This is a genomic window from Trinickia fusca (assembly GCF_003628145.1).
Taxonomy (GTDB): Bacteria; Pseudomonadota; Gammaproteobacteria; order Burkholderiales; family Burkholderiaceae; genus Trinickia; species Trinickia fusca.
In genome coordinates, this window is record NZ_RBZV01000018.1 from 1 (window position 1) to 57099 (window position 57099).

Consider the following 57099-nt stretch of genomic DNA (forward strand, 5'->3'; position numbering starts at 1 on the left):
CGCCGCCGCCGCTGCCGCTGCCGCCGCTGCCGCTGCCGCTGCCGCCGCCGCCGCCGCCGCCGCTGCCGCTGCCGCCACTGCCGCCACTGCCGCCACTGCCGCCACTGCCGCCACCGTGACCGCTGCCACCGCTGCCACCACTGCCACCACTGCCACCACTGCCACCACTGCCACCACTGCCACCACTGCCACCGCTGCCACCAGTGCCACCAGTGCCACCAGTGCCACCACTTCCACCAGTGCCACCACCGTGACTGCTGCTGCCGGTTCCGCCAGTGCTGCCCGTGCTGCCAACGACACCGCCACCGCCGGTGTTACCACCGCTGTGACCGCCAGTGTTGCCACCGGTACCGCTATTCCCACTTACGCTTCCACCTCCGGGTGCTCCGCCTCCAACCCCGGCTCCACCGCTCAGACCAGCGCCCGAATCGCCGCTGCCGCTATCGGAACTACCGCTGCTCGTCCCGCCCAGTCCGCTGGTTGCGAGCCCGTCTTGGCTCGCACTATCGATCAGCTGTGCGCATGCATTGGGATCGGCATCGTCACGGCACCGCGAGACGGCGAGTGCACGCTCGGCATCGCCATCCCCAGCGGCGGCGTACGGCGTGCTGCCCACCGGGCTCTTCGCAGTCGGGCGCGTGCTCGCGCTCGTGGAATCGGCGCGGCGTGTGAAGGCCTGATCAGCCTGCATGGATGCACTGCTTGCAGCCACCCAACCACCCATGACGTTGCCGAGCGAGACGGCTTGAGCATTGCTGGAAAAAGCGAGGGCTAGCAGCCCGACAAGAGAAGCACCCCGCAACCCAGAAAATGCGTAGTTGTGCTTATCGAAATCGATGTTTCCGACGTTTTTCATCATGAGCTCCCCGATGGGAACGGCGATCCAGTGCCGCCATGTCCCGATTGCGCGACGGGTGCGCACAGCATCTTTCTTTTTGCGAACGGATCGGCACGTGGTCAGCTATGCCAGATGAGGTCGAGCACTTGCGCGTGCGCGGTCCGGCGCAGCGGCTTTTACGTTCGCGATGGACGCACCCGTTTGCGGCCATGCGTACGCGGCCTCGCGATAACCGTGCCAGCGGGCGCAGTTCCACGCTACGTGAGGCATCGGCGTCAAGCGGCCGGTACCGCGGCAACCGAATCGGTCAAAAACGTTTCAAAGGTGAAACGCGGTGCAGAGCGACGGGCGCGAGCAGGGTGGCGTCAAGTGCGGCGAGCGACGCGCTGCATGACGCGCAACTCGTCGACAGGGATGTGACAGCGGATGGCGTGCCCGTTGCCGGCGTCGGCAAACGCCGGGTCGTGCTGCTCGCAGACGGCGCCGAGCTTGCGCGGGCAACGCGTGTGAAAGACGCAGCCGGAAGGCGGCGTTTGCGCGCTAGGCGGGTCGCCCGACAGGCGAATGCGCGCGTCGTGTCCGTCGGGCTGGTCGAACGTGGGGACTGCCGACAGCAATGCTTCGGTATACGGATGATGTGGGCCTTCGAACACGTCGCGCGCCGAACCGATCTCGAGCAGGCGCCCGACATAGAGCACGGCGATACGATCGGAGACATAGCGCACGACGTGCAGGTCGTGCGAGATGAAGACGTAGCTGACGCCGCGTTCGCGCTGCAAGTCCGTCAGCAGATTGAGGATCGCCGCCTGCACGGACACGTCGAGCGCCGAGGTCGGTTCGTCGCAGACCAGGACACGCGGCTCACCCGCAAACGCGCGCGCGATGGCGACGCGTTGCTTGAGTCCGCCCGACAGCTGCCGCGTGCGGGCGCCCAGATAGCGCTGCGGCAGCCGTACCGCGTCGACCAGCGACACGAGCCGTGCATTGTGTGCCCGGCCACGCAGCGCACCGAGCTTCGACAGCGCTCGCCCGATCAGATGCCGCACGGAATGAGCCCGGTTGAGTGCCGAGTCCGGGTTCTGAAACACGATTTGCAACGACTTGACCTGCTCGTCGTCGCGACGGTCGACGCGCGGCGGCAGGGGTTTGCCGTCGAGCTCCAGCTCACCGCCGGGGTCGGGCGCGAGCAGGCCGACGAGCAGCTTGGCGAGCGTCGTCTTGCCGCTGCCCGACTCGCCGACGAGACCCAGCGTCTCGCCGGCGCTGAGCTCGAGCGACACATCATGGACCGCGCGCAGCCGTTCGCCGGAGACGACGAACGTCTTCGAGAGATGCGCGGCGCGCAGCGCGACACGTGTCACGGGCTCGACCGGAGCACCGGCCGGGGGCGCCGTAACGTGTTGCTGCGCCTCGACGGCACGTGGCAACGTCGTCGCACGCAGGTAGTAGTGGCAACGCGACATCTGCGTACCGTGCGCGGCCGCGAACCGATGCGGCGGCGGCGCCTCGCGCGAGCAGCGCTCGTCGGCGAGGCGGCAGCGATTGGCAAAGGCACAGCCTTCGATGGGGGCGCCGGGCGGTGGCGGGCTGCCCGCGATCGTATCGAGCCGATCGTGATCCTTGCTGCGCTCGACGCCCGGCAGGCATCGCAGCAGGCCGACCGTGTACGGATGACGCGGCGCGGCGAACACGTCGCGCGTGGCGCCTTCCTCGACGAGCCGCCCCGCGTAAAGCACGCCGACGCGGCTGCACATACGCTTGATCACCGCGAGGTTGTGGCTGATGAACAGCACGGCGGTGCCCGTTTCTTCGCGCAGCTTCGCGACCAGGTCGAGCACCTCGGCTTCGACGGTCGCATCGAGCCCGGTCGTCGGCTCGTCGAGCACGAGGAGCGCCGGTGCGCTCGCCAGTGCCATCGCGATCACGACTCGCTGCTGCATGCCGCCCGACAGCTGATGCGGATAGCACTCCATCACGCGCTCGGGCGATGCGATACGCACGCGTGCCAGCATCCGCAACGCGCGCTCGCGCGCTTCGCTACGCGTGGTGCCTGCTACCTCGAATGCTTCGGACAGCTGGCGGCCGATTCGCAGTGAAGGATTGAGCGCACGGGCCGGATCCTGATAGACCATCGAGATCGTCGTCGCACGCAGCGTGCGCAGCGCGTTCGCATCGAGCGTGGCGACGTCGCGTCCCGCGATCGCAATATGGCCCGCTGTGATCCTGCCGTTTCTCGGCAGATACGAGAGGGCGGCGAGCGCGACCGTCGACTTGCCGCAGCCCGATTCGCCGACGAGCCCATAAGCTTCGCCACGCCGGACGCGGAACGACACGTCGTGCAGCACCTCACGGTCGCGCCCGCGCACGCGATAGACACACGTCAAGCCGACGACGGCCAGCGCATCGGGTTCGGACGTCGGCGCGGCCGCATCGAAACCGGGGGACGACATCTGTGACGCGGCACTCATCGATCGAGGGCTCCTTGCACGCTATCGGCGATCAGATTGACGCCGACGACGAGCGTGGCGATCGCCAGCGCATCGAATGCGACGGTCCACCACGCGCCGCCTGTCATCAATGAGTAGGACTCGGACAGGGCAAGCCCCCAGTCGGCCGACGGCGGCTGGATGCCGAAGCCGAGGAACGACAGCGTGGCCACGGCGAAGACTGCATAACCGAGCCGCACGGTCGCTTCGACGACGATCGGCTGCAGCACGTTCGGCAGGATCTCGGCGAACATGATGTAGAGCGCGCGCTCGCCACGTAGCTGGGCTGCGGCCACGTAGTCGAGGTGGCGTTCCGCGAAGACGGCGGTGCGGACGGTACGCGCCGTGATCGGCATGAACGTGAGGCCGATCACGAGCACGACCGTCGTATTCGATGCGCCGAGTGCCGCGAGCGCGGCCAGTGCAACGATGACGAGCGGCAAGGCGAGCAACGCATCGATGAGGCGGCCGACCACGTTGTCGAGCCAGCCGTCGAAGTAGCCGACGAAAAGACCGAGTGCGGTGCCGGCGAGGGTACCCACGAGCGTGGCGAGCGGCGCGATCGTGAGGATGTCGCGCGCGCCGACGATCACGCGCGAGAAAATGTCGCGCCCCAGTTGATCGGTGCCGAACCAATGCACACGATCGGGCATGCTTAGCGAATTGAGCGGGTCGGAGGCGTACGGATCGTACGGCACGACGAGCGGCCCGGCCAGCGCACAGCCGATCCAGAACGTGACGATCAGTGCGCCGACGATGAAGGCCGGAGAGCGCACGAGCGCGCGCAACACCTCGAAGCGCGGTGAGGGTGCGCCGCGCGGCACACCCTCTGCATGGACGGTCGATTCGCCTGGCCCGCTCATTCGGCCCCTCCGATGCGCAGACGCGGATCGAGCGCGACGAGCAGCGTGTCCGCGAGCAGATTGGCGAGCGTATAGACGATGCCGACGGTCAGCACGCCGGCCTCGAGCATGGGAAAGTCCTTGGCGGTGGCCGCGTTGAAGATCAGTGAACCGATGCCCTGATAGTGGAACAGTGTCTCGACGACCACGAGCCCACCCACCATGTAGCCGAGCTGCGTCGCGGCGACGGTGATGGTGGGCAGCAGTGCGTTGCGCAGCACGTGTCGCACGATCACGACGTGCCGCGGCAAGCCTTTGAGGATCGCCGTACGCGTGTAGTCGGCATCGAGCGCCTCGACGGTGCCGGCCCGCGCCATGCGCGCGATGTAGCCGAAGAAGACGAACACGAGTGGCAGTGCCGGCAAGATGAGATGCCGCAACGCCGTCAGCGGACCGGCATCGTCGGGGTAGGCGGCTTCGGTGGGCAGCCAGCCCAACCAGATGCCGAAGACGAGGATCAGCACGATCGACGAGACGAATTCGGGCACGACAGTCGCCGACAAGCCGACGATCATCAGCGCGCGATCGAGCCATCGCCCGGCATGCAGCGCGGCCCAAACGCCACCGGCGATGCCGAGCGGGACGACCACGACGAAGGCCAGTGCGCCGAGCTTGGCCGAATTGGCGAGCGCGCTGGCGATGAACGGTGCGACGGGCGTGCGAAACGCGTACGAGATGCCCATGTCGCCGCGCAGCATGTGTCCCATCCACGTCGTGTACTGCGCGAGCGCAGGCCGGTCCGCGCCGAGCTGATGATCGAGCGCGGCCACGGCCTGGGCATCGGCGAGCGGGCCCAGGATCGCCCGGCCGATGTCGCCGGGTAGCAACTGCCCCCCTGCGAACACGATGACCGACAGCAGCCATAGCGTGACGACCGACAGCGCCAGCCGGCCCGCGAGAAAGCGGGCCATGCGCAGGCCGCTGCCGCCGGCGAAATGGGCGCGATGGACGAAAGCCGCGGCGGTCGTGAGGAAACGGCTCATGCGCGTCCTATCAAGTGAGCGTCGCGCGATCGAAGTAGAGCTGCGAGATCGCCGTGAAGCGTACGCCGGTCACGTTCTTGCGCATAGCGATGAGCTGATCGAAGAAGTACGGAATGGCCATGGGCGTCTCGTCGAGCAGCAGCGTTTCGATTTGCCCCGCGATGCGCCTTTGCGAACCGACATCGATCGCACCGACGAATTGCGCGACGAGCCCATCGTATTGCGGGCTCTTGAAGTGGGCGGCGTTCCACGGCCCGTTGCTCGTGAGCGGGGCGTTGAGAAACACATTGGGTACGCCGCGATGGCCGTAGTCGGTGATGCCGAGCGGCGCATCGAGCCAGTCGGAGCGCCCGAACGTGCCGGCGCCGTAATAGAGCTGCTGCGTCTCGATCCTCAAAGTAATGCGAATGCCGACCGCCTTCGCGGCGTTCTGCACGACGATGGCGAGATCGGGAATCTCCATGAACTTCTCGGTAGTCAACGTGACGTCGAGCCCGTTCGGGTAACCGGCTTGCGCGAGCAGCTGCCTGGCGTGCGCCACGTCGAGCCGGCGTTGCGCCACCGACGTATCCGTTGAAGGAAACACCGGCGCGAACGGGCTGTCGTTGCCGAGCACCGCCCGTCCCTTGAACAGGCCCTTGACCATCGCTTCACGGTCGAGCGCGAAGGCGAGCGCCTGCCGCACGCGCTTGTCCTTGAACGGCCCCGTATCGCAGCGCATATGAATCTGCCGATGCGCGCTCGACTTCACCCCTTGCACGACGAACTCGGGATGATTGAGCAGGCCTGCGCCGCCTTGCACCGTGAAGTCGCCCATCACGTCGGCTTGCCGGCCCTGCAGCGCGAGGATCTGGGCCTGCTGGTCGGCGTAGAACGAGAACTGCACGCGCGCAAGCAGCGCTTTTTCGCCCCAATAATCAGGATTCCGTACGAACGACGCGCCGACTTTCGGCTGGTACTTTTCGAGCTTGAACGGTCCCGTGCCGATGAAGCTTTTCTCGTAGCTGCCGTTGAAGTCGGCCGGCAGGATCACGGCGTTGTAATTGTCCGAAGACACGTAATACGGAAAGTTGCCGTTCGGCGCATCGAGATGAAACGCCACGGTGTAGTCGTCCACGACGCGCGAGCCGCCTTTGGACAGCACGCCCTTGAGCACCGAGAGCGCTGCCGAGCCACTTGCAGGATCTGCCAGCCGATCGAACGTCGCCGCGACGTCCTTTGCCGTCAGTGGCCGGCCGTCGTGGAACTTGACGTTGCGGCGCAGCTTGAACGTCCATACGTCGCCCTTCGCATTGGGCGCCCACGACAGGGCGAGCGCCGGCGTGAGTCTGGGCGGGTCCGCTTCGTCGTTGATGAGGAATTCGCCGGTCTGCGCGATCAGCGCAAGGCCGGCGGCGTCGGTGACGGTCAGGGGATCCACGGCGCCGGCCGGCGTCAGGTGGGCGACGCGAATCGTCGCGTTCGTCGGTGCGCCCGTCTGCGCGCGTGCGCTGCGCGGGACCGCAAGGCCCCCGGCGGCAAGCGCGATGCCGGACAAGCCCATCACGCCCGCATAACGCAGCAGATCGCGCCGCGTGAGGCGCTGCGCCAGGTATTCGTCGACGGCGTGGTTGCCGAGCTCGCCGCAATCGCGGCGGGCAGCTTCGAGTGCGAGGCGCAAGGCGGCGGGAGTCTTCATCGGTGAGGTGTTCCGTTTCGTTGAAAAGGCGTGCGGGCAACGCACAGTGCGACGATCGGTACTACGACGACGAAATGCGCATGCAGTGTAGCGCGACTTGCACCGCGCGAGCGGATGCGCGGGCCTCGCGAGCCAGCGCCCTCGCGGGCGGCAGGCATTCGTCGGATCTGGCGGCACGCATCCGCGTGGCGCATGCGGCGATACAAACAAAGAGCCCGTCCGTGCCGACAGCGGAACGGACGGGCTCGCCGGGAGCGTGCAAGCGAGGGCGCAAGCCCCCGCCGCGCGGCTTATTTGATTTTCGCGTTGATGACCGCCTCGGACACGTTCGTCGGCGTTTCGGAGTAGTGCTTGAACTCCATCGTGTAGGTCGCACGGCCTTGCGTCAGCGAGCGCAGCGACGTCGAGTAGCCGAACATCTCGGCCAGCGGCACTTCGGCGCGCACGAGCTTGCCGCCGCCGCCGGCGATGTCCTCCATGCCTTGCACGATGCCGCGACGACCCGACAGGTCGCCCATCACGTTGCCCATGAACTCTTCGGGCGTTTCGACTTCCACGTGCATCATCGGCTCGAGCAGCACCGGCTTGGCACGGCGCATCGCCTCCTTGAACGCCATCGAGCCGGCCATACGGAACGCGTTTTCGTTCGAGTCGACGTCGTGGTACGAACCGAAGGTCAGCGTGACCTTCACGTCGACGACCGGGAAGCCCGCGAGAATGCCGCTCTTGAGCGTCTCCTGGACGCCCTTGTCGACGGCCGGAATGTACTCGCGCGGCACGACGCCGCCCTTGATCGCGTCGACGAACTCATAGCCTTTGCCAGGCGTTTGCGGTTCGAGCTTGATGACGACGTGACCGTACTGGCCGCGGCCGCCCGATTGCTTGACGAACTTGCCTTCTACGTCCTGGGCCAACGTGCGCACCGTTTCGCGGTACGCCACTTGCGGCTTGCCGACGGTCGCCTCGACGCCGAATTCGCGCTTCATGCGGTCGACGATGATTTCGAGGTGCAGCTCGCCCATCCCCGAGATGATCGTCTGGCCCGATTCTTCATCGGTCTGCACGCGGAACGACGGGTCTTCCTGCGCGAGACGGTTCAGTGCGATGCCCATCTTCTCCTGGTCGGCTTTCGTCTTGGGCTCGACGGCCTGTGAGATCACCGGGTCGGGGAACACCATCCTTTCGAGGATGATGAACTTGTCGGGCGCGCACAGCGTGTCGCCCGTCGTCGCCTCCTTGAGGCCGACGGCGGCCGCGATGTCGCCTGCGAAGACTTCCTTGATTTCCTTACGCTCGTTCGCGTGCATCTGCAGGATGCGACCGAGGCGCTCCTTCTTATCCTTGGTCGAGTTCAGCACCGTGTCGCCCGAATTGACGACGCCCGAGTACACGCGGAAGAAGATCAACTGTCCGACGAACGGGTCGGTCATGATCTTGAACGCGAGTGCGGAGAACGGCTCGTCGTCGCTCGGGTGACGCTCGGCTTCGCGGTCGTGCTCGTCGTGGCCAAGGATCGCGGGGATGTCGACGGGCGAGGGCAGGTAGTCGATGACCGCATCGAGCATCGCTTGCACGCCCTTGTTCTTGAACGCGCTGCCGCACAGCATCGGCACGATTTCGTTGGCGATCGTGCGCTTGCGCAGGCCGGCCTTGATCTCGGCTTCCGTCAGCGAGGTGTGGTCGTGGAGGTACTTTTCGAGCATCTCTTCGCTGGCCTCGGCGGCGGCTTCGACCATCTTCTCGTGCCATTCCTGGGCGGTCGCCTTCAGGTCGTCGGGAATGTCCCGATACTCGAAGCGCACGCCCTGGCTTTCGTCATCCCAGATGATCGCCTTCATCTTCACGAGGTCGATCACGCCCTGGAAGTGATCTTCGGCGCCGACCGGAATCTGGATCGGCACGGCGACGCCCTTCAGGCGCTCGCCGATCTGCCGCTGCACGCGGAAGAAATCCGCGCCGACGCGGTCCATCTTGTTGACGAACGCGATGCGCGGCACTTTGTACTTGTTCGCCTGGCGCCAGACCGTCTCGGACTGCGGCTGCACGCCGCCCACCGAGTCGTAGACCATGCACGCGCCGTCGAGCACGCGCATCGAGCGTTCGACTTCGATCGTGAAGTCGACGTGGCCCGGGGTATCGATGATGTTGATGCGGTGCTCGGGGTAGTTGCCGGCCATGCCCTTCCAGAAGGCCGTGGTGGCTGCCGAGGTGATCGTGATGCCGCGCTCCTGCTCCTGTTCCATCCAGTCCATGGTCGCCGCGCCGTCGTGAACCTCGCCGATCTTGTGGCTCACGCCGGTATAGAACAGGATGCGTTCAGTGGTCGTGGTTTTGCCGGCATCGATGTGAGCGCTGATGCCGATGTTCCGGTAGCGCTCGATGGGAGTCTTGCGGGACACGTCGATCTCCTTGGGAGTGGGCGACGCGGTGAAGCCGAGCGTCATGCTCGTGCGTTGCGCGTCGCATGCAGTGTTGCAGACTTAAAAGCATAGCGCTTGGCAACGGCTTTTGCAGGCTTCCCGGCAGGCCAGGGCGGGAGGGGACGCGGCGGGCGCTCGCGAACGACCGGGCGTCGTCGGCAAGCGCACACACGGCAGGGGTAGGGGCAGGCAGGAGCGCCGTTATTGCGGCCGCGGCAGGCCGTCGATCTTCATGCCCGGCTTGATGCCCTTCGCCGAGAACCAGCCCTTGCTCATTTCCAGCGCATACACGCCGTTGTTGCGCGGGCAGTGGTTGTTGGTCGTTTCGGCCTGCATTTCGTCGATGTCGGTGATCGTGCCGTCGGCCCGCATGAACGCGATCGACAGCGGGATCAAGGTGTTCTTCATCCAAAAGCAGTGCACGGCGTTCTCGCCGAACACGAACAGCATGCCCTCGTTCGGGGCGAGCTGCGTGCGGTACATGAGCCCCTGCTCGCGGTCGGGGTCGTTGGCGGCGACGCCGGCATCGATGACGAACATGCCGGTGGTCAGCTTGACGTGCGGGAACTCGCCGGGCTGCTTGGCGCCGGGCGGGATCTGCGCGAGGGCGGCGTGAGGGAGCAGCGCCACGGCGGCGCAAGCAAGAGGCAGCGCCGCGGCGCAGGCGAGGCGGGCCATCCACGAACGGGCGAAAAGTCGCACGAGATCACTCCTTGCAGAACAGACTGACGGGGAACTCGCGCATGTTACGCGAGCAGCGCTCGCCGACGCAAAGGCGCGGGACCGGCGCGCGCAAAAACAGGAACGGCAAAAGCAAAAGAAAAAGGCAGGCGCCTTGCGACGACCTGCCTTACAACGCCGTAAAGAACGGCAGTACTGCTAATTCTTGACTGCGTTGTTACAACAGCCTTACTCCGAAGCGCCCGAAGCGGCTTCAGCCTTAGCTGCCTTCTTTGCGTGCTTCTTAGCGTGCTTCTTGACTTCCTTCTTTGCCGGTGCCGAAGCAGCAGCTGCCGGAGCAGCCGAAGCAGCAGCCGGAGCCGAAGCTTGTGCGAAAGCAGCCGTTGCGAACAGGCCAGCAACCAGAGCGGCGATCAGTTTGTTCATTTTGTGAATCCTCAGCTTTAGTTAATTAACCAAATGACCCGGTCAATGAGTCAAGACGGTAAACGTGCCATCCACCTTTCGGTTGACAGCCGCATCAAACATTTTTGCCGACGCGTCTGCGAGCTTCCCGTTGGTCGCCCCATCCTGCAGAAACAGGTCGGTTCGAATGCCCGGTGGGCTAATGCCGGATAGCTTCGAGCGGCATCTGCGTCGAATAACGCGCGACTCGCGCAGCCGGTTGACGACATTTTCGGGATTTTTATCAGCCGCAATCCGGCGCGCCCGAAATGCGTTGGGGAAATTCGAAAAAATCCATTTCGAACAAAGAGTTAGTCGTTATTTGGCCGATTTCGGCGTAGCCCCTCGGGGGCGTCCGGCCAATCCGTCCCACGGTGCGCGAGGCGGCAGCTCCTTCGATTCGCCGGGCGCGAGGCCGAGCGTCATGAGGTCGAGCGCGCCGACCCCGACGCGGACGAGGCGCAGGGTCGGGAAGCCGACAGCCGCCGTCATGCGCCGCACCTGGCGGTTCTTGCCTTCGGTGATCGCGAGCTCGAGCCAGGTCGTCGGAATGGCGGCGCGATAGCGGACCGGCGGCACGCGAGGCCACAGCGTGCCGGGCTCCTCGATGACGTGCGCCCGGCACGGCTGGGTGACGTAGTCGCCGAGGTCGACGCCACGCGTCAGCGCAGCGAGCGCCGCTGTGTCGGGTACGCCCTCGACTTGCGCCCAGTAGCGCTTGACGAGCTTGTGGCGCGGCTCGGCGATGCGTGCCTGCAGCGTGCCGTCGTCGGTCAGCAGCAGCAAACCCTCGCTGTCGGCGTCGAGGCGGCCGGCGGGATAGATGCCGGGCACCTTCACCCAATCCGCGAGCGAGGCGCGCGTTTCGTGCGGCGAAAACTGGCAGATCGTGCCGAACGGCTTGTTCAGGGCGATGAGACGCATGGCTGGAAACGATGAGGGGCAAGGCGCGGACGGCCGCATGCGGGCCGCCCGCTATGGCAAATGGCGGAATCTTAATGCATAATACGGAACGACAAGTCTTTTGTCTTATATAAGACCCAAGACTGGCCGCTGTCTCTGTCCGCGCGCTGTCGAACCGTTTCACGGGGCCGAGGCAGGCATCACCGCCTGTCCGATGCCGTCCGTCCAACGCATGTCGTCGTGGCGCTTGCGCGCGGGCGACGTGGGCTAGAATAGCGATCCAGCCGCATTCGCGCGGCCGCGTCAATGCATTAGAGAGACAACGCGAACGAACAAGCGCAGCGAGACGAGGCGTCCGGTTTCGCGGTTTCCATCTGTACTCACTTGCACAGTCAACACTGGAGTCGATCATGCCGTATCAGCACATCAAGGTTCCGACGGGCGGTGACAAAATCACTGTCAACGCGGACTTTTCGCTCAACGTTTCCGACCAGCCGATCATTCCTTACATCGAAGGTGACGGCACGGGCGTGGACATCACGCCGGTGATGATCAAGGTCGTCGATGCGGCCGTCGAAAAGGCGTACAGCGGCAAGCGCAAGATCCACTGGATGGAGATCTACGCGGGCGAGAAGGCGACCAAGGTGTACGGTCCCGACGTCTGGCTGCCCGAAGAAACGCTGCAAGTGCTGAAGGAGTACGTCGTCTCGATCAAGGGTCCGCTGACGACGCCGGTCGGTGGCGGCATCCGCTCGCTGAACGTCGCGCTGCGTCAGGATCTCGACCTGTACGTGTGCCTGCGCCCCGTGCAGTACTTCAAGGGCGTGCCTTCGCCGGTGCGTGAGCCGGAGAAGACCAACATGGTGATCTTCCGCGAGAACTCGGAAGACATCTACGCCGGCATCGAATGGGCGGCCGGCTCGGAGCAGGCGAAGAAGGTCATCAAGTTCCTGCGCGAAGAAATGGGCGTGAAGAAGATCCGCTTCCCCGAAACGTCGGGTATCGGCGTCAAGCCCGTTTCGAGCGAAGGCACGGAGCGTCTCGTGCGCAAGGCGATCCAGTACGCGATCGACAACGATCGCCGCTCGGTCACGCTCGTGCACAAGGGCAACATCATGAAGTTCACGGAAGGTGCCTTCCGCGACGCCGGCTACGCGCTGGCCCAGAAGGAATTCGGTGCCGAGCTCATCGACGGCGGCCCGTGGATGAAGTTCAAGAACCCGAAGACGGGCAACGAGATCGTCGTGAAGGACGTGATCGCCGACGCGTTCCTGCAGCAGATCCTGCTGCGTCCGGCCGAGTACGACGTGATCGCCACGCTGAACCTGAACGGCGACTACATCTCGGACGCACTGGCTGCGCAAGTGGGCGGCATCGGTATCGCACCGGGCGCGAACCTGTCGGATTCGGTGGCGATGTTCGAAGCGACGCACGGCACGGCGCCGAAGTACGCAGGCAAGGACTACGTGAACCCGGGTTCGGAAATCCTGTCGGCCGAAATGATGCTGCGTCACCTCGGCTGGACCGAAGCGGCCGACGTCATCATCTCGTCGATGGAGAAGTCGATCCTGCAAAAGCGCGTCACGTATGACTTCGCACGCCTGATGGAAGGCGCGACGCAAGTGTCGTGCTCGGGCTTCGGTCAGGTGCTGATCGAGAACATGTAAGCGCGTTTCGACGCGTGGCCGGAGCGATCCGGCGAACCCCGGCGTGCGCGCAAGTGCCGCCGGGGTTTTTCATTGGTGCGGCATGAGCGCCGATGAGCGTTGACTACGCGCGTACGAGCGCCTGATAGCCGGCATCCTCGATCGCCGCAACGAACGCGTCGCTTGGCTGCGTCGATTCGATGCGTACCGTCTTCGTCGCCATGTCGATGTCCACGCTCGCCTGCGCATCGACGCGCTTGACTGCCTGCGTGACCGCGCTCGAGCAGTGGCCGCAGGTCATGTCGTTCACTTGCAATTCCATGATCGTCATCTCCGTTCGTTGGTAGAGCGGTGCCATCGTGGACCTTCCCGCGATGGGAAGGTCAAGCCTCGTTACGGTTGCTTGTGCAACGGCAACGTTCAAGCGCCAGGTGCCTCGCCTGTGTACTCGTAGGCGACTGTGCCCTTCGGATGTTCGAACCAGCCGGGGTCTCGATAGTCGTCGCGGCCGAGCCCTTCGCGCACCTTCACGACGCTGAACATGCCGCCCATTTCGAGCGCGCCGAACGGGCCTGTGCCCGTCATCATCGGCAGCGTGTTCTCGGGCAGCGGCATCTCCATCTCGCCCATCGAACCTCCCGTGCTGCCCATTGCCATGTAGTCGGGCACGAGCTTGTTGATGCGCTTGGCGAGATCGCGCTGATCGACGCCAATGAAGGTCGGCACCTGATGACCCATCGCATTCATCGTGTGATGCGACTTGTGGCAGTGAAAGGCCCAGTCGCCGGGGCGGTCGGCCGTGAACTCGATCGCGCGCATCTGCCCTACTGCGACGTCGGCCGTCACCTCCGGCCAGCGTGCGCCGGGCGGGACCCAGCCGCCGTCGGTGCCGGTCACTTCGAAGCTGTAGCCGTGCAGGTGAATCGGGTGATTGGTCATCGTCAGATTACCGATGCGGATGCGAACGCGATCACCGGCGCGCACGGGCAGCGGATCGATACCCGGGAACACGCGCGCGTTCCACGCCCACATGTTGAAGTCCGTCATCTCGTTCACACGCGGCGTGAAGCTGCCCGGGTCGATGTCGTAGGCCGACATCAGGAACACGAAGTCGCGATCGACTGCCAGCGTGCCGGGCACCTTTGGATGCACGATGAATGCCCCCATCATGCCCATCGCCATTTGCACCATTTCGTCCGCGTGCGGGTGATACATGAACGTGCCGGGCTTCTCGAGTTCGAACTCGTAGACGAACGTCTTGCCGGGCGGGATGTACGGTTGCGTGAGGCCGCCCACGCCGTCCATGCCGCACGGCAACCGCATGCCGTGCCAGTGCACGGTCGTGTGCTCGGGCAGCTTGTTCGTCACGAAGATGCGGACCTTGTCACCTTCGACGGCCTCGATCGTCGGGCCGGGCGCCTGGCCGTTGTAACCCCACAGATTCGCCTTCATGCCGGGTGCCATCTCGCGCACGACGGGCTCGGCGATCAGATGAAACTCCTTCCAGCCATTTTTCATGCGCCACGGCAGCGACCAGCCGTTCAGCGTCGCGACCGGCCTGTACGGGCGGCCGTTCGGCGGGGCGAGCGGCGGTTGCATCACTGCGCTCGCCATCGTCGGGGCCTCGGGCAGCGATGCGGCGCCGGCCTTGCTGACGAGTGCAGCACCGAGCAGCGCGGCGCCCGAGCCGCTCAAAAACATTCGACGTGACACCATCTCAATCACCTTTACTCGTGTGGGATGCCGGCGTCGCGTCCTGCGTCGCGGCAAGTGGCGGGTGGGGATCGGCGGCCGGGGGGGAGGGAAGCCGCCCGCCGAGGGCCTGTTGCAGATCGGTCTGCGCAAGCCAAAAGTTCTTGAGCGCTTCGATGTAGTCGTGCACGGCAGCCGCCTGGTCACGCGAATCGGCCAGCAGATCGAACACGCTAGCGAGCATGCCGTTGTAGCGAAGCAGCAGTTCGTCGGAGATCGCCTTGTGTAGCGGCACGACTTCGTCGCGGTAGTGCTTGGCGATGTCGTAGTTCGTCACGTAGGTCGCATACGATTCGCGCACCTCCGAGCGTGCATCGAGCGCGGTCGGTGCGAGCTGTAGCCTGTCGATCGGCAGATCAGGCAAGCGATCGGGCAGCGTGTAGGGCGCATCCGTCTCCTTCAGGCCCATCGCACGCGTGAGCTTTTCGCGCGCGGCAAGTGCCGTCTGCCGAGCCCGCGCGAGCTGAGCCGCCGATTCCGCATAAAACGCCTGTTCGCGCGCGTAGTCGAGCTTGCTGAAGTGGCCGGCGGCGCGCATGCGTCGCGCGAGCTCGGCGCCAGCAGCGGCCGAGTCGTCGACCTGCGCCGCGTAGGTCGCCGCTTGCCGGGCCGCGACCGCCTCGACGTAGGCGCGTCGTGTATCGGCTGAGACGCAGAGCTGGGTGTCGGTCGTCTCGACGGCAGGTGACGCTTGCCGGTCGCGATGATTGAGGCGCGCCACCTGCACGGCGTCGTCCATGCCGAGCGGTTTGGCGGGCAGTGCTTGCGCCTGTTGGGCGGCGGCCTCGTGGTCCCGGCCCTGGCCCGTCCTCATGGGCGCTTTGACGGCGGTGTTCAGCTGCTGCCAGCCCGGCGCGTCATCGTCGTGAAACGGTCGGTAGCCGTCGAGGGTGGCCGGCGCGGTGGCGGCCGGCACGGCTGCGTCGGCCGTTTGCGGCTCGGGCAGCGTCGTGATGGCGCAGGCGAGCGTCGGCAAGGCTGCCGCCGCGGCCGCGAGCGCCGCAAAAATCGTTCGCATGTTCTTTTCCCGTCGTGAGTCGTTCGCGCGGGCATCAAAGGTCCGCGCATAGGCAACGTGCGCCGCTACGGATGGCGGCAGTAACGATCAGACGAGTGCGGGACGGGGAGGGCGTTCGATGCCGCCCGTCAGGAACGACGCGCTGGCGGCGGAGCGAATCAGCGGCTTGGCGACCCGCGCGCCAGGCGCGGGCGCGTCGACGACGGGCGTCGACGGCAGCGGGCCGCCGACGCAGCAGGATGCGCAGCTCGAGCAGGCATGCGCGTGCGAGGTGGCGTGGCGATGATGATCGGCGGCGACCCGTTCATCGGCCATGGGGCCGTGCGTGGCTACCTGTGTGGCGGCGTGATGCAGGGACTCGCAATCGGTCGGTGCGACGGCGAACGACTGGGCGGCAAAGCCCAGAGTCAGCAGCACGACGAAGAGGAGACGGCACCAGAAAGACATGGGGGGTGAGTCTATCACGCGCTGGGAGGCGAGTCGTATTGCGTGCGCTGCACGCGCGACGCATATATGCCGTATTATCGCGGCGCTTCACATTGAAACGGCCCCCGGCGCATCGTCATGATCCCGGGGCTTTCTTTTTTGCCGACGCCAATTCGCGCACTGAGTTTGCACGATAAACGCCGTATTTTTGTCACAGGAGCAGTCATTGTTCGATTTGGACGATTCAATTCGCATTCGGCCGTTCGAAAAACGCGATCTAGATGAAGTCGCGCGATTATTCGATGAATATCGGCAGTTCTATGAACAGCCGTCGGATCTTGAGCGCGCACGGCAATTCATTGGCAGCAGAATGGAAAACGGCGAATCCGTGCTGCTGGTCGCAGAGGATGCGAAAGGTGCCCTCGGCGGTTTCTGCCAGTTGTACCCGACGTTTTGCTCGGTGCTGGCCGAGCCCATCTACGTGCTGTACGACCTGTACGTTGCGCCGGCTGCGCGACGCCATGGCGTAGCCCGGGCACTGCTCGGCGCGGCTCACGAGCGCGCCCGCGCAGACGGGAAGGCGCGCGCCGACCTGACGACGGCCAAGACGAACGTGAACGCGCAGGCGCTCTACGAATCGATGGGCTGGAAACAGGATGAGGTGTTCCTGACGTACAACCTCGACGTGCGTGGCTAGCGCAGCATGAAAAAAACCCGGCCGGAGCCGGGTTTTTAAAGGCATCGCAATCGAGCGATCTCAGGCTGCTGCCTGGATGTTCGATGCTTGCTTGCCCTTCGGTCCTTGCACGACTTCGAAGCTCACCTTCTGACCTTCCTTGAGCGTCTTGAAACCGTTCATCTGGATGGCCGAGAAATGCGCAAACAGATCCTCGCCGCCTTCGTCGGGCGTGATGAATCCGAAGCCTTTCGCGTCATTGAACCATTTGACCGTACCAGTTGCCATACCTACTTCCCCTGTAACTCATGTCCTACCACGAGCACGCTCGAAAAGCTCGACAGCCGCGTTCGCAGCCGCCCCCTCCGCTCTAGCTCACCTCGGCATTTTTTCGTACTTGCACTTGTTGCGGCCAGCTGAAAAAAAGTGCCAGCTTGATTGTTGGATCTCTTTAATCAGGTGTCAAGTGAATTTTGAGATGTTTACTGGAGCATTGCATCGACTTTGGCTTTTCAGGGTTTCTCCCGCTTTTCATCTGTGCGCTCGCGCAAGCGGCGGGGCTTGAAAAGTCGCATAATCGACTCACATGGGGGACACGGCCGGCGTAAGCCCGCCGCGCGCGTGCCGAGGTGCCGGCACGCGTTGTGCGATACTCGAACGGGTCGCGCGTCGAAGCGGCGCATCGTGCACGATGCGCAACGGCAGCGCGGCCGGTTGCGCCACGAGAAGCGTGGCGCGCTGAGCGCTCGAGTGCGGCACGAGTCAACCAATTGTTCAGTCGGGTTTTGGCAGGATTGCGAGCCCGGCCGAGTTGTTTAGAATGGGTGTATGGCGATTATCCCTGACAAGCAGGACAGCACCGTACTGGAGCGACAGGAGCAGCAGCTCAAACCGCCCTCCATGTATAAGGTGGTGCTGCTGAATGACGACTTCACGCCAATGGAATTTGTCGTGATGATCGTGCAGGAATATTTCAATAAAGATCACGAGACCGCGACGCAGATCATGCTGAAGGTCCATCGCGAAGGGCGGGGAGTTTGTGGGGTCTATACGCGGGACATCGCGTCGACCAAGGTCGAGCAAGTTGTTACCCACGCGCGGCAAGCGGGCCACCCGCTGCAGTGCGTGATGGAGGAAGCATGATTGCCCAGGAACTGGAAGTCAGCTTGCACATGGCGTTCATGGAAGCACGCCAGGCACGGCATGAGTTCATTACGGTCGAACATCTCTTGCTGGCGCTGCTGGACAATCCGACGGCGGCCGAGGTGTTGCGCGCCTGCGCGGCCAACATCGAAGACTTGCGCCAGAATCTGCGCAACTTCATTCACGACAACACCCCGACGGTGCCCGGCACCGACGATGTCGATACGCAGCCGACGCTCGGCTTTCAACGTGTGATCCAACGCGCGATCATGCACGTGCAATCGACCTCGAACGGCAAGAAGGAAGTGACGGGCGCGAACGTGCTCGTCGCGATCTTCGGGGAAAAGGATTCTCACGCCGTCTACTACCTGCAACAGCAGGGGGTGACGCGCCTCGACGTCGTCAACTTCATCTCGCACGGCATCGCGAAGACGAACAGCAACGACGCCGCGAAGGCAGGCGAGGCGAACGCAGAGGCGGAAGACGCCGCCTCGCAAAAGGAAACACCGCTCGCCCAGTTCACGCAGAACCTGAACCAGATGGCCAAGGACGGCCGCATCGATCCGCTGATCGGGCGCGAGTCCGAAGTCGAGCGCGTCGTGCAGGTGCTGTGCCGCCGCCGTAAGAACAACCCGCTGCTCGTCGGCGAGGCCGGCGTAGGCAAGACGGCGATCGCCGAAGGCCTCGCGTGGCGCATTACGCGCGGCGAAGTGCCCGATATCCTTGCCGACGCGCAGGTCTACTCGCTCGACATGGGTGCGCTGCTCGCCGGCACGAAGTACCGCGGCGATTTCGAGCAGCGCTTGAAGACCGTGCTCAAGGAGCTCAAGGAGCGCCCGCACGCGATCTTGTTCATCGACGAAATTCATACGCTGATCGGTGCCGGCGCGGCGTCGGGCGGCACGCTCGACGCGTCGAATCTGCTGAAGCCGGCGCTGTCGTCGGGCACGCTCAAGTGCATCGGTGCGACGACGTTCACTGAATATCGCGGTATCTTCGAGAAAGATGCGGCGCTTTCCCGGCGGTTCCAGAAGATCGACGTGACGGAGCCGACCGTCGAGCAGACGGTCGCGATCCTGCGCGGGCTCAAGTCGCGCTTCGAAGAGCACCACGGCGTCAAGTACTCGTCGGGGGCGCTGTCGGCCGCGGCCGAGTTGTCGGCGCGCTTCATCACCGACCGTCATTTGCCTGACAAGGCCATCGACGTGATCGACGAGGCAGGTGCCGCCCAGCGGATCCTGCCCAAGTCGAAACAGAAGAAGACGATCGGCAAGGGCGAGATCGAGGAAATCATTTCGAAGATCGCGCGCGTGCCGGCCCAAAGCGTGTCGCAGGACGATCGCAGCAAGCTGCAGACGCTCGATCGCGATCTGAAGTCCGTCGTGTTCGGCCAGGACCCGGCGATCGACGCGCTCGCGGCGGCCATCAAGATGGCGCGTGCAGGCCTCGGCAAGACCGACAAGCCGATTGGCGCGTTCCTGTTCTCAGGCCCGACAGGCGTCGGCAAGACCGAAGTCGCGCGCCAGCTTGCGTTCACGCTCGGCATCGAGCTGATCCGCTTCGACATGTCGGAATATATGGAGCGCCATGCGGTGAGCCGCCTGATCGGCGCGCCGCCGGGTTATGTCGGTTTCGACCAGGGTGGCCTGCTGACCGAGGCCGTCACGAAGAAGCCGCACTGCGTGTTGCTGCTCGACGAAATCGAAAAGGCGCACCCCGACATCTTCAACGTGCTGCTGCAAGTGATGGATCACGGCACGCTGACGGATAACAACGGGCGCAAGGCCGATTTCCGCAACGTCATCATCATCATGACGACGAACGCGGGCGCCGAGTCGATGCAAAAGGGCACGATCGGTTTCACGACGCGCCGCGAAACGGGCGACGAGATGGCCGACATCAAGCGCTTGTTCACGCCCGAATTCCGCAACCGGCTCGATGCGACGATCAGCTTCCGCTCGCTCGATGAGGAAATCATCATGCGCGTGGTCGACAAGTTCCTCATGCAGCTCGAAGATCAGCTGCACGAGAAGAAGGTCGATGCGCTGTTCACCGACACGTTGCGCAAGCACTTGGCCAAGCACGGCTTCGACCCGCTGATGGGCGCGCGTCCGATGCAACGGTTGATCCAGGACACGATCCGCCGCGCGCTGGCCGACGAGCTGCTGTTCGGCAAGCTCATGAACGGGGGCCGTGTGACGGTCGATGTCGACGAAAACGACAAGGTGCAGCTGACGTTCGACGAGAATGCCGCACCGCGCAACCCGAATCCGGAGACGGTCGAAGTGGAGTGATGCGGTGAGCGGCGCGTTCGCGCCAGGCGCTCAAATGGAAACGGCGCGGGATTGGCTCCCGCGCCGTTTTTTTTGACGCCCGAACAATGAGCGAGGCCAGGCCTCGTTTCTCAACGCTCGGTTTTCAATGCCGTCCCGTGCTCCCAAAGCCACCCGCGCCGCGCTCGCTCTCCGAGAATTCGTCGACGATGTTGAACTGTGCTTGCACGACCGGAACGATGACGAGTTGCGCGAGGCGCTCCATCGGATTGAGCGTGAACGTCGTTTGGCCGCGATTCCACGTCGAAATCATCAGCTCGCCCTGGTAGTCCGAATCGATGAGGCCGACGAGATTGCCGAGCACGATACCGTGCTTATGGCCGAGGCCTGAACGCGGCAGAATCAGCGCGGCATAGCCAGGGTCGCCCACGTGGATCGCGAGCCCGGTCGGCACGAGTGCTGTCTGGCCCGGCTCGAGCAGCAGCGGCTTTTCGAGGCAGGCTCGCAGATCGAGGCCGGCACTGCCCGGCGTCGCGTAGGCGGGAAGGTATTCGCGCATGCGCGCATCGAGGATCTTCAGGTCGAGTTTCATTCGGTTGCTAAAAAAGGCGGCCCTGTCAGGCCGCGGACTGATCGCGCCCAAGCTCGAACGCTTGGGCCAGAAGTTCATAGGAGCGTCTGCGCGCCGTATAGCTGCCGGCCACCGTCAGCACGATCAGCTCATCGGCCCCGAACTGCTCTTGCAGCTGCACGAGCCGCTCGGTCACGGTCTCGGGCGTACCGATCACGCTGCGCGGCTTCTCTCGGTCGATCACGAGCTGCTCGTGTTCGCCGAACTCTTGCGCGGCACCCTGTTCAAGAGACGGGATCGGCTCGTTCATGCCATGGGCCATCTGCACGCGCCGCAAGTCGACGGCTTTTTCGAGCGCAAGCGCCTCGCGCTCGGTATCGGCGCAAATGACGAACACGGCGGCCGCCAGGTACGGCGCTTTTTCGTGCCCCACGCTGAACTGCTCGCGGTAGCTGCGCCCGACGTGATGGCCAAAATGCGCGTTGATGAAATGCGCAAATGCGAAGCGCAGGCCCAGCTTGGCGGCAAGCTGGCCGCCGAATTCGCTCGAGCCCAGCATCCACAGCTGCGGACGCGCGGCAATTTGCGGCTGCAGCAGCACGCCTTGTGCAACGTGATCGGGCGGCAGCGTCCCGCTCATCAAACCAACCAGATCGGCGACCTGTTCCGCGAAAATGTCGCCCCAGTTGTAGCTGCCTGCTGCTACCGCCTGCGCCGTGCGTGCGTTGCCGCCTGGCGCGCGGCCGACGCCGAGGTCGACGCGGTTCGGGAACAGCGCCTCGAGCATGAGGAACTGCTCGGCGACCTTGAATGGGCTGTAATACGGCAGCAAGATGCCGCCCGAGCCGATGCGGATGCGCTTCGTGAGGCTGCCAATGCGTGCGAGCATGACTTCGGGGCACGGATTCGATAGCGCGCGCAGCCCGTGATGCTCCGCGCACCAGTAGCGCGTGTAGCCGAGATCGTCGGCGAGCTGCGCGAGCTCGAGCGAGGCGGCGATCGCGTCGGCCTCCGTATGGCCGTCGATCACGGGGGTCTGGTCGAGCACGGAAAGTAGCGTCATGGCAGTTCCGCTCCGAAAAGGCCGGCGGCTCGCCATGCAAGGCCAGCCGCCTTGTGCATCACGAAATCAGGCTCGCGTCGGGCAGGCGCCGGGCGATTTCGTCGATCAGCGAGGCTGCCAGCGACGTCTTGTCGGCGCGCGGCAGGCGCGTGATACCCGATTGCTCGAACAGCGTGACCTCGTTGTCGTCGCGACCGAACGTCTGCGGCCCCAGGTTGCCGATCAGCAGCGGCACATTCTTGCGCGTGCGCTTTTGTTCGCCGTGCGTTTCGAGCTCGCCGCTCTCGGCTGCGAAGCCCACGCAATAGGGCGGATTCGGCATCTGCGCGACGCTCGCCAGAATGTCGGGGTTTTCGACGAACGTAAGGCTCGGCACGGTTTGCTCGGCCGTCTTCTTGATCTTGTGCGTACTGGTCTGATCGACGCGCCAGTCCGCTACGGCGGCAACCGAGATGAAGACGTCGCAGTTGAGCACGGCCTGCATCACAGCATCGTACATCTGCTGGGCCGTTTCGACGTCCTCACGCACGACGCCCCACGGCGTGTCGAGCGAGACGGGGCCCGCGATCAAGTGCACCTCGGCGCCCGCTTGCTGCGCGGCACGCGCGAGCGCAAAGCCCATCTTGCCGCTCGAGCGGTTCGTGATGCCGCGCACGGGGTCGATCGGCTCGAACGTCGGGCCGGCCGTCAACAGCACGCGCCGGCCAGTCAGCGGCTTCGGCCGGAAGAACGAAACGATCGCTTCATACGACGCTTGCGGCTCGAGCATGCGGCCGTCGCCGATTTCGCCGCACGCCTGTGCCCCCGAATCGGGACCCAGTACGAGTACGCCGTCGGCGCGCAGCTGCGCGACATTGCGCTGCGTGGCCGGGTTCGACCACATCTGGCGATTCATTGCGGGGACGACGAGCAGCGGACAGTCACGCGCAAGGCACAGCGTGGAGAGCAAATCGTCGGCCATGCCGTGCGCGAGCTTGGCGAGGAAGTCCGCCGAGGCCGGTGCGATCACGATCGCATGCGCTTCACGCGACAGATCGATATGCGCCATGTTGTTCGCGACGCGCTCGTCCCACTGGCTCGTGAAGACGGGGCGGCCCGAGAGCGCTTGCATCGTGACGGGTGTGATGAACTGCGTGGCCGCTTCGCTCATGGCGACCTGCACGGTGGCGCCGGCTTTGGTCAGCAGGCGTGTCAGCTCGGCGATCTTGTAGCAGGCGATGCCGCCTGTCATGCCGAGTACGAGGTGCTTTCCAGCGAGTTCTGCGGTTGCCAACGTTACCTCCGTGTACGCGCTACAGGCCGTGTGAGCCGCGCGCGCCAAATGACGGACGAAAGGTCAAGGACGGGATCGGCAGCGCGGCGCATAGGCGCTGGCTGCCGACCTGCTTGGGCGGTCAGCGCGTGCCGCGCACGCGCCGCAACTCGTCCAGCACCAGCAATATTGCGCCGATTACGATTCCGCTGTCGGCCACGTTGAATGCGGGCCAGTGCCAGGTGCCGACGTGAAAGTCGAGGAAATCGATCACGTGGCCGTGCACGAGCCGGTCGATCACGTTGCCGAGCGCGCCGCCCATGATCAGCGACAACGCCGTGCTGAACATCCGCTGGTTGCCGTGGCGCTTGAGCAGGTAGCAGATCACGAATGCCGCGGCGACGCCGAGCGTCGTGAACATCCAGCGCTGCCAGCCGCCCGCGGTGCCGAGGAAGCTGAACGCGGCGCCGCGATTGAACACCAGGAACAAGTTGAAGAACGGCGCGAGCGGGTAGGGCGTCGCATAGGCGAGCACCTTCGAGACCGCGATCTTCGTCAGCTGGTCGACGAGGATCACGATCAGCGCAATGCCGAGCCACGGCGCGAGCGAACCGCTCGCCTGTTTCGACAGCGTCTTGGCCATTACGCCGCGCTCCTTTGTTCACCGTTGCCGAACAGGTTGCTGGTGCAGCGGCCGCACAGCGTCGGATGCTCGGCATCCGCGCCGACGTCGGCACGATAGTGCCAGCAGCGTTCGCATTTGAGGTACTTCGACGTGACGACTTCGACGGCCTCGTCCGCTTCCGCATCGACCTTGACGATCGTGGCCGCAGAGGTGATCAGCACGAACTTGAGGTCGTCGCCGAGGCTCGCGAGCGCGTCGTAGGCCGCACCGCTCGCGAGAATGCGCACTTCGGCCTGCAGCGACGAGCCGATTTGCTCGGCCGCGCGCGCCTCCTCGAGCGCCTTCGTCACGTTGCCGCGCACGGTGCGCAGCAGCGCCCATTTCTGCAGCAGGGCCTGTGCTTCGGGCATCTCGGGGTAGACGTAGTAGGTCTCGGTGAAGATCGTGTCGCTGCCCGGTTGGAACACCTTCCACGCCTCTTCGGCCGTGAACGACAGGAACGGGGCGATCGCACGCAGCAAGCCCTGCGCGATGTGGTACAGCGCCGTTTGCGCCGAGCGGCGCGCGGGCGAGTCGGGCGCGCTCGTGTAGAGGCGGTCCTTCAGCACGTCGAGGTAGAAGCCGCCGAGGTCTTCGGAGCAGAACGTCTGCAGCTTGGCGACGACGGGGTGGAACTCGAATTTTTCATAGTACGCGAGGATTTCCTGCTGCAGCGATGCCGACAGCGCGACCGCATAACGGTCGATCTCGAGCCATTCGCCGATCGGACGCGCATGCTGGTCAAAATCGAAGTCCGACAGGTTGGCGAGCAAAAAGCGCAGCGTATTGCGGATGCGGCGGTAGCCTTCGGTCACGCGCTTGAGGATTTCCTCGGAGATCGCGAGCTCGCCCGAGTAGTCGGTGGAGGCGATCCACAGACGGATGATCTCGGCGCCGAGGCGGTTCGCCACTTCGTGCGGATCGATGCCGTTGCCGAGCGACTTGCTCATCTTGCGGCCTTCGCCGTCGACGGTGAAGCCGTGCGTGAGCAGCGCGCGGTACGGCGCGCGGCCGTCGAGCATCGACGCCGTCAGCAACGACGAGTGGAACCAGCCGCGGTGCTGATCGGAGCCTTCGAGGTACAGATCGGCCGGGAATTGCGACGCTTCGCGATGCGAGCCGCGCAGCACGTGCCAGTGCGTCGTACCGGAGTCGAACCACACGTCGAGCGTGTCGCGGTTCTTTTCGTACAGGTTCGCGTCGTCGCCGATCAGCTCGCGGGCGTCGAGCGTCTGCCAGGCTTCGATGCCGCCGGCTTCGACGCGCTGCGCCACTTGTTCGAGCAGCTCAAGCGTGCGCGGATGCAGGTCGCCTGTCTCCTTGTGCACGAAGAACGCCATCGGCACGCCCCACTGGCGCTGGCGCGACAGCGTCCAGTCAGGACGGTTCGCGATCATGTTGTAGAGGCGCTGCTTGCCCCACGACGGATAGAACGCCGTCGCTTCGATGCCTGCCAGCGCGGTTTCGCGCAGCGTCGCGCCGTCGTCGTTCGGCGTGACGTCCATGCCGGCGAACCACTGCGACGTCGCGCGATAGATGATCGGCGTCTTGTGGCGCCAGCAGTGCATGTAGCTGTGCTGCTCCTTTTCGGTGTGCAGCAGCGTGCCGGCGCCTTCGAGCGCTTCGATGATCTTCGGGTTCGCGGCCCAGATCGACAGCCCGCCGAACAGCGGCAGCGATTCGATGTAGCGGCCGTCGCCCATCACCGGATTGATGATGTCGGAGTCGGCCATGCCGTGCGCCTTGCACGACTCGAAGTCCTCCACGCCGTAAGCGGGCGAGGAGTGCACGATGCCGGTGCCGGTGTCGGTCGTCACGTACTCGCCCAGGTAGATGGGCGACGTGCGCTTGAAGCCGAGGTGGGCGGCGGCGAGCGGATGATGGAAGCGCAGGTTCGCGAGCGCAGCACCCGGTGCCGTGGCGATCACGTTGCCCGTCAAGCCGAATTGCTCGAGGCACGGCGCGACGCGCTCCTGCGCGAGGATCAGGAGGCCGCGCGGCGTGTCGACGAGCGCGTAGGTGATCTCGGGGTGAACGTTGAGCGCCTGGTTGGCGGGGATCGTCCACGGCGTGGTGGTCCAGATCACGATGCCGCCTTCGGCACGCGGCAGCGCCGCGAGGCCGAACGCCTGCGCCGTTTTTTCGGGCTCGGCGAACGGGAACAACACGTCGACCGACGGATCGGTGCGGTCCTTGTACTCGACCTCGGCCTCGGCAAGGGCCGAGCCGCAGTCGAAGCACCAGTTCACCGGCTTCAGGCCGCGGAACACGTAGCCTTTCTCGAAGATCTTCGCGAGCGCGCGGATTTCGGCGGCTTCATTGGCGAAGTTCATCGTCTTGTACGGATCGTCCCAGTCGCCGAGCACGCCCAGGCGCTTGAACCCCACCTTCTGCTTCTCGATCTGCTCGGCCGCGTAGGCGCGTGCCTTGCTCTGCACTTCGGCTGCCGGCAGCGACTTGCCGAACTGCTTTTCGATCTGGATCTCGATCGGCATGCCGTGGCAGTCCCAGCCCGGCACATAGGGCGCATCGAAGCCGGCCATGTTGCGCGACTTGACGATGATGTCCTTCAGGATCTTGTTGACGGCGTGGCCGAGGTGGATGTCGCCGTTCGCATACGGCGGGCCGTCGTGCAGCACGAAGCGGGGCCGGCCGGCGCTTGCCGCACGGATCTTCTCGTAGATGCCTTGGTCCTGCCACTCCTTGACCCATTGCGGCTCGCGCTTGGGCAGGTCGCCACGCATCGGAAACGGCGTGTCGAGCAAGTTGACCGGGTATTTGGCCGGGGATTTCGAATCGGCTTTCTTGTCGCTCATGGTGGGATCGCTGAAACAGTGTGGGCCCGGCGAACGGGCGCCTGTCAATCTATCAATATCGGTGTGGGTGTTGCTGCCTGCGAAGTCCGGCGCACCGGGCGCGACGCCATAGCGGCAACGGCGTGGCGGCTACCGAATTCGGTCGGTCGCCGAAGTCGAGAAGCCCGTCGCGCGGCTGCCCGGCGCGCCATCGGCGGCGCGGGCGGCTCCGTTGCCGCCCAGTGCGGCAAAGTAGGCCCGCGCCTGCGTGACATCTCGAGCGATGGCCGCCGTCAGCGTTTCGAGGTCGGCGAACTTCTCCTCGTCGCGCAGCTTGGTGAGAAATTCGACGCGCACGAGTTTGCCATAGGCGTCGCCGTGCCAATCGAGCAAATGGACCTCGAGCAGCACGCGGCCGGAGTCGTCGACGGTCGGGCGCAGCCCGAGGCTCGCGACGCCAGGCAGCGGCTCGCTTTCGATGCCATGGACGTGCACGACGAAGATGCCGGACGCCGCGGGCCGCTTGTGGGCGATCGGCAGGTTCAGCGTCGGGAAACCGAGGTCGCGCCCGAGCGCGAGCCCGTGCACGACGTGGCCGCTGATCGCGTAAGCGCGTCCCAACGCGGCATGGGCGGCGTCGAGATCGCCGGCCACGAGCGAGGCGCGCACGCTCGAACTCGAAATGCGCGCGCCGCTTGGATCGGCGACGGTCGGCATCTGCTCCACTTCGAAGCCGTGGCGCTCGCCGGCGGCCTTCAGCGAGGCGAAGTCGCCGGCGCGCTTGGCGCCGTAGCGGAAGTCGTCGCCGATCAGCACCCAGCGAGCGTGCAGCCCGCCGACGATGATGCGCTCGACGAATGTATCGGGCGACTGGCTCGCGAACGTCTGGTTGAAATGCTCGACCACGACGCGGTCGACGCCGTTCGTGCGCAGCGCTTCGAGCTTGTCGCGCAGCATCGCGATGCGCGGCGGCGCGCCGGCCGGATTGAAGAATTCGCGCGGATGCGGCTCGAACGTCATCACGCACACCGGCAGGCCGCGCGCGTGCGCCGCCTCGCGCACACGGGCGAGCAAAGCCTGGTGGCCGCGGTGGACACCGTCGAAGTTGCCGATCGTCAGCGCGCAGGGCGCGCGGCTTTCGGCGTTGGGAAGACCGCGGAAGACTCTCACGTTACCGGTTCAGGTGTGGCGGCACACAGGCCGCGAAGCCAAACATCGATGCGCGGCCGGCAGGCGCCGCAAAGCAGGAGATTATAAACGCTCGGGGGCGAGCGCGGCGGAGCGGCTTGGGAAGGGCCCCCCGAATGATAAAATCGCCGGATGAAAAATATCGTGATTCTGATTTCCGGGCGCGGCAGCAACATGGAAGCGATCGTGCGCGCCTGCGCGCACGAAGGCTGGCCCGCGCGCGTGGCGGCGGTCGTCTCGAACCGCGCCGACGCCGGCGGCCTGGCTTTTGCGGCCGCGCACGGCATCGCCACGGCCGTCGTCGACCACCGCGGCTTTGCCGACCGCGAGGCGTTCGATGCGGCGCTGGCTGCCGTCGTCGACTCCTACACCCCCGATCTCGTCGTGCTGGCGGGCTTCATGCGCGTGCTGACGGACGGCTTCGTCGATCGTTACGCGGGCCGCATGCTGAACGTGCATCCATCGCTGTTGCCGAGCTTTCCGGGGCTGCACACGCATCAGCGCGCACTCGAGGCCGGTGTGGCGCTGCACGGCGCAACCGTGCATTTCGTCACCTCGCAACTCGATCACGGCCCGATCGTCCTGCAGTCGGCCGTGCCCGTGCAGGCCGGCGACGACGCGCAGGCACTGGCCGCGCGCGTGCTGACGACGGAACATGTGATCTACCCGCGCGCCGCGCGCTGGTTCGTAGAAGGACGCCTGACACTCGAGGGCATGCGCGTGACCGTCACGCCGCCCGAGCCGCAGTGGATGTTCGCCGACACGCAAGGAGAAGCAATATGAAAAAGACGCCCCAGGCGCGCAAGGCGTCTTCGCCGCGGCGCGAAGGTCCGCTGCACGGTTTTCTGATCGGCCAGACCGAGACGCTGCTCGCCGAAATCCTCAAATTCACCGGCCCGGCCGACGCCACGACGAGCCGCTTTTTCCGCGCGCACCCGAAGCTCGGCCATAACGAGCGCGGCGTGATCGCCGAGGCCGTGTTCGCCGTGCTGCGCCGGCGCATGGAGTTCGCCCATCTGGCCGAGAGCGGCAGCGGCAGCCCGGCGCGACGGCTCGCCCTGCTCGGCCTCATGCAGACGATGGGCCGCTCGGCGCTCAAGCCGTTCGTGTCGGAGCAGGAGGCCGCCTGGCTCGAGCACGTTGCGACGATCGACCCGGCGAGTCTGCCGCTGCGTGTGCGCACGAATCTGCCCGACTGGATCGTCGAGGCGCTCGGCAAGCGCTTCGACGCTGACGAGCTCGCCCAGCTGGCCGCCGCGCTCAACTATCCGGCGCCGCTCGATCTGCGCGCCAACCCGATGAAGGCGAGCCGCGATCAGGTGCTCGACGCGCTCAAGGAAGCCGGCATCGACGCCGGCGCGACGCCGTTCGCGCCGCAAGGCGTGCGCGTGGCCGGCAAGCCGGCGCTCACGAAGCTCAAACTGTTCGAAGACGGCTGGGTCGAGGTGCAGGACGAGGGCAGCCAGCTGCTGTGCTCGCTCGTCGCGCCGCGGCGCGGCGAGATGATCGTCGACTTTTGCGCGGGTGCGGGCGGCAAGACGCTCGCACTCGGCGCTGCCATGCGCTCGACCGGGCGTGTCTATGCGTTCGACGTGTCCGAGCGGCGCCTGACCAAGCTCAAGCCGCGCCTCGCGCGCAGCGGGCTGTCGAACGTGCATCCGGTGCACATCGACAGCGAGCACGACGTCAAGATCAAGCGCCTCGCGGGCAAGATCGACCGCGTGCTCGTCGATGCGCCGTGCAGCGGCCTCGGCACGCTGCGACGCAATCCCGATCTGAAATGGCGGCAGAGCGCCGAGTCGGTCGCCGAGCTCACGCCCAAACAGGCGTCGATCCTCGCGAGCGCGGCCCGGCTCGTGAAGACGGGCGGGCGGCTCGTCTACGCGACCTGCAGCGTGCTCGAGGCCGAGAACGAGGCCGTCGTCGCCCAGTTCCTGGCCGAGCATCCGAATTTCGCGGTCGTACCCGCCGGCACGGTACTGGCCGATCAGCGCATCGGTCTCGAGATGGGCGATTACCTGACGTTGTGGCCGCATCGCCACGCGACCGACGGCTTTTTCGCCGCGGTGCTCGAGCGGCGCGCGTAAGCCGTAAGGCTTAACGCGTCAGTCAATTCATAGCCAAGTCCGACGGCTCAGCGCCGTCGGCGTTCCATGGGCATGACACAGAACCACATTCTTTCGCACATGTTGGAAGGCATCGTCCGCGACTACGGGCAGCCCGTCATGATCTGGCAGGGCGGCACGCTCCTCGGCACGCTGCTCGTCGCCTGGCTGCTCGCCCGCTTGCTGCGCCGCAAGCTCGAACGGCGCGGGCGGGAGCGTCGCGGAGGGCAGAGATTCGGCGCCGAAAGCCTGCACAAGGCGCTGTTTCCGCTGCTCGGCGCGGTGTTCGTCTGGCTCGAACAGACGATTCTCGACGACTACATGTCGACGTCGCTGCTCGAGCTCGCGTTCGTGCCGCTGTTCGGCATCGCGCTGATCTACAGCCTGTTCTTCGTTGCGCGACGTGTGTTCGGCAGCGACGGGCAGGCGCACACCTGGCTGTTTCTCGCCGAGAAGATCGTGACGGTGCTGGTCTGGACCGGCATGGGACTCACGGTGCTCGGCATCCAGGACCAGGTGCTGCGCTGGATGGGCACCGTGCACTTTCGCATCGCCAACGCGCACATGACGCTGCTGTCGCTGTCCACGGGCCTGCTGTGGGTCTGCGCGACGATGATCGTCGCGCTGTGGCTCGGCTCGGCTTTCGAGGATCGCGTCATGCGGGCCACCTCGATCGACGCGAACCTGAAGGCCGTGCTCGCGCGCGTGGGCCGGGCGCTGCTGGTGCTTGCGGCCGTGCTGATCAGTCTGTCGCTCGTCGGCATCGACATCACCGTGCTCGGCGTGTTCGGCGGCGCGCTCGGCGTCGGCCTCGGCTTCGGCTTGCAGAAGATCGCAAGCAATTACGTGTCGGGCTTCATCATCCTGATCGACCGGTCGCTGCGCATCGGCGACACGATCAACGTCGCGGGCCTGCAAGGCATGGTCACGCAGATCAGCACGCGTTACACGACCGTGCGCGGGCTCGACGGCATCGAGACGCTGATCCCGAACGAAAAGCTCATCACCGACGTCGTACAGAACCACTCGTCTTATCTCACGCGCGGCTACGCGAAGGCCGCGGTGCAGATCGCCTATACGTCCGACCTCGAGCGAGCCCTGGCGCTGCTGCCGCAAGCGGCGCAGGGCGTGCCGCGCGTACTCGAGGATCCGGCACCGACGCCGTACTTCGTGAGCTTCGGTGCCGACGGCATCAACCTCGAGCTCGGCTACTGGATCGAGGAGGCCGCCAAGGGCACGTCCGCCGTGCGCTCGGCCGTCAATCTGAACCTCTGGCGGCTGTTCAAAGAGCACGGCATTGCGATTCCGTACCCGACGCGCGACGTCCGCATCGTCGGTCAGCTGCCGACAAGCCTTGCCGATGCCGAAAACGGGGGCGGAGCAGGCGCTCGGTTGGCGCGCGACGCATCGGACGCCGCTTGACGTTGCCAGAGGGCGCGTCGAGCGGTTTCAAAGGCCGCGGCGAGGCAGCGACGAAAGGCCGCAACGGCGCGCAGAAGCACGCCGCGAGCGGCCTGCGATCTGGCCCGATGTATCTTGCACCGCAAAAAAAATTCATTTGTTACAACGACTTGCGACGGTTGAAGTAAAATGCCGTCCAGCTTGAAAGCCTGCTTTCATCTTTTTGACATTCCGCCGTCCGGGCGGGGTCGCCGCTCCACAGGTAAATTGCCTTGCTGAATTCCCTGCTCGACTTTTTGGCGCACGGTTCGCTTCACTTCTCGTGGTGGCAAATCGTGTTGTTCACGCTGGCCGTCACGCACGTGACGATCATCGGCGTCACGGTCTATCTACACCGCTGCCAGGCGCACCGTGCGCTCGATCTGCACCCGGTCGTCAGCCATTTCTTCCGCGCGTGGCTCTGGCTCACGACGGGCATGCTGACCGGCCAGTGGGCCGCGATCCACCGCAAGCACCACGCGAAGTGCGAAACCGAAGAGGATCCGCACAGCCCGCAAACGCGCGGCATCTGGAAGGTGCTGCTCGAAGGGGCGGAGTTGTACCGCGCCGAAGCGAAGAACGAAGAGACGCTGCGCCGCTTCAGCCACGGCACGCCGAACGACTGGATCGAGCGCAACCTGTATTCGAAGTACCCGATTCTCGGCGTCAGCATGATGATGGTCATCGACGTCGCGCTGTTCGGCATCGCCGGCCTGAGCGTCTGGGCCGTGCAGATGATCTGGATCCCGTTCTGGGCGGCCGGCGTCGTCAACGGTCTCGCGCACTTCTGGGGCTACCGCAACTTCAACTCGGCCGACGCCAGCACGAACATCTTCCCGTGGGGCATCCTGATCGGCGGCGAGGAACTGCACAACAACCACCACACGTACGCGACGTCGGCCAAGCTGTCGAACAAGTGGTTCGAGTTCGACATCGGCTGGGGGTACATCCGCTGCCTGTCGGCGCTGCGCCTGGCCAAGGTCAAGAAGGTCGCGCCCACGCCGCGTCTGGCCGCGCGCAAGCTCGTGCTCGATCAGGACACGCTGCAAGCCGTGCTGTCCAACCGCTATGAGGTGATGGCGCGCTACGGGAAGACGGTCAAGCGCGCGTACCGCCAGGAGCTCGTGCGCCTCAAGGAAATCGGCGCACGCGAAAAGTATTTGCTCATGCACGGCGCCCGCAAGTGGTTCCACAAGGACGAAGCGGGTCTGGACGAACCGCAACGCAGCCAGTTGCCCGAGATCTTCGCGAACAGCCAGACGCTGCGCACGTTCATCGAGCTGCGCAACGATCTGACCGCGATCTGGGAGCGATCGAACGCTTCGCGCGAACAACTGCTCGCGCAATTGCAGGACTGGTGCCATCGCGCTGAACAGAGCGGCATCAAGGCGCTGCAGGAGTTTGCGCTGCGCTTGCGTCGCTACGCCTGACGACGAAATCCTTTAAAATTTCGAGACGTCACAACACCCCGCGCTGGCGGGGTGTTGCTTTTTGAGGCGTCCAAAATGCGCTCAGCTTTCCTCCCCATTTTGGAGGCGAGCCTATCGTGCAGCGGAGATCATGGTGGACTCGAGGATCAAGACTGTCGAATTTGATAAGCCGCTCGTGACGAGCGGCGCCGGTGCCGTGTGCGGCGTCGGGCAAGCCTGGGCGAAGGTGCCGCCGGCGCCGTCGAAGGAAGAGCGGGCCGAGCTGAAGGCGCGGATTCGCGCGCTGCTCGAACGCGAGAAGGCGGTGCTCGTTGCGCACTACTACGTCGATGCGGAGCTTCAGGAGCTGGCCGACGAGACGGGCGGCTGCGTGGCCGATTCGCTCGAAATGGCGCGCTTCGGACGCGATCACGAAGCGAAGACGCTCATCGTGGCCGGCGTGCGCTTCATGGGCGAAACGGCCAAGATTCTGAGCCCCGACAAGCGCATCCTGATGCCCGACCTCGACGCGACGTGCTCACTCGATCTCGGCTGTCCGGCCGACGAATTCTCGGCGTTTTGCGATGCGCACCCGGATCGGACCGTCGTCGTCTACGCGAATACGAGCGCGGCCGTGAAGGCGCGCGCGGACTGGATGGTGACGTCGTCGATCGGCTTGGAGATCGTCGCGGACCTGCACGCGCGCGGCGAGAAGATCCTGTGGGCGCCCGACCGCCACCTGGGCAACTACATTCAGAAGAAGACGGGCGCGGACATGCTGTTGTGGCAGGGCTCGTGCCTCGTGCATGACGAGTTCAAGGGCATCGAGCTCGATGTGCTGCGCGCGCAGTACCCGCATGCGAAGGTGCTCGTGCATCCCGAGTCGCCCGAAGGCGTGGTCGCACTGGCCGACGTGGTCGGCTCGACGACGCAGCTCATCGACGCGGCCAAGCGGCTCGACGCCACGCATTTCATCGTCGCGACCGACCTCGGCATCTTGCATAAGATGCGGCTCGCTGCACCCGGCAAGACGTTCATCGAGGCGCCGACGGCCGGCAACAGCGCGACCTGCAAGAGCTGCGCGCATTGCCCGTGGATGGCCATGAACGGGCTGGCGAACCTCGCCGAGGTGCTCGAGCGCGGCAACAACGAGATCTTCGTGGATCCGGCCATCGCTGAGCGTGCGCGTCGGCCGATCGACCGTATGCTGGCATTCGCCGCCGAGCACAAGCGGCGCGTCCAGACGAGCGGCGACCTCGCGCGCGACGGTGCGTTGTTTGCGAACGTGGGGGCCGCTTAATGGGAGGCTCGCCGTCGATGGAAGAGACCGTCTCGCCGTTGTTTGCCGAGATTCGTGCCGAGTATGGGGCGGCGTTCGATGCCGCGCTCGCGCGTAACGTCGCCGATACGCTGGCCGAAGACGTCGGCAGCGGCGATTTGACGGGCCGGCTCGTGTCGGCCGATGCCGTGCGCGAAGCGCGCATCATCGTGCGGGAAGAGGCTGTGCTGTGCGGTGTGCCGTGGTTCGAAGCGGTCATGCGCAGCGTCGACCCGTCGATCGCGGTCGAATGGCGCTACCGCGAAGGGGAGCGCATGGCTGCCGATTCGCTCGTGTGCGTGCTGCACGGCCCCGCGCGTGCGTTGCTCACGGCCGAGCGCAACGGGCTCAACTTCCTGCAATTGTTGTCCGGCGTTGCAACAGCCACGCGCCGCTACGTCGATACGATCGCGGGCACACGCGCGCGTATTCTCGACACGCGCAAGACGCTGCCGGGGCTACGCCTCGCGCAAAAGTACGCCGTGCGCGTGGGCGGCGGCGCGAACCAGCGGCTCGCGCTGTACGACGGCATTCTGATCAAGGAAAACCACATCGCCGCCGCTGGCGGCGTGGGGCCGGCGCTCGAGGCCGCGTTCGCGCTCGACGCGGGGGTGTCGGTGCAGATCGAGGTCGAAACGCTCGAACAGCTCGAGTCGGCGCTCGCGCATCGCGCGCAGTCGGTCTTGCTCGACAACTTTTCGTACGACGCGATGCGTGATGCCGTGAAGCTGACGGCAGGGCGCGCGGTGCTCGAGGTGTCGGGCGGGGTGAATCTCGAGACGGTCCGCACGATCGCCGAGACGGGGGTCGACCGCATTTCGATCGGTGCGCTGACGAAGGACGTGCGCGCCACCGACTACTCGATGCGACTCGTTTGATCTGCGAGGGGGGGGCGGGTTTGGCGCTTGACGCCGGCCCGAAAACAAAAAAGCCGCTGCATGGTGAGTGCAGCGGCTTTTTGTTTGGCGGGGCGTCGCGTGCCGTCAGACCTGTCGGTTGCGCACGCGCTCGGGCGACAGGACGGTCGGCAGCGCCTTGGGCAGGGCGGAGGGCCAGTCGCGCGAGAAGTGCAGGCCGCGGCTTTCGCGTCGCGAACGCGCGCCGTCGACGATCAATGCAGCCACGTCGACGAGATTGCGCAGCTCGAGCAGATCGCGGCTGACCTTGAAGTTGGCGTAGTACTCCTGGATTTCATCGCGCAGCAGCGCGATGCGGTGCTTGGCCCGCGTGAGCCGCTTATCGGTGCGCACGATGCCGACGTAATTCCACATGAGCCGGCGCAGTTCATCCCAGTTGTGGGCGACGACGACTTCCTCGTCCGGGTCCGAAACACGGCTTTCGTCCCAGTCGGGCAGCGGAGCATGCGCGGCCGCATCGAATCCTTCGCTCTCAATCGCTTGAGCGGCCGCACGGCCCACGACAAGGCATTCGAGCAGCGAATTGCTCGCGAGTCGGTTTGCGCCATGCAGCCCCGTGCAGGACGTTTCGCCGACGGCATAGAGGCCTGCCAGATCGGTGCGTCCGGCCAGGTCGGTTACGACGCCGCCGCATGTGTAGTGCGCGGCCGGAACAACGGGAATCGGGTCCTTCGTGATGTCGATACCGAACTCGAGGCAGCGCGCGAGGATGGTCGGAAAGTGCTCTTTCAGGAAGGCGGCCGGCTGATGGCTGATGTCGAGATAGACGCAGTCGATGCCGCGCTTCTTGATTTCAAAGTCGATCGCGCGCGCCACGATATCGCGCGGCGCGAGCTCGGCGCGTTCGTCGTGGGCAGGCATGAAGCGCGTGCCGTCGGGCAGCAGCAGGCGTCCGCCTTCGCCGCGCACCGCTTCCGAGATCAGGAACGATTTCGCGTACGGGTGGAACAGGCAGGTCGGGTGGAACTGGATGAACTCCATGTTCGCGACGCGGCACCCGGCGCGCCACGCCATTGCGATGCCGTCGCCGGTCGCGGTATCGGGATTCGTCGTGTACAGATAGACCTTGCCGGCGCCGCCGGTCGCGAGCACGGTGTGCTGGGCTTCGAGCGTGACGGTGCGCCCGCTTGCGACGTCGAGCGCATACAGGCCGTGGCAGCGCCGGCCGGGCAGGCCGAGGCGATCGGAGGTGATGAGGTCGATCGCGTGGTGGTCTTCGAGCAGCGTGATGTTGGGATGCTGGCGTACGCGTTCGGACAGCGTCGCGACGACGGCATGCCCCGTGGCGTCGGCAGCATGGATGATGCGCCGATGGCTGTGGCCGCCTTCACGCGTCAGATGAAAGCCCAGCTCTGCCGCGTCATCGCGCGTGAACGGCACGCCTTGGTCGATCAGCCATTCGATGGACTTGCGGCCACCTTCGACGATGAAACGCGTGGCGGCTTCGTCGCACAGGCCTGCGCCGGCCACGAGCGTGTCGCGCACATGGTTTTCCACGCTATCGGTCGAGTCGAGCACTGCGGCGATGCCGCCCTGGGCCCAATCGCTGGCACCTTCGGTCATCGACCGCTTGGCGATCACGGCGACGCGCCGCGTATCGGCAAGATTCAATGCGACTGTCAGCCCCGCCAACCCGCTGCCTACGATCACGACATCGAAATTCATTTCTGCGTTCCTGTGTCCTTGGTTCAGCGCGTGCGCGCCGTAACGCGCCCTCTGTGACAAGCCGAACAGCATACCGCGCCGAGCATGCGAGCAGCTAGTGCCCACAACTAGGGGGGGAGCTTCTCCACGGACGCACCAACGAAAAAGCCCCGCAACGAGGCGGGGCTTTTTCTTGTGTCAGGCTCGAAGGATCAATTACTTGATCTTCGTTTCCTTGTACTCAACATGCTTGCGGACGACGGGATCGAACTTCATGATCGCCATCTTTTCCGGCATGTTGCGCTTGTTCTTGGTGGTCGTGTAGAAGTGACCCGTGCCTGCGGTCGACTCCAGCTTGATCTTGTCGCGTGCGCCTTTCGCCATGATTTACTCCTTAAGCTTCGCCGCGTGCGCGCAGATCGGCGAGCACGGAGTCGATGCCGTTCTTGTCGATCAGGCGCAGACCCGCGTTCGAAACGCGCAGACGCACCCAACGGTTTTCGCTTTCCACCCAGAAACGGCGGTTTTGCAGGTTCGGCAGGAAGCGCCGCTTGGTTTTGTTATTTGCGTGGGAAACGTTGTTGCCGCTCATCGGCGCTTTCCCAGTAACTTGGCATACGCGTGCCATATGAGAGCACTCCTAAAACGCTTTAAATTCGGGGTTCGAGCCTGGGGCGGACCTGACAAGCAGGTTCCGTTCCGGTCGGTTTTTTTCCCTCGGTGAGGGGCCTGAGAGCCGCATCCCGCCGGGGGTTCGGGTCCATACAAAGACCTGAACGACGACCACGCCCAGACTTCTGAACGGGGTTGGAAACAGGCAGACGGCGATTCTAGCAGAAAAAGCGCCGAAAAATCAAACCGAATTTGCATCTGGCTTCCAGTGCGCTGCGCAGGCCCAGTCCACGCGCCTGCAGGCGAATCGAAAGCTTGCCGTCACAGCCAGCCCGCGCGCGCGAACGAGAATACCGTGTTGGCGCCCACGACGAGGTGGTCGATGAGCCGCACGTCGATCAGCGCGAGCGCGTCGCGCAGCACGCGCGTGAGCTGGCGGTCGCTCGCGCTCGGCGTGGCGGCGCCCGACGGGTGATTGTGCGCGACGATGAGGCTCGCGGCGTTGACGGTGAGCGCGCGCCGCACGATTTCGCGCGGATAGACGGCCATGCGCGTGAGGGAGCCGTGGGCAGTCTCCTCGCTGTCGATGAGGTGGTGCCGCGCGTCGAGAAACAGGCACAGGAAGACTTCGTGGGTCCGCGCGCCGATCAGGAGGCGCACGTAATCCTCGACGGCCGCGCTCGAATCGACAAGGGGCCGCTCGCGCAATTTTTCGGCGAGCGCGCGCCGCGCCATTTCGACGACGGCGAGCAGCACCGCCGTCTTGGCCGGCCCGATGCCGCGCAGCCCTTGGAAGTCGGCAGGCTGGGCATCGAGCAGCGCGCGCAGCGAACCGAACCGCGCGAGCAGCGTGCGGGCGAGCTCGAATACGTTGTGGCCCGGCAGGCCCGAGCCCAGAAAGATGGCGACGAGCTCGGTATCCGACAGCGCTTGCGCGCCTGCGTCGAACAGTCGCTCACGCGGCATGTCGCGCCAGGGCGGGGCGCCGGGCGGCAGCGGTACGATGGAATCGGCGGTGAGCGCTCCAGCGCCCGACGTGCCGGAACTATCCGACATATTTTCTATCTCCCGGTAGCGCGGCCCGCACGAAAGCGCCGCGCGGCTCGTCGCGAGCCGCGCCCGCCCGCGGGCCGCCAGGTGGCTTACAATGGTGACTTTGCGCCGGACTCGGTCGCCAGCCTTCCGTTTTCCGCGCGCGGGCGCACGCATTGCGCCTCGACCGAACGAGTTATTCCATGAGCATCATCGACATTTCAGAAGTGAAACCCGGCTCGCACGTCACGCTTCACTACCGGCTTTCGCTTGCCGATGGCGCCGACATCGTCAACACCTTCGGCGACAAGCCGGCTACGTTGCTGCTCGGCGCCGGCCAACTGGCGCCGCCGCTCGAAGAGATTCTCGTGGGCATGAAGGTGGGGCGCCAATCGACCTTTCAGCTAGAGGCCGGCCGGGCCTTCGGTCCGCGCAACCCCGATTTGATCCAGCGCGTCTCGCTGGCCGCGCTGCGCGAGAACGGCATGATCGGCGAGGAGTTCGCCCCCGGCGACCTGATCGAATTCAACGCGCCCGACGGCGGCCGCTACGCGGGTGTGCTCAAGGAAATCGGCGAAACGTCCGCACTGTTCGATTTCAATCATCCGCTGGCGGGTCAGGCGCTGACCTTCGAAGTCAAAATCATCGGGATCCTGTAATCATGAGCCTCATGGACACCTCTCTCGCCGCCGCCGAGGCAGAAATCCTGCTGGCCCAGCCGCGCGGCTTTTGTGCGGGCGTCGATCGCGCGATCGAGATCGTCGAGCGCGCGATCAAGCTGTTCGGTGCGCCGATCTACGTGCGCCATGAAATCGTCCACAACGCCTACGTCGTCGACGATCTGCGCAAGAAGGGCGCCGTGTTCGTCGAGCTGCTCGATGAAGTGCCGGCTGGCAGCACCGTCATCTTCAGTGCTCACGGCGTGTCCAAAGCCGTGCGCGAAGAGGCCGAGGCGCGCGGGCTGCGCATCTATGACGCCACCTGTCCGCTCGTCACGAAGGTGCACATCGAAGTGGCGAAGATGCGCCAGGAAGGGCTCGACATCGTCATGATCGGCCACAAGGGCCACCCCGAGGTCGAAGGCACGATGGGGCAGTGCGGCGAGGGCATGTATCTGGTCGAGAGCATCGAGGACGTCAACGCGCTCGAAGTCGCCGACCCGGAACGGATCGCATTCGTCACGCAAACGACGCTGTCGGTCGACGACGCGGCCGAGATCATCGCCGCGCTGAAGGCGCGTTTTCCGGCGATCCGCGAGCCGAAGAAGCAGGATATCTGCTACGCCACGCAAAACCGCCAGGACGCCGTGAAGTTCATGGCGCCGCAATGCGACGTCGTCATCGTCGTCGGCAGCCCGAACAGCTCGAACTCGAATCGTCTTCGTGAAGTGGCCGAAAAGCGCGGCGTGCCGGCGTATATGGTCGACTCGCCCGCCCAAATCGATCCGGCTTGGGTCGAAGGCAAGCGCCGCATCGGCGTGACGGCGGGCGCATCGGCGCCCGAGGTGCTGGCGCAGGCGGTGATCGAACGTCTGCACGAACTTGGTGCGCGCAACGTGCGGGCACTCGAAGGCATCGAGGAAAGCATCGCATTTCCGCTTCCACGCGGGTTGACGCTGCCGAGTTAAATGGTCGGACCAGTCGGTCCATTTTACGACCATTAATCTTTTTTAATCAAAGGAGCGCGCCTCATCAGGCGCGCTTTTTTTATTTGCGTTGACCAGAGGAATACAGCGGTTGCTCCTAAAATCAGCACAAAAGTTGCAACCCGGTTGCAACATGCACCGAATAAGTGCGCGAAAAAAAGGTTGCAATGCAGGAAAACCCTGCCGGTTCAGCATATTGGCCGCACTGTAATTGGAGTTACAATGCGCCCGTCCTCAAGGCTCCTGGAGTCTTAGGCAACGGTTTAGCAAGGCGCAGGAGACCTAGTTAATGCAATTCCAGTTTGCTTACGCCGCGGTCAGTACAGCGAGCGGCGGCGGGGCGAGCACCGGTTCTGCGGCAACAGCTGCCGCAGCGTCCGCAGACGAGTCGACTATCGTCAACCTCATGCATGCCGCGAATGACGCGGCACTGGTCATGCCCTTCGACAAGGACAATCAAATCGGAACGCCGGCGGCACTCCGATTCACGAAGGATGCATGGCTATCTGGCGCCGCGATGGTCGCGACGATCACGCGTCACGAGCGCGTTCGGTCGGGCACGCGTATGTGCGGCGGAACAATTTCGGCGAGTGTGTGGCCTACCCGGCTGGGCGCACTCGAAATCGGAGCAAAAATCCTTGCAGGTGGCGGCGTGCGTGCCGGCAGGGTGATGGACTCCGCGCTTCGCGCGGTGCGACATCGCGCTTTTCGGCGGGCGGCTTCGATGCCTGCGGAACGGCGCCTGGATGCAGGCTTCGCGGGCGATCGCGAAAGCCGCTCCCGCACGCCGGCGCGGGGTAACGCGCCGTTGGCGCCCAAAGCCGTTTGTGCGGCTGCCGGCGCAATGAAGCGCGCCGCTTCGCTGGACGCGTCCGCGATGCCGTATGCCATGTCGTCCGCACGCACGAGCGTGTCGGTCGCGCAAGTTGCATGCGGTGCCGGGGGCGGTTCGAGCCGCGGCGCCATTACGCTTCACGACTTCAAGGACAGTGAAGAAAAAACGGTCCTCGACGCCGTGAAGGTGTAGTGACGGAGCATGCACGCGACGGCACCGCATACGCGACGGTGCCGTTTTTGCATCCGCCTTTATCGGGCTGCCGCCGGGACTTGGATTCCTGCGGCGCGCGTGGGGCGGCTAACCCTTACCGGTCTTTTTATCAGTACCCGCAGTGCCGTTGCGATTTTTGCTTGCCGTCCATGTTGTGGCGGATGTGAAGCGAGAATCCAGTCGCACGGGCTAAGGAGCTTTAAATGGATATCTTCATCCAGCAGATCCTCAATGGTCTGGTGCTTGGTAGCGTCTACGCCATCATCGCACTGGGCTATACGATGGTTTACGGCATCTTGGGCATCATCAACTTCGCTCACGGCGACGTGCTGATGGTCGGAGCGATGGTCGCCTTGTCGGCCATCACGGTGCTGCAGAACCACTTCCCCGGACTTGGCCACGTGCCGACACTGATCATCGCGCTCGCGATCGCCGCCGTCGTCTGCGCGTTCGTCGGCTACACGATCGAGCGCATCGCGTACCGGCCGCTGCGCCGCGCGCCGCGTCTGGCTCCCTTGATCACCGCCATCGGCGTGTCGATCCTGCTCCAGACGCTCGCGATGATGATCTGGTCGCGCAACCCGCTGCCGTTCCCGCAGCTGCTGCCGACCGATCCGATCAACGTGATCAAGGCGACCGACACGACGCCGGGTGCCGTGATCTCGATGACTGAGATCGTGATCATCGCCGTCGCCTTCATCGTGATGGCCGGTCTGCTGCTCCTCGTGCACAAGACGAAGCTCGGCCGTGCGATGCGCGCGATCGCCGAAAACCCGAACGTCGCCAGCCTGATGGGCGTGAGCCCGAACTTCGTGATTTCCGCGACCTTCATGATCGGTTCGGCGCTCGCTGCGCTCGCCGGCGTGATGATCGCTTCCGAATACGGCAACGCGCACTTCTACATGGGCTTCATCCCCGGTATGAAGGCGTTCACGGCGGCCGTGCTCGGCGGTATCGGCAACCTCGGCGGCGCGATGGTCGGCGGCGTGTTGCTGGGTCTGATCGAACAGCTGGGTGCCGGCTACATCGGCGATCTGACGGGCGGCGTGTTCGGTAGTAACTATCAGGACGTGTTCGCGTTCATCGTGCTCATCATCGTGCTGGTATTCCGTCCGTCGGGTCTGCTTGGCGAACGTGTCGCAGACCGCGCGTAAGGGCAAGGAGCAAGGAAAATGACTTCAATTCAACCGATCGAGCCGTCCACGACGCTCATTCCCGAGAAAAACGCAGCGAAGACGCTCACGGTCGGTCTGCTGACCGCCGTGTTCGTGATCGCTGCGCCGATGCTGATCGGCGCGGCCGGCGGCAACTACTGGGTGCGCGTGCTCGACTTCGCGATGCTGTACGTGATGCTCGCGCTCGGCCTGAACGTCGTGGTGGGCTTCGCCGGTCTGCTGGACCTCGGCTACATCGCGTTCTACGCGGTGGGCGCCTACACGGCAGCGCTGCTGACGTCGCCGCACCTGTCGACGCAGTTCGCGTGGTTCGCCCATGTGTTCCCGGGCGGTATCCATGCCCCGTACTGGGTGATCGTGCCGGTCGCGATGGGCGTCGCCGCGCTATTCGGCGTGTTGCTCGGGGCGCCGACGCTGCGTCTGCGCGGGGATTACCTCGCGATTGTGACGCTCGGTTTCGGTGAAATCGTGCGGATCTTCATGAACAACCTCGACCGCCCCGTCAACATCACGAACGGGCCGCAAGGGATCACGGGCATCGACCCGGTTCATGTCGCGGGCTTCAACCTCTCGCAAACGCATTCGCTGTTCGGGTTCCAGTTCCCGGCCGTGTACATGTACTACTACCTGTTCGTGCTGTGCGCGTTGCTCGTGGTCTGGGTCTGCACGCGCCTGCAGCACTCGCGTATTGGCCGTGCCTGGGCTGCCATCCGCGAAGACGAAATCGCGGCCAAGGCGATGGGCATCAACGTCCGTAACGTGAAGCTGCTCGCGTTCGCGATGGGCGCGTCGTTCGGCGGCCTGTCGGGTGCGATGTTCGCGGGCTTCCAGGGCTTCGTGTCGCCCGAGTCGTTCACGTTCTGGGAATCGGTCGTCGTGCTCGCCTGCGTGGTGCTGGGCGGCATGGGTCACATCCCTGGCGTGATTCTGGGCGCGGTGCTGCTCGCCGTGTTCCCCGAGTTCCTGCGTTCGACGATGGGTCCGCTGCAACACTGGCTGTTCGGTCATCAGATCATCGACACCGAAGTGATTCGTCAGCTGCTGTACGGTCTGGCCATGGTGATCATCATGCTGTACCGCTCGGAAGGCCTGTGGCCCGCGGCGAAGCATGAAGACAAGATCGCGAAACTGGCCAAGCGCGGCGCGAAGAAGCCGGCGCGCGCCTAACGGGACGGCAGTAGGAGATAACTCAATGAGCAACAAATCCATTCGACTGTCCGTCAAGGGCGTCAACAAGCGCTTCGGCGGCCTGCAAGCGTTGTCGGACGTTGGTCTCCAGATCGAAGAAGGTCAGATCTACGGTTTGATCGGCCCGAACGGCGCTGGCAAGACGACGTTCTTCAACGTCATCACCGGTCTTTACACGCCCGATTCGGGCGACTTCGTGCTCGACGGCTCGCCGTACACGCCGACGGCGGTGCACCAGGTGGCGCAAGCCGGTATCGCGCGTACGTTCCAGAACATCCGCCTGTTCGGCGGCATGACGGCGCTCGAGAACGTGATGGTCGGCCGCCACGTGCGGACGAAACACGGCCTGTTCGGCGCGGTGTTCCAGACGCCGGCCGAGCGTCAGGAAGAGCGCGAGATCAAGGAGCGCGCACTCGAGTTGCTCGAGTACGTGGGCGTGCTGCAGTACGCCGATTACACGGCGCGCAACCTTTCGTACGGTCACCAGCGCCGCCTCGAGATCGCCCGCGCGCTCGCGACCGATCCGAAGCTGCTCGCGCTCGACGAGCCGGCCGCCGGCATGAACGCGACCGAAAAGCTCGAGCTCACGAGGCTGCTCGAGAAGGTCCGTGACGACGGCAAGACGATTCTGCTGATCGAGCACGATGTGAAGCTCGTGATGCACCTGTGCAATCGCATGACGGTGCTCGATTACGGCAAGGTGATCGCCGAGGGTCTGCCGCAAGACGTGCAGAAGAACCCGAAGGTGATCGAGGCATATCTGGGTGCAGGAGTCCATTGATGGCGAATACTCCGATGTTGAAAATCAAGGGCCTGCAAGTCAATTACGGCGGCATTCAGGCGGTCAAGGGCGTCGACATGGAAGTCGCCCAGGGCGAGCTCGTCACGCTGATCGGTGCGAACGGCGCCGGCAAGACGACGACGATGAAGGCCATCACCGGCTTGAAGCCGTACTCGGCCGGCGATATCGAATATCAAGGCCAGTCGATCAAGGGCGTTCCCGCGCACGAGCTGCTCAAGCGTGGCCTGGCGATGGTGCCGGAAGGCCGCGGCATTTTCGCGCGCATGTCGATCCTCGAGAACATGCAGATGGGCGCCTACCTGCGTAGCGACACTGCGGCCATCGAGTCCGACGTCGAGCGCATGTTCGGCTACTTCCCGCGTCTGAAAGAGCGGGCCAAGCAGCTGGCCGGCACGCTGTCGGGCGGCGAGCAGCAGATGCTGGCGATGGCACGCGCGCTGATCAGCCGTCCGAAGCTGTTGCTGCTCGACGAGCCGTCGATGGGTCTGTCGCCGATCATGGTCGAGAAGATCTTCGAAGTCGTGCGCGACATCTCGAAGGAAGGCCTGACCGTTCTGCTCGTCGAACAGAACGCGCGTCTGGCTTTGCAGGCCGCAAATCGAGGCTATGTGATGGACTCTGGTATGGTCACGATGTCGGGCGATGCGAAGCAGATGCTCGACGATCCGAAGGTGCGTGCCGCCTACCTCGGCGAGTGACGATTTGCGCCGCGCCCAATGCATCATGACGGGCGCGGCGACAACGAGCCGCGGGGGCTCGCAAGGCTTTGTTCAAACCCGATCAACAAGGGGATTAGAAGAGTGAAGGTATCGGTTATCAAGGGTTCCGCAGCTGCGGCGCTGGCATTGTTCGCTGTTTGCAACACCGCTCAAGCCGACACGGTCGTGAAGATCGGTCACGTGGCACCGCTGACGGGCGGCTCGGCTCACCAAGGCAAGGACAACGAGAACGGCGCGCGCCTCGCGATCGAAGAGATCAACGCGAAGGGCCTCACGATCAATGGTCAGAAGGTCACGCTGCAACTCGATCCGCAAGACGACGCAGGTGACCCGCGCCAAGCAACGCAGGTTGCGCAGAAGCTCGTCGACGACAAGGTCGTAGGCGTGGTCGGTCACGAAACGTCGGGTACGTCGATTCCGGCTTCGAAGATCTACAGCGATGCCGGCATCGTGCAGATCTCGCCGTCGGCGACCAATCCGAAGTACACGCAACAAGGCTTCAAGACGACGTACCGCGTCGTCGCGACCGATGCGCAGCAAGGCCCGGCGCTGGCGAACTACGCTGCTAAGGTGCTCAACGTGAAGAAGGTCGCCATCGTTGACGATTCGACGGCGTACGGCCAAGGTCTCTCGACCGAGTTCGAAAAGGCGGCGAAGAGCGTCGGCTTGAACGTCGTGTCGCACGATGCGACGAACGACAAGGCTGTCGACTTCCGCGCGATTCTGACGAAGATCAAGGGTGAGAACCCCGACGCGATCATGGTCGGTGCAATGGACGCCGTGGGCGGCCCGTTCGCGAAGCAAGCCAAGCAGTTGGGCCTGCGCGCGAAGATCCTCGCCGGCGACGGCGTGTGCACGGCCAACATCGCCGAGCTGGCTGGCGACGCTGCCGACAACATCATCTGCTCGCAGGCCGGCATGGGCCTCGACAAGATGGCTGGCGGCGCAGCGTTCCAGGACAAGTACAAGAAGCGCTATGGTCAAGACGTCGTGTTGTACTCGCCGTACACCTATGACGCTGTGTACGTCATCGTCGATGCGATGAAGCGCGCGAACTCGATCGATCCGGCCAAGATCCTGGCCGCGATGCCGACCACCGACTACAAGGGTGTGATCGGTGAGACGACGTTCGATGCCAAGGGCGACCTCAAGCACGGCGTGATCTCGATCTACGGCTACAAGGACAAGGTCCGTACGTACAAGGACATCGTCAAGATGTAATGTATCGGCGCAAGCCGACACAAAAACCGCATGCGTGAAAGCGCATGCGGTTTTTTTTTGCCGTTATGCCGCGTGGTGTTTCGTCTTAGAGCGAATCGAGCACCGTGCGCAGCATCACCATCATCTGGTCGATTTCCTCGTTCGTGACGGTGAGTGCCGGCATGAAGCGCAGAGAATTCGGCCGCGCCGAGTTCAGCAGCAATCCGTCGGGTTGCAACTGACGTGCCCTCTCGACGATTTGCGGGCCGATGTCCTTGCCCAGCACGAGCGCGCGCAGCAGGCCTTCGCCGCGTTCGCCTTCGAAGCCGCGCTCGGCCGATAGTTCGAGCAGCTTCGTGCGCAGGTATTCGCCACGCGCGCGGACGTCTTCGAGAAAGCCCGGCGCCAGCAGCTGCGAGATCACGGCATGGCCGACGGCCGTCATCAACGGATTGCCGTTGTAGGTGCCGCCTTGATCGCCGGCCTCGAACACCGTCACCGCCTCCTTCGCGAGCAGTGCCGCGAGCGGCACGCCACCGCCGATGCCCTTGCCGAGCGTCATGATGTCGGGCTCGATGCCGGCCAGTTCGTACGCGAACAGCGTGCCGGCGCGACCGCAGCCGCTTTGGACTTCGTCGACGATCAGCAGCACGCCGTGCTTTTCCGTCACCGCACGCAGCTCGCGCATGAAGGCGCGTGTGGCGGGGATCACGCCGGCTTCGCCCTGGATCGGCTCGAGCATGACGGCTACGGTTTTCTCGCCGATCAGCCGCTCGACCGAAGCGATGTCGTTGAGCTGCGCCTTCGGAAAGCCGGGCACTTGCGGCGCGTAGATCGTGTCCCAGCCCGCCTTGCCGCTGGCCGACATCGTCGCGAGCGTGCGGCCGTGGAAGCTCTGATCGAACGTGACGATCTCGTACGCGCCGTTCTTGAACTTTTTGCCCCACTTGCGGGCGAGCTTGATCGCGCCTTCGTTCGCTTCGGCGCCGCTATTGGCGAAGAACACCTTGTCGAATGCGCTGTGCGCGGTCAGCAAGCCGGCGAGCTGCGCCATCGGTTCGTTGTAGAAGGCGGGCGAGGGATTGATCAGCACGCGCGCCTGTTTCTCGAGCGCCTCGATCATCGCGGGATGGCAGTGACCCAGGCTGTTCACCGCCCAGCCCTGGATGAAGTCGAGGTAACGCTTGCCTTCATGATCGAACAGCCAGGAGCCCGCGCCACGCGTGAACACGATCTCGGGTCGGTTGGCGATGTACATCAGCGATTGCGTCGGGTACTCATTGAAATGCATGGCGCGGCTCCCCGTTCAAAAAAGGAAAGTCAGGGGTGAAATGAAAAAAGCCACGGAAATCCGTGGCTTTCGCTGTGAAACCGGTGTTGCGCCTGAGTCTTGCTACTGCTTGTAAGCGCGTATCCGTGACGAGCCGACGGCTTCCCATACGGGCAGCGAACGTCGACGTCGGAGGGCGGACAGGATGCGGTTCATGCGCGCAAGAATACGACAGCACGCGTGCCGATGCAACGGCGTTGCGTGCATGTCGTGTGCAGGGGGCTTATACGGCTCATACCGCGTTGACGAGATCGGCTTCGCTCGTGAACGAGTCGGCGTAGAACTCGTCGGTGGGCAGCTGGTGATGACTCGTGAAGTCGCGCAGCGCCGATTCGACCATGACGGGCGCACCACAGGCATAGACCTGGTAACCCGACAGATCAGGCAGGTCTTCGATGACGGCGCGATGCACGAAGCCGGTGCGTCCGGTCCACGCGTCGCTCGCGTCCGGCTCCGACAGGACGGGCACGAACTTGAAGTTCGGATGGTCCTTGGCCCATTGCTCGGCAATGTCCATCATGTAGATGTCCTTCTTGCGGCGCGCCCCCCAATACAGCGTGATCGGCCGATCGATCTGCTTGTGGAACGCATGCTCGGCGATGGCCTTGATCGGTGCAAAGCCCGTGCCCGAGGCCAGCAGGACGATCGGCTTATCCGAGTCTTCGCGCAGGAAGAACGTGCCGAGCGGGCCTTCGAAGCGCAGGATGTCGCGTTCCTTCATCGTGTTGAAGACGTGATCGGTGAACACACCGCCGGACATATGGCGGATGTGCAGCTCGATCGGCCCTTCTTCGTGGGGCGCGCTGGCCATCGAGTAGCTGCGGCGCTTGCCGTCCTTCAGAAGGAATTCGATGTACTGACCGGCCAGGTACTGGAGCCGCTCGTTCGCGGGCAGTTGCAGCTTGAGCACCATCACGTCGTCGGCGCGTTGCTCGAGCGCGTTCACGCGGCACGGCAGCTTCTTGATCTGCATGTCGCCGACGCCCGTGATCTCGCGCACGTCGATGACGAGATCGCAGCTGGCTGTCGCGCAGCAGAAAAGCGCGAGGCCGCGCGTCTTTTCGTCGTTCGACAAGGCCGATGACGAATGCGAGCGCTGCGCGATTTCACCCGACACCACGGTGCCCTTGCACGAACCGCATGCGCCGTTCTTGCACCCGTAGGGCAGGCCGATGCCTTGACGCAGCGCCGCGGTCAGCACGGGTTCGTCGGGTTCCACTTGAAACTGCCGGCCGCTTTGCCGGAGGGTCACGTTGTATGCCATAGCTTGTTCGAACAAAAAATGGGAATGCCGTCGGGCGGCTACAATGCTGCGCCATGAATGCGACACGAATCTTGCGCCGGCCGCGCGTGCTCATCGTCGGATGCGGCGACGTCGGTCTGCGCTGCGCCCGCCGTCTGCTCGCCCGCTCGCCGCACGTGCGCGTGATTGCGCTCACGAGCCGGCCTGAGCGCGCCGCTGTGCTGCGTGCAGCGGGAGTTATGCCGATTGTCGGTGATCTCGATGTCCCGCACAGCCTACGGCTTTTGGCAGGTATCGCGCCGACGGTGTTGCATTTGGCTCCGCCGCCTGCATCCGGTGAAGACGACCCGCGCACGCGAGCCCTGATTGCCGCGCTGACGGCGCCGCGCCGGATGCGCGCCGCGCATGCGGTACGCGCGACGACCGGGCGCTTGCGCACGCGTTCGCACGGGCAGTTCAAGCCTGCGGCCGGGACACGCGAAACGCGTATTGTAACCGACGCTTTCGCCCCGGCTCGGGTGCCGAGGCTGCCCGTTCGCCTCGTCTATGCGAGTACGACAGGCGTGTACGGCGACTGCGGCGGCGCGCTGATCGACGAGACGCAGCCCGTGCGTCCCGTCAACGCGCGCGCCAAGCGGCGGGTCGCGGCCGAGCGGCGCTTGCGTGCGGCGACCGCGCGCGGCGCATTGACGGCTCATATCGTGCGCATCCCCGGCATCTATGCGGAGGATCGGCTGCCGCTCGCGCGCATCGAGCGTGGGATGCCGGCCCTGATCGACGCGCACGACGTCTACACGAACCACATCCACGCCGACGATCTGGCCGCGATCATGCTGCGTGCGGCCACGCATGGCCGTCCGGCGCGCGTCGTGCATGCGTCGGACGATACCGTCATGAAGATGGGGGCGTACTTCGATCGTGTCGCCGATGCGTTCGGTCTCGCGCGTGTCCCGCGCATCACGCTCGAGGCGGCCGAGCAGCAGCTCGAGCCCGTCACGTTGTCATTCATGCGCGAGTCGCGACGGCTTGCCAATACGCGGCTCAAGCGCGAACTGCGCGTCGCGCTGCGCTACCCGGACGTAGACGACTTTCTTCGTACCGTGGGTGTCGAAGACGTGAACAGCGTCAAGTCAGCGCCGGCAACGCCTCGAGCAGCAAAAAGCACAGCAGGGCGCCGATCAGCGCGCCGATGAGGTTGGGGTGATAACGGCGCCCGACGTGCATCGCGCTCAACAACGCGCCGATGACGATCGCCCCGAGCGCGGCGAATGCCAGCATCACGTACGAGATCTCGAAGGTGTCGTAGACGATCATGATGCCCCTCCTGGAAACGTCTTCTAATCGTTGGTTTCTTCCAGTATAGGAGGGATCGTCCCCCTTAAACATGCGTGTTTACGCATTGCCGTGCATGCGTGCGCGACGCTGCACGAAAGGGGCGGGAACGCGGTCGACCGTCAGCTGCCGCGCAGCGCTTGCAGCTGATCCTCATCGAGCCACTGCCACTGGCCGGGCGCGAGCGACGCGGGCAGCGCGAGTGCGCCGACGCGCTCGCGGTGCAGCGCTTCGCAGCGGTTGCCGGCTGCTGCGATCATGCGCTTGACCTGGTGATATTTGCCCTCATTGATCGTCAGCTCGAGTAGCCGCTCGCCGCGCGCGAGCGCCACCGCTGCTGCGATCGGCTTCGTTTCGCCATGCAGCAGTACGCCGTCGCGCAGGGCCGCGAGCTGGACATCGTCGAGCGGGTGGCGCGTCGTAGCGAGGTAGGTCTTCGGCACCTTGCGTTTCGGCGACGTATAGGCGTGAACGAAGCGCCCGTCGTCGGAGAGCAGGAGGAGGCCAGTCGTGTCTTCGTCGAGCCGGCCCACGCACTGCACGCCACGCGCGGCAAGCGGCGCGGGCAGCAGCGAAAACACGCTCAGATGATGCTGCGGCTCGCGCGAGCACTCATAGCCGGCGGGCTTGTTCAGCATGAGATAGGCGTGCTCACGATAGCGCCACGCGAGGCCGTCGACTTCGAACGTGAGCGTGTCGATCGCAAAGGCGGAGGCGGGATCAACGCAGGTGGCACCGGCCACTGCAACTCGCCCATCGACGATCAAGGCCCGGCATTGGCGCCGCGAGCCGAAGCCTTGGGTGAAGAGAATGCTTTCGAGGTCCATTGAGCGGCCGGGGAATCAAAGTCGCCGGCATTCTATCAAGGGCGTCATGGGGCGACGACGGGATACAGGCTGTGGCGATCGACCTCGCGACGGCTTCCACGACGGCCGCGCTCATCTGGCACTGCCCCGGTTCAGGTCGAGCGGCAGCTCGCCCATCAGTTGGAACATCTCGACGGTGTAGCCCATATTGAAGTAGCCGCAACGTGCATAGGCGGCGATTCGTTCGAGTCGTTCCGCCTCGTTTTCGAATTGGCGGGGTGCCGCTTCATCGGCGTTCGTTGCCGCTTGGTGGACGACTTCGGGCGACTTCTTCGCCGAACGTTGCCAGATCGTTTCGACCCGGCGCGCGAGTGCTTTGCCGGGCAACCATGCAGGATGGAACATGGCGTTCGCTCCTTCTTTGCAGACCGCTACCTTCACTGTAGTGAGCACTGCGGCGATCGGCAAACAACGATTTATGAAATGCTCCGAAGCGAGGAAGCAATCGCTGCGATGCTGGTTGTGGAATGGAATTCAGCCAGGTGCTCTTGCACAATTTCCAACCGCCGTTGCCCTTATCTGGTGCGCGGTGATCTTCATTTTGGGAGGTGGTGGCTATTCCGATTGTTGCAGTGCAGTGGAATTCCCAATATGAATTGACGCGTCAATTTTTACTTGTTATGGTCGAACTAACAGGTGCTTTCAAGGCGCCCATTACGTTCGTTGGCCTATAAAGCAGTCCAAAATTTAGAAAGAACTAACTAAAGCGCCGTATCCATCGAGACAGCCATAAAAGGAGGCGGATCAATCATGATCGAAGCCTTGTCACCGCATTCATTGCCCCTCCGGGGCATACCAGCGCCGTCAATCGAAATCGTGGCAACCCAGCGCGCGATGGGCGTTCTCGCTCGCCTCAGGCCACGGGTTCCACCTCGCGATCCGCAGTCTTCGTAAGTATTCACTGCCGCAGAGTTTTTCGCCTTTCCTGTCGCTTGTTCGTCCGATCGCGCCTGCAGGCCTGACCGGCGGATAGGTTCGCGCTCGCTTTGCGCTGCGTGATTTCGCTGACCGGAAAATCCGAAATCAAGCTGCGATTGGGAAATAAGCTTATTCAAAACCTCGATATAAGGAGGAGGGAATCGTGCGTCCGTAAATTTTGCAAATCGATTTAAGCATTCTCGAGATTGCCATGTCGACTCCTGGATCGAGTCGACAAAGCCCATATCGGGTCTTCACGATCAAAAACCAGCGGAGCTTCTAATGCCAAAGAATAAACAGAACAAACAGAATAAACAGGCCGGCCATCTGATTTCCAAGCGTTTCACGCTCGCCGTGCTTCCTCTGGCGCTCGCGGCAGCACAACTGCCGCTGAACGCTCAGGCAGCGACGACCTGGGCGGCAACGCGCACGAACGCGTTCCTGATCCCCGGTGCGCAGAGCACGACCGCTGCGCGAGCTGACGTCAAAAGCGCCGCGTCACCGACCGGCTATACGCTCAACGTCAACGGCGCACCGAAACTGGCCAACACGAGAGTCACGCCGCTTGAAGTGAGTCAGCCTGTGCACGTCACGGTCGTGCTGAAGGGCCGCGACGACGCCAAGCTCAACGAGTTTCTGCGCGAGCTGAACCAGCCCGGTAGCCGGAACTATCACCACTACCTGAACTCGCGAGAGTTCAAGGCCCGCTTCGCTCCGACCGATGCGCAGGTGCAAGCGGTCATTTCCCACCTGCGCTCGAGCGGCTTCGGCAACATCGAGGTTTCGGCGAACAACAAGCTGGTGTCCGCCATCGGTAATGCCAACAACGTGCACAGCGCCTTCAACGCGACGCTGAAGCGCTTCAACTATCGCAACAAGTCCGTCTACGGCAACGACTCCGCTGCACAGGTGCCGAACAAGCTTGCTGGCGTCGTCGATTCGGTGCTCGGCCTGCAAAACGCCGAAGTGCCACACCGTCTGCTTCACCGCTTGCTGCCCGCCAGCGCGCTGATCAGTCCGAGAACCAACCGGGCGCCGGACTCCACCGGCGACCAAGTCACTCACCAGCCGACCGACTTCGCGCAAATCTACGGCGCCAGCAACTTGCCGCCCGCCACGAACACCACGGTGGGCATCATCACCTGGGGCGACATGACGCAAACCATCTCGGACCTGAACCAGTTCACGCAAAGCGCGGGCTTGGACACGGTGAACACGTTGGTTGTGCCGGGCGGCCAAGGCACGCTCGCCGACGACGGCGATCCGGGCGAATGGGATCTCGACAGCCAGGACATCATCGGCGTGTCGGGCGGCGTCAAGCAGCTGATCTTCTACGCGGCGGTCAACGGCGACAGCCAGGACAGCGGCCTGACCAGCGCCACGCTGACGGCGGCCTACAACAAGGCCACGACTGACAACGTCGCGAAGATCATCAACGTCTCGCTCGGCGTAGACGAAACGGCGGCCAGCGGTGACGGCTCGCTGGCTGCGGACGATGCAATCTTCCAGCAGGCCGCGGCGCAAGGTCAGATCTTCTCGGTCTCGTCCGGTGACGCCGGTGTCTATCAATGGTCGTACTCGCCGCAGGGTGCTCCGGGCTTCATCGGCAACTACAACAACGCCGGCACAGCGGTCTCGACGACGATCGACCTGTCGAAGTACGCTGTGTCGTACCCGGCTAGCTCGCCCAATGTCGTGGCGGTTGGCGGCACGACGCTGTCGACGACGAACACGACGACATGGGCCGGCGAAACGGTCTGGAACGAAGGTGTTGCCTACGCCGACCTCGACTCGAACGGCAACCCCGTGGACAACGCCGCGCGCATCTGGGCAACGGGTGGCGGCGTCAGCTCGTTCGAAGCCGCGCCATCGTGGCAAACGGCCGCGCTCGGCTCGTCGGTCACGAAGCGGACGGTGCCGGACGTGGCGTTCGATGCCGCCTCGTCGACAGGCGCGCTGCTCATCATCAAAGGCCAGCCGAATCAACCTGTCGGCGGCACGAGCCTCGCCTCGCCGATCTTCGTCGGCGGCTTCGCGCGGATCGAGTCGGCGCATAACAACAGCATTGGTCTGCCGACGGCCGGCTTCTACCAGACGTTCCCGCAGAACCCGTCGCTGATCCAAGACGTGACTTCGGGCAACAACAACGGCTATGGCAACCATGGCTATAACCCCGGCACGGGCTACGACTACGACACGGGCTGGGGTAGCCTGCAATTCTCGAATCTGAGCGCCACGTACTAAAGGCGGGTGAGGAGATGGACGGCCCGGGGAGTGGCATTGGGCCGTCCTTAGCGGCATCGCTCTACCGGTCCCCCTGTCGTGAAAACGGGGGGACCCAAGAATCCTCCTGATCGGCACTGAAGCGCCGATGGACCAAAGTCCTATTTCGATTTCGACTCGCACCGATTAGCCTGAATCTGCGGGACCACGGCTGCAGCGAGCGCAGTCCCCGATAATCGGAGCGCGGATGATGGGCAACTTCAGATTAGTCAGGCTCGCCGACGGAGCCAGGGCAACGAGTGCTTGCAAAGGCAGCGTGGCCGAGGCGCTGCTGGTGGGAATCGTCTCGCTGACTTTGTCCATTGCGCCAGGCCGGGCGCATGGGCAACTCCCTGAACCTGCGGCCGGCAGCATTTGCATGCCACTCGGCAATTACCCCGTTGCGGGCAGCGCGGACCTCGTGCTGCGTTCGCCCCTTTGTTTCAGCCCGCCCGCACCTGCGGCACGAGGTGGCAAAGCCGGTTTGGGTCGCAGAGTCGACCGCGATTCGTTCAGCGGTACGACAGTGGGTGGCTATACGTACGGCGACGCAGTCCACTATTGCCTCGAGCGTCACATGCGCTTGCCGTCGACCGACGAGCTCAAAGCGCTGGTCGGTTACGCCAATGGTCCTGAGCATCCTCACGGCGGCTACGCGATCGTCGCTTCCAAGGACAACAAACGCTATCCCGGAGGCGTGTACGGGTGGGGCGGACAACTTGCGTACTGGTCCTCGACTTTCGGCGGAACGCGGTTTCACCATGTCGTGTGGTTGACGGACGGCCGAGATGCTCCCTATCACGACTCGCATCGCGCTTACATCAGTTGCGTGAGATAGGGGCCGCGCAGGCCGATGCTGGCGGCGTCGCGCGGGATCTCTCGGTGGCGAAAATTTAGTCATACTGAATGTATAAATATCTGATCGCTGGGTGAAACCGATTCCGCAAATATGTCGGGCAAGCGAAAAAAAAGTAACTATCATCAAACGGTGTCTGCCGCACGATCGTATCGATCGCTGGTGCCACTCGAAAATTCAAATAAATGTTGTGAAGGAGGTGCGTTTGCCGCGACGCACCTCCGTCCAGCTCTCATCGATTGCAACGGCCTCTTTGGCGCGACTTCGAATGTTTGGGCCAGCTTCATGCCTCGCGCGACGGTAGGGGAAATTCGCCATGCATTTCGCCTTGTCCGGTTACGAGGTTGTTCTGGCCGCGATCATCGCTACGTTCTCGTGGCGCTTCCATGAATTCTGCTGGGGCGATGTGCAAGGGCCGGTGCGTCCTTTCGGCAAGGCGCGCTATCCCGGCGAGCGCGAATTCGTCGCATTGTTGAGCGCCACGCGTAAGCATGAATTTCACCCGGGAAAGTTGCTCTCCGGTTCGGGGGCGACCTTGGGTCACGCGCTACGGTTGGCTGCAAGCGCTGCCGAGCGCCTGCCGTCGCTCATCAAACACGCGAGGCCAAATGCTCCAGCCGAGCGCTCGCCGGCCCCGATGCACGTCGCGCTGGAATGTGTGCCGGTCGCGGTCGTCGGCATCGGCCAGTCCGGACGAATCGAATTCTTGAATGCGACGGCAAGGGAGTTGTTCGGCTACGGTAGCAAAGAGCTAACCGGAATGTCGGTCAGTTTGCTGATATCCGAGTTGCAACTGGCCGGCTCGCAAGTAGCGTGGAACAATCCTTCGCCGAACCCTGCGGCTTTGGCTGTGCCCACTATGCAAACCTTCTCGGCGAAGCGCCGCGACGGGACGGAATTTCCCGCGGAAGTGACGACGCGCCGATGTGATATCGACGGCGTGCCGACGCTGCTTGCCGTCATCGTGGACCGAAGCGAACGATACGAGCTCCATCGCAATCGACAGGAACTGGCACATCTGACGCGCATCTGCGCACTTGGCGAGCTGGCCGGCTCGCTCGCCCACGAACTGAACCAGCCGCTCACGGCGATTCTGAGCAATTCGCAAGCGGCGCAACGTTTCATGGAAGCGGAGCCGATCGACGTGTCCGAGGTTCAGGAAACGTTGAAGGACATCGTCGCAGACAATTGCCGGGCGAGCGAAATCATCCGCAAGATGCGGGCGCTCGTCAGAAAGGGCGATGTGGAGTTGCAGCCGCTCGATGTCGGTAGTGTGGTCCGGGACGTGGTCATGCTGGTGCACAGCGATGCGGTCGTACGCGGGATTCGGACGAGGGTCGACATCGCGGCGGATTTGCCCGCCGTGCACGGCGATAAAGTGCAGTTGCAGCAGGTGGTGCTCAATCTCCTGCTCAATGCCTTCGACGCCGTGCACGAGTGTCATGCTGCGGATCGCGTGGTCGACGTCCAGGTCGCGCCGAAGCCCGGCGCGCTGGTGCGCATCGCCGTTCGGGACCGCGGGCAGGGACTGACGGTGGACCAGATGGACAAGATATTCAAGCCTTTTTTCACGTCGAAGCCGCATGGTCTGGGTCTGGGGTTGTCGATTAGCCGCAGCATCGTAGCGGCTCATGGCGGCCGGCTCTGGGCGGAGAACAACGACGAACGAGGCGCAACGTTTTATGTAGCGTTACCGGCAGAGGCATAGCGGAGCCGAACCGGACGTGAGGGCAACCATGAGTGAATCTGTATCCCGCGTGTTCGTCGTCGACGACGATGCTGGGGTGTGTCGCGCATTCGCCCGGTTGTTGCGTTCGGCCGGATACCAGGCCGAAGTCTTCGAGTCCGCACGCTCGTTCCTGGATTGCGCCGACCTGTCGAGCGGCCCGGCATGCGTCGTACTGGACCTGAAGCTGCCGGATTTGAACGGGCTCGAAGTACAGCGCGAATTGAACATGAGCTTGCCGGTCATCTTCGTGACGGGGCACGGGGATATCGGCACGACCGTCGATGCGATGAAGGCCGGCGCAGCCGACTTCCTGACCAAACCGGTTCGTGACACGGTTTTGCTCGAAGTGGTCGAGCGGGCGCTGGCGCGCGCCCGTGAGATTTTCGAGCGCCGACAGGAACTGGCGGACATTGGATTGCGGCTCGATCGCCTGACGCCGCGCGAGCGGGAAGTGATGGCGCTCGTCGTCACCGGCCGCCTGAACAAACAGATTGCCGGCGAGCTAGG

53 protein-coding genes (1 of these 53 only partly in view) are annotated in these 57099 nt (G+C 64.3%); 23 read left to right on the forward strand and 30 right to left on the reverse strand.

The features are described from left to right. From D7S89_RS27605 to D7S89_RS25260, 9 genes are all read right to left on the reverse strand, one after another. Positions 1-856 (reverse strand): hypothetical protein (locus D7S89_RS27605; protein WP_220702204.1); only part of this gene is annotated, 856 nt, incomplete at its 3' end. A 347-nt stretch (positions 857-1203) separates the two neighbouring features. Then, on the reverse strand, positions 1204-3306 hold the full coding sequence (locus D7S89_RS25225) for an ABC transporter ATP-binding protein (RefSeq protein ID WP_121281613.1): 2103 nt from the start codon (positions 3304-3306) through the stop codon (positions 1204-1206). Next, positions 3303-4187: an ABC transporter permease gene (locus tag D7S89_RS25230; protein WP_121281614.1), complete on the reverse strand. Its 885-nt coding sequence runs from the start codon at positions 4185-4187 to the stop codon at positions 3303-3305. The genes D7S89_RS25225 and D7S89_RS25230 overlap by 4 nt, the downstream gene beginning before the upstream one ends. Continuing rightward, positions 4184-5209, reverse strand: a complete 1026-nt coding sequence (locus tag D7S89_RS25235; RefSeq protein WP_121281615.1) for an ABC transporter permease — start codon at positions 5207-5209, stop codon at positions 4184-4186. Before D7S89_RS25235 ends, D7S89_RS25230 begins: the two co-directional genes overlap by 4 nt. A gap of 10 nt (positions 5210-5219) precedes the next feature. After that, positions 5220-6887 carry an ABC transporter substrate-binding protein gene (locus D7S89_RS25240; protein ID WP_121281616.1) on the reverse strand — a complete coding sequence of 556 codons (1668 nt, stop codon included), beginning with the start codon at positions 6885-6887 and terminating at the stop codon, positions 5220-5222. 290 nt (positions 6888-7177) lie between these two features. Continuing rightward, positions 7178-9286: an elongation factor G gene (fusA, locus tag D7S89_RS25245; RefSeq protein ID WP_121281670.1), complete on the reverse strand. Its 2109-nt coding sequence runs from the start codon at positions 9284-9286 to the stop codon at positions 7178-7180. 222 nt (positions 9287-9508) lie between these two features. Next, positions 9509-9985 carry a DUF192 domain-containing protein gene (locus tag D7S89_RS25250; RefSeq protein ID WP_121281617.1) on the reverse strand — a complete coding sequence of 159 codons (477 nt, stop codon included), beginning with the start codon at positions 9983-9985 and terminating at the stop codon, positions 9509-9511. 231 nt (positions 9986-10216) lie between these two features. Further along, the gene (locus D7S89_RS25255) at positions 10217-10414 is read right to left on the reverse strand and encodes a hypothetical protein (RefSeq protein ID WP_121281618.1); all 198 of its coding nucleotides are present in this window, start codon (positions 10412-10414) and stop codon (positions 10217-10219) included. Between the two features lie 336 nt (positions 10415-10750). Next, positions 10751-11356 (reverse strand): pseudouridine synthase, encoded by a 606-nt coding sequence (locus tag D7S89_RS25260; RefSeq protein ID WP_121281619.1) that lies wholly within the window; start codon positions 11354-11356, stop codon positions 10751-10753. A 389-nt stretch (positions 11357-11745) separates the two neighbouring features. On the opposite strand from D7S89_RS25260, the gene icd reads away from it, so the two are divergent. Next, positions 11746-13002 (forward strand): NADP-dependent isocitrate dehydrogenase, encoded by a 1257-nt coding sequence (icd, locus tag D7S89_RS25265; RefSeq protein WP_121281620.1) that lies wholly within the window; start codon positions 11746-11748, stop codon positions 13000-13002. Between the two features lie 103 nt (positions 13003-13105). Here the strand turns inward: icd and D7S89_RS25270 are convergent, their stop codons facing one another. The 4 genes from D7S89_RS25270 to D7S89_RS25285 all read right to left on the reverse strand — a co-directional run bounded on the left by D7S89_RS25270 (position 13106) and on the right by D7S89_RS25285 (position 16198). After that, positions 13106-13303, reverse strand: coding sequence for a heavy-metal-associated domain-containing protein (locus D7S89_RS25270; RefSeq protein ID WP_183085343.1), 198 nt, complete (start codon positions 13301-13303; stop codon positions 13106-13108). 98 nt (positions 13304-13401) lie between these two features. Further along, positions 13402-14697 carry a multicopper oxidase family protein gene (locus D7S89_RS25275; RefSeq protein WP_121281621.1) on the reverse strand — a complete coding sequence of 432 codons (1296 nt, stop codon included), beginning with the start codon at positions 14695-14697 and terminating at the stop codon, positions 13402-13404. A 1-nt stretch (position 14698) separates the two neighbouring features. After that, the gene (locus D7S89_RS25280) at positions 14699-15751 is read right to left on the reverse strand and encodes a TolC family protein (RefSeq protein WP_245983267.1); all 1053 of its coding nucleotides are present in this window, start codon (positions 15749-15751) and stop codon (positions 14699-14701) included. Between the two features lie 87 nt (positions 15752-15838). Then, a complete protein-coding gene (locus D7S89_RS25285; protein WP_121281622.1) occupies positions 15839-16198 on the reverse strand; it encodes a hypothetical protein in 360 nt (119 codons plus the stop codon). Positions 16199-16424: 226 nt separating this feature from the next. Here D7S89_RS25285 and D7S89_RS25290 point away from each other — a divergent pair, with 226 nt between their 5' ends. Further along, positions 16425-16874, forward strand: a complete 450-nt coding sequence (locus tag D7S89_RS25290) for a GNAT family N-acetyltransferase (protein WP_121281673.1) — start codon at positions 16425-16427, stop codon at positions 16872-16874. Between the two features lie 60 nt (positions 16875-16934). Here D7S89_RS25290 and cspD read toward each other — a convergent pair whose 3' ends face one another. Then, entirely contained in the window at positions 16935-17141 is a 207-nt protein-coding gene (cspD, locus tag D7S89_RS25295; RefSeq protein ID WP_017776809.1) for a cold shock domain-containing protein CspD, read from the reverse strand. Positions 17142-17681: 540 nt separating this feature from the next. On the opposite strand from cspD, the gene clpS reads away from it, so the two are divergent. Together clpS and clpA are read left to right on the forward strand one after the other, a co-directional pair. Continuing rightward, a complete protein-coding gene (gene clpS / locus D7S89_RS25300) occupies positions 17682-17996 on the forward strand; it encodes an ATP-dependent Clp protease adapter ClpS (RefSeq protein WP_121281623.1) in 315 nt (104 codons plus the stop codon). Further along, positions 17993-20290, forward strand: a complete 2298-nt coding sequence (gene clpA, locus D7S89_RS25305; protein ID WP_121281624.1) for an ATP-dependent Clp protease ATP-binding subunit ClpA — start codon at positions 17993-17995, stop codon at positions 20288-20290. Before clpS ends, clpA begins: the two co-directional genes overlap by 4 nt. Before the next feature lie 124 nt (positions 20291-20414). On the opposite strand, the gene dut is transcribed toward clpA, so the two are convergent. From dut to D7S89_RS25335, 6 genes are all read right to left on the reverse strand, one after another. Beyond that, positions 20415-20861: a dUTP diphosphatase gene (gene dut, locus D7S89_RS25310; protein WP_121281625.1), complete on the reverse strand. Its 447-nt coding sequence runs from the start codon at positions 20859-20861 to the stop codon at positions 20415-20417. Between the two features lie 25 nt (positions 20862-20886). Then, positions 20887-21903 (reverse strand): LLM class flavin-dependent oxidoreductase, encoded by a 1017-nt coding sequence (locus D7S89_RS25315; protein WP_121281626.1) that lies wholly within the window; start codon positions 21901-21903, stop codon positions 20887-20889. Between the two features lie 58 nt (positions 21904-21961). Then, positions 21962-23176 (reverse strand): bifunctional phosphopantothenoylcysteine decarboxylase/phosphopantothenate--cysteine ligase CoaBC, encoded by a 1215-nt coding sequence (coaBC, locus tag D7S89_RS25320; RefSeq protein WP_121281674.1) that lies wholly within the window; start codon positions 23174-23176, stop codon positions 21962-21964. 121 nt (positions 23177-23297) lie between these two features. After that, positions 23298-23798, reverse strand: coding sequence for a signal peptidase II (gene lspA / locus D7S89_RS25325; RefSeq protein WP_121281627.1), 501 nt, complete (start codon positions 23796-23798; stop codon positions 23298-23300). After that, on the reverse strand, positions 23798-26635 hold the full coding sequence (gene ileS, locus D7S89_RS25330) for an isoleucine--tRNA ligase (RefSeq protein ID WP_121281628.1): 2838 nt from the start codon (positions 26633-26635) through the stop codon (positions 23798-23800). The genes lspA and ileS overlap by 1 nt, the downstream gene beginning before the upstream one ends. Positions 26636-26764: 129 nt before the next feature. Further along, positions 26765-27784 (reverse strand): bifunctional riboflavin kinase/FAD synthetase, encoded by a 1020-nt coding sequence (locus D7S89_RS25335; RefSeq protein ID WP_121281629.1) that lies wholly within the window; start codon positions 27782-27784, stop codon positions 26765-26767. Between the two features lie 150 nt (positions 27785-27934). Between D7S89_RS25335 and purN the strand changes: the two genes are divergently transcribed. The 6 genes from purN (at position 27935) to nadC (ending at position 34952) form a co-directional block, all read left to right on the forward strand. After that, a complete protein-coding gene (gene purN, locus D7S89_RS25345) occupies positions 27935-28585 on the forward strand; it encodes a phosphoribosylglycinamide formyltransferase (RefSeq protein ID WP_121281631.1) in 651 nt (216 codons plus the stop codon). Then, positions 28582-29889, forward strand: coding sequence for an RsmB/NOP family class I SAM-dependent RNA methyltransferase (locus tag D7S89_RS25350; RefSeq protein ID WP_121281632.1), 1308 nt, complete (start codon positions 28582-28584; stop codon positions 29887-29889). The genes purN and D7S89_RS25350 overlap by 4 nt, the downstream gene beginning before the upstream one ends. Before the next feature lie 72 nt (positions 29890-29961). Further along, entirely contained in the window at positions 29962-31329 is a 1368-nt protein-coding gene (locus D7S89_RS25355; protein ID WP_121281633.1) for a mechanosensitive ion channel family protein, read from the forward strand. 251 nt (positions 31330-31580) lie between these two features. Then, on the forward strand, positions 31581-32777 hold the full coding sequence (locus D7S89_RS25360) for a DesA family fatty acid desaturase (RefSeq protein ID WP_121281634.1): 1197 nt from the start codon (positions 31581-31583) through the stop codon (positions 32775-32777). Between the two features lie 133 nt (positions 32778-32910). Further along, the gene (gene nadA, locus D7S89_RS25365; RefSeq protein ID WP_121281675.1) at positions 32911-34056 is read left to right on the forward strand and encodes a quinolinate synthase NadA; all 1146 of its coding nucleotides are present in this window, start codon (positions 32911-32913) and stop codon (positions 34054-34056) included. A 17-nt stretch (positions 34057-34073) separates the two neighbouring features. Continuing rightward, on the forward strand, positions 34074-34952 hold the full coding sequence (gene nadC, locus D7S89_RS25370; RefSeq protein WP_425470912.1) for a carboxylating nicotinate-nucleotide diphosphorylase: 879 nt from the start codon (positions 34074-34076) through the stop codon (positions 34950-34952). A 105-nt stretch (positions 34953-35057) separates the two neighbouring features. On the opposite strand, the gene nadB is transcribed toward nadC, so the two are convergent. From nadB to radC, 4 genes are all read right to left on the reverse strand, one after another. Continuing rightward, positions 35058-36656, reverse strand: a complete 1599-nt coding sequence (nadB, locus tag D7S89_RS25375) for an L-aspartate oxidase (protein WP_121281676.1) — start codon at positions 36654-36656, stop codon at positions 35058-35060. Positions 36657-36851: 195 nt separating this feature from the next. Continuing rightward, complete coding sequence (gene rpmG, locus D7S89_RS25380; RefSeq protein ID WP_121281636.1) at positions 36852-37019, reverse strand: 50S ribosomal protein L33; 168 nt, start codon at positions 37017-37019, stop codon at positions 36852-36854. 10 nt (positions 37020-37029) lie between these two features. Beyond that, positions 37030-37263 carry a 50S ribosomal protein L28 gene (gene rpmB, locus D7S89_RS25385; protein WP_004186391.1) on the reverse strand — a complete coding sequence of 78 codons (234 nt, stop codon included), beginning with the start codon at positions 37261-37263 and terminating at the stop codon, positions 37030-37032. Positions 37264-37568: 305 nt separating this feature from the next. After that, positions 37569-38213: a RadC family protein gene (gene radC, locus D7S89_RS25390; RefSeq protein ID WP_245983280.1), complete on the reverse strand. Its 645-nt coding sequence runs from the start codon at positions 38211-38213 to the stop codon at positions 37569-37571. A gap of 269 nt (positions 38214-38482) precedes the next feature. Here radC and D7S89_RS25395 point away from each other — a divergent pair, with 269 nt between their 5' ends. From D7S89_RS25395 to D7S89_RS25430, 8 genes are all read left to right on the forward strand, one after another. Beyond that, on the forward strand, positions 38483-38938 hold the full coding sequence (locus tag D7S89_RS25395; RefSeq protein WP_121281638.1) for an FKBP-type peptidyl-prolyl cis-trans isomerase: 456 nt from the start codon (positions 38483-38485) through the stop codon (positions 38936-38938). 2 nt (positions 38939-38940) lie between these two features. Further along, positions 38941-39906 (forward strand): 4-hydroxy-3-methylbut-2-enyl diphosphate reductase, encoded by a 966-nt coding sequence (gene ispH, locus D7S89_RS25400; RefSeq protein WP_121281639.1) that lies wholly within the window; start codon positions 38941-38943, stop codon positions 39904-39906. Positions 39907-40768: 862 nt separating this feature from the next. Continuing rightward, positions 40769-40951: a hypothetical protein gene (locus D7S89_RS27295; protein ID WP_147426765.1), complete on the forward strand. Its 183-nt coding sequence runs from the start codon at positions 40769-40771 to the stop codon at positions 40949-40951. 224 nt (positions 40952-41175) lie between these two features. Beyond that, positions 41176-42126, forward strand: a complete 951-nt coding sequence (locus D7S89_RS25410; RefSeq protein ID WP_121281641.1) for a branched-chain amino acid ABC transporter permease — start codon at positions 41176-41178, stop codon at positions 42124-42126. Between the two features lie 18 nt (positions 42127-42144). Then, positions 42145-43314, forward strand: coding sequence for an ABC transporter permease subunit (locus D7S89_RS25415; protein ID WP_121281642.1), 1170 nt, complete (start codon positions 42145-42147; stop codon positions 43312-43314). 25 nt (positions 43315-43339) lie between these two features. Then, complete coding sequence (locus tag D7S89_RS25420) at positions 43340-44116, forward strand: ABC transporter ATP-binding protein (RefSeq protein ID WP_121281643.1); 777 nt, start codon at positions 43340-43342, stop codon at positions 44114-44116. Positions 44117-44130: 14 nt separating this feature from the next. Continuing rightward, the gene (locus D7S89_RS25425; protein ID WP_121281677.1) at positions 44131-44835 is read left to right on the forward strand and encodes an ABC transporter ATP-binding protein; all 705 of its coding nucleotides are present in this window, start codon (positions 44131-44133) and stop codon (positions 44833-44835) included. Positions 44836-44937: 102 nt separating this feature from the next. After that, positions 44938-46077: a branched-chain amino acid ABC transporter substrate-binding protein gene (locus D7S89_RS25430; RefSeq protein ID WP_425470913.1), complete on the forward strand. Its 1140-nt coding sequence runs from the start codon at positions 44938-44940 to the stop codon at positions 46075-46077. A gap of 85 nt (positions 46078-46162) precedes the next feature. Here the strand turns inward: D7S89_RS25430 and D7S89_RS25435 are convergent, their stop codons facing one another. Together D7S89_RS25435 and D7S89_RS25445 are read right to left on the reverse strand one after the other, a co-directional pair. Continuing rightward, positions 46163-47347 carry an acetylornithine transaminase gene (locus tag D7S89_RS25435; RefSeq protein ID WP_121281645.1) on the reverse strand — a complete coding sequence of 395 codons (1185 nt, stop codon included), beginning with the start codon at positions 47345-47347 and terminating at the stop codon, positions 46163-46165. 271 nt (positions 47348-47618) lie between these two features. Beyond that, positions 47619-48650 carry a CDP-6-deoxy-delta-3,4-glucoseen reductase gene (locus D7S89_RS25445; protein ID WP_121281647.1) on the reverse strand — a complete coding sequence of 344 codons (1032 nt, stop codon included), beginning with the start codon at positions 48648-48650 and terminating at the stop codon, positions 47619-47621. Positions 48651-48703: 53 nt separating this feature from the next. On the opposite strand from D7S89_RS25445, the gene D7S89_RS25450 reads away from it, so the two are divergent. Further along, positions 48704-49822 (forward strand): NAD-dependent epimerase/dehydratase family protein, encoded by a 1119-nt coding sequence (locus D7S89_RS25450; RefSeq protein WP_121281648.1) that lies wholly within the window; start codon positions 48704-48706, stop codon positions 49820-49822. On the opposite strand, the gene D7S89_RS25455 is transcribed toward D7S89_RS25450, so the two are convergent. The 4 genes from D7S89_RS25455 to D7S89_RS27300 all read right to left on the reverse strand — a co-directional run bounded on the left by D7S89_RS25455 (position 49755) and on the right by D7S89_RS27300 (position 51990). Further along, positions 49755-49943, reverse strand: a complete 189-nt coding sequence (locus D7S89_RS25455) for a hypothetical protein (RefSeq protein WP_121281649.1) — start codon at positions 49941-49943, stop codon at positions 49755-49757. The two genes, D7S89_RS25450 and D7S89_RS25455, sit on opposite strands and share 68 nt — an antisense overlap. A 140-nt stretch (positions 49944-50083) precedes the next feature. Beyond that, positions 50084-50788 carry a pseudouridine synthase gene (locus tag D7S89_RS25460; protein WP_121281650.1) on the reverse strand — a complete coding sequence of 235 codons (705 nt, stop codon included), beginning with the start codon at positions 50786-50788 and terminating at the stop codon, positions 50084-50086. Positions 50789-50899: 111 nt separating this feature from the next. Then, on the reverse strand, positions 50900-51172 hold the full coding sequence (locus tag D7S89_RS25465) for a hypothetical protein (RefSeq protein WP_147426766.1): 273 nt from the start codon (positions 51170-51172) through the stop codon (positions 50900-50902). Positions 51173-51528: 356 nt separating this feature from the next. Next, positions 51529-51990 carry a hypothetical protein gene (locus tag D7S89_RS27300; RefSeq protein ID WP_147426767.1) on the reverse strand — a complete coding sequence of 154 codons (462 nt, stop codon included), beginning with the start codon at positions 51988-51990 and terminating at the stop codon, positions 51529-51531. A gap of 37 nt (positions 51991-52027) precedes the next feature. Here D7S89_RS27300 and D7S89_RS25470 point away from each other — a divergent pair, with 37 nt between their 5' ends. The 4 genes from D7S89_RS25470 to D7S89_RS25485 all read left to right on the forward strand — a co-directional run. Beyond that, positions 52028-53989: a S53 family peptidase gene (locus tag D7S89_RS25470; RefSeq protein ID WP_121281652.1), complete on the forward strand. Its 1962-nt coding sequence runs from the start codon at positions 52028-52030 to the stop codon at positions 53987-53989. 229 nt (positions 53990-54218) lie between these two features. Beyond that, a complete protein-coding gene (locus D7S89_RS25475; RefSeq protein ID WP_147426768.1) occupies positions 54219-54845 on the forward strand; it encodes an Lcl C-terminal domain-containing protein in 627 nt (208 codons plus the stop codon). 334 nt (positions 54846-55179) lie between these two features. After that, positions 55180-56571: a PAS domain-containing sensor histidine kinase gene (locus D7S89_RS25480; RefSeq protein WP_183085344.1), complete on the forward strand. Its 1392-nt coding sequence runs from the start codon at positions 55180-55182 to the stop codon at positions 56569-56571. Positions 56572-56599: 28 nt separating this feature from the next. Further along, positions 56600-57099: the 5' portion of a response regulator transcription factor gene (locus tag D7S89_RS25485; RefSeq protein WP_121281654.1), read on the forward strand. It continues 136 nt past the right edge of the window; 500 of the gene's 636 nt are visible here — the first part of the coding sequence; its start codon is at positions 56600-56602; its stop codon lies beyond the right edge, outside the window.

Excerpts from the sequence above, each read along its gene's own strand:
- D7S89_RS25225 (WP_121281613.1), bottom strand. The coding sequence starts at position 3,306 with ATGAGTGCCGCGTCACAGATGTCGTCCCCCGGTTTCGATGCGGCCGCG.
- D7S89_RS25230 (WP_121281614.1), bottom strand. The coding sequence starts at position 4,187 with ATGAGCGGGCCAGGCGAATCGACCGTCCATGCAGAGGGTGTGCCGCGC.
- D7S89_RS25235 (WP_121281615.1), bottom strand. The coding sequence starts at position 5,209 with ATGAGCCGTTTCCTCACGACCGCCGCGGCTTTCGTCCATCGCGCCCAT.
- D7S89_RS25240 (WP_121281616.1), bottom strand. The coding sequence starts at position 6,887 with ATGAAGACTCCCGCCGCCTTGCGCCTCGCACTCGAAGCTGCCCGCCGC.
- D7S89_RS25250 (WP_121281617.1), bottom strand. The coding sequence starts at position 9,985 with ATGGCCCGCCTCGCCTGCGCCGCGGCGCTGCCTCTTGCTTGCGCCGCC.
- D7S89_RS25255 (WP_121281618.1), bottom strand. The coding sequence starts at position 10,414 with ATGAACAAACTGATCGCCGCTCTGGTTGCTGGCCTGTTCGCAACGGCT.
- D7S89_RS25260 (WP_121281619.1), bottom strand. The coding sequence starts at position 11,356 with ATGCGTCTCATCGCCCTGAACAAGCCGTTCGGCACGATCTGCCAGTTT.
- icd (WP_121281620.1), top strand. The coding sequence starts at position 11,746 with ATGCCGTATCAGCACATCAAGGTTCCGACGGGCGGTGACAAAATCACT.
- D7S89_RS25270 (WP_183085343.1), bottom strand. The coding sequence starts at position 13,303 with ATGGAATTGCAAGTGAACGACATGACCTGCGGCCACTGCTCGAGCGCG.
- D7S89_RS25275 (WP_121281621.1), bottom strand. The coding sequence starts at position 14,697 with ATGGTGTCACGTCGAATGTTTTTGAGCGGCTCGGGCGCCGCGCTGCTC.
- D7S89_RS25280 (WP_245983267.1), bottom strand. The coding sequence starts at position 15,751 with ATGCGAACGATTTTTGCGGCGCTCGCGGCCGCGGCGGCAGCCTTGCCG.
- D7S89_RS25285 (WP_121281622.1), bottom strand. The coding sequence starts at position 16,198 with ATGTCTTTCTGGTGCCGTCTCCTCTTCGTCGTGCTGCTGACTCTGGGC.
- cspD (WP_017776809.1), bottom strand. The coding sequence starts at position 17,141 with ATGGCAACTGGTACGGTCAAATGGTTCAATGACGCGAAAGGCTTCGGA.
- clpS (WP_121281623.1), top strand. The coding sequence starts at position 17,682 with ATGGCGATTATCCCTGACAAGCAGGACAGCACCGTACTGGAGCGACAG.
- clpA (WP_121281624.1), top strand. The coding sequence starts at position 17,993 with ATGATTGCCCAGGAACTGGAAGTCAGCTTGCACATGGCGTTCATGGAA.
- dut (WP_121281625.1), bottom strand. The coding sequence starts at position 20,861 with ATGAAACTCGACCTGAAGATCCTCGATGCGCGCATGCGCGAATACCTT.
- D7S89_RS25315 (WP_121281626.1), bottom strand. The coding sequence starts at position 21,903 with ATGACGCTACTTTCCGTGCTCGACCAGACCCCCGTGATCGACGGCCAT.
- lspA (WP_121281627.1), bottom strand. The coding sequence starts at position 23,798 with ATGGCCAAGACGCTGTCGAAACAGGCGAGCGGTTCGCTCGCGCCGTGG.
- ileS (WP_121281628.1), bottom strand. The coding sequence starts at position 26,635 with ATGAGCGACAAGAAAGCCGATTCGAAATCCCCGGCCAAATACCCGGTC.
- purN (WP_121281631.1), top strand. The coding sequence starts at position 27,935 with ATGAAAAATATCGTGATTCTGATTTCCGGGCGCGGCAGCAACATGGAA.
- D7S89_RS25350 (WP_121281632.1), top strand. The coding sequence starts at position 28,582 with ATGAAAAAGACGCCCCAGGCGCGCAAGGCGTCTTCGCCGCGGCGCGAA.
- D7S89_RS25355 (WP_121281633.1), top strand. The coding sequence starts at position 29,962 with ATGACACAGAACCACATTCTTTCGCACATGTTGGAAGGCATCGTCCGC.
- nadC (WP_425470912.1), top strand. The coding sequence starts at position 34,074 with ATGGAAGAGACCGTCTCGCCGTTGTTTGCCGAGATTCGTGCCGAGTAT.
- nadB (WP_121281676.1), bottom strand. The coding sequence starts at position 36,656 with ATGAATTTCGATGTCGTGATCGTAGGCAGCGGGTTGGCGGGGCTGACA.
- rpmG (WP_121281636.1), bottom strand. The coding sequence starts at position 37,019 with ATGGCGAAAGGCGCACGCGACAAGATCAAGCTGGAGTCGACCGCAGGC.
- rpmB (WP_004186391.1), bottom strand. The coding sequence starts at position 37,263 with ATGGCACGCGTATGCCAAGTTACTGGGAAAGCGCCGATGAGCGGCAAC.
- radC (WP_245983280.1), bottom strand. The coding sequence starts at position 38,213 with ATGCCGCGTGAGCGACTGTTCGACGCAGGCGCGCAAGCGCTGTCGGAT.
- D7S89_RS25395 (WP_121281638.1), top strand. The coding sequence starts at position 38,483 with ATGAGCATCATCGACATTTCAGAAGTGAAACCCGGCTCGCACGTCACG.
- ispH (WP_121281639.1), top strand. The coding sequence starts at position 38,941 with ATGAGCCTCATGGACACCTCTCTCGCCGCCGCCGAGGCAGAAATCCTG.
- D7S89_RS27295 (WP_147426765.1), top strand. The coding sequence starts at position 40,769 with ATGAAGCGCGCCGCTTCGCTGGACGCGTCCGCGATGCCGTATGCCATG.
- D7S89_RS25410 (WP_121281641.1), top strand. The coding sequence starts at position 41,176 with ATGGATATCTTCATCCAGCAGATCCTCAATGGTCTGGTGCTTGGTAGC.
- D7S89_RS25415 (WP_121281642.1), top strand. The coding sequence starts at position 42,145 with ATGACTTCAATTCAACCGATCGAGCCGTCCACGACGCTCATTCCCGAG.
- D7S89_RS25420 (WP_121281643.1), top strand. The coding sequence starts at position 43,340 with ATGAGCAACAAATCCATTCGACTGTCCGTCAAGGGCGTCAACAAGCGC.
- D7S89_RS25425 (WP_121281677.1), top strand. The coding sequence starts at position 44,131 with ATGTTGAAAATCAAGGGCCTGCAAGTCAATTACGGCGGCATTCAGGCG.
- D7S89_RS25435 (WP_121281645.1), bottom strand. The coding sequence starts at position 47,347 with ATGCATTTCAATGAGTACCCGACGCAATCGCTGATGTACATCGCCAAC.
- D7S89_RS25445 (WP_121281647.1), bottom strand. The coding sequence starts at position 48,650 with ATGGCATACAACGTGACCCTCCGGCAAAGCGGCCGGCAGTTTCAAGTG.
- D7S89_RS25450 (WP_121281648.1), top strand. The coding sequence starts at position 48,704 with ATGAATGCGACACGAATCTTGCGCCGGCCGCGCGTGCTCATCGTCGGA.
- D7S89_RS25455 (WP_121281649.1), bottom strand. The coding sequence starts at position 49,943 with ATGATCGTCTACGACACCTTCGAGATCTCGTACGTGATGCTGGCATTC.
- D7S89_RS25460 (WP_121281650.1), bottom strand. The coding sequence starts at position 50,788 with ATGGACCTCGAAAGCATTCTCTTCACCCAAGGCTTCGGCTCGCGGCGC.
- D7S89_RS25465 (WP_147426766.1), bottom strand. The coding sequence starts at position 51,172 with ATGTTCCATCCTGCATGGTTGCCCGGCAAAGCACTCGCGCGCCGGGTC.
- D7S89_RS27300 (WP_147426767.1), bottom strand. The coding sequence starts at position 51,990 with ATGGGCTTTGTCGACTCGATCCAGGAGTCGACATGGCAATCTCGAGAA.
- D7S89_RS25470 (WP_121281652.1), top strand. The coding sequence starts at position 52,028 with ATGCCAAAGAATAAACAGAACAAACAGAATAAACAGGCCGGCCATCTG.
- D7S89_RS25475 (WP_147426768.1), top strand. The coding sequence starts at position 54,219 with ATGGGCAACTTCAGATTAGTCAGGCTCGCCGACGGAGCCAGGGCAACG.
- D7S89_RS25480 (WP_183085344.1), top strand. The coding sequence starts at position 55,180 with ATGCATTTCGCCTTGTCCGGTTACGAGGTTGTTCTGGCCGCGATCATC.